The following is a 55,596-nucleotide window of genomic DNA, read 5'->3' as shown; positions in this document are numbered from 1 at the left end:
ATGCGCCGTATCGACCGGACGATTACCCGTCTGCGCGATGACAGCCCGGATGGCAAGGATGCGGCATTCGCATTCGATGGCGTTGGCGCCGACGCGAGGTATGCCGTGACGCCGGATTTCCGGCCCTGGACAAACCTGACATCGGTCTTGCTTGTCAGGTGCGAGGGGCTGACCGCCGCGCTGGATTTTTCGTCCAATCCGCGGCTGGTCGAGGTCAGGGCGATCCAGTGCCGAGGGCTGTCGACCGCGCCGGATTTTTCGTCGAATCCCGAGTTGAGGAAGGTCGTGCTTGGTGCCTGTCCGGACTTGACGGTCGCGCCGGATTTTTCGTCGAATCCAAAACTGATGGTGGTCAACCTCAGCGGGTGCATCGATCTGACGCTCCCGCCGGATTTCTCATCGAATCCGGAGCTGAGGGAAGTCGTGTTGACGGGATGCGTAGGGTTGACGGTCGCGCCGGATTTCTCGTCGAATCCTGAGCTGAGGAAGGTCGGTTTCAATGGGTGCGTCGGCCTGACCGTCATGCCCGATTTTTCATCGAATCCGAAACTGCAGAGCGTGGATTTTCTCGGCTGCGTGGGGCTGTTGATCCAGCCGGGCGCCGCTTCGAACCCGTACCTCGCCGAGCCTTTTCGTCACATGCAAAGACAACTGGCGAGCAGGCGGTTTCTGCGGCCGTCGGCCGGCTGATGCGTGCTTACCGTTGCTTGATCAGGTCGATATAGGCGTCGGTGTCCAGCGGCGTACCCAGGCGCTGCGATTCCCAAACCACCCGGCCCAGGCATTCCATGATTTCGTGGGCGGCATCGTGCGCGCCCTTGCGTTGGGCCAGTCGCTGGTAGGCGTCGCGGATGCCGGGGGGGTGGTCGATCGACAACTGTTCGGCGATCGCCAGGTGCATGGACAGGTGCAGGAAAGGGTTGGTGCGGCCGGCCTCGACGCCATAGTCGGCCTGGGCGGCCTCGGGGTTCTCGAGGTCGCCGTGGTATTCGGGGTGTTCCAGGATCCAGTCCAGCGCGGTCGCTTCCAGCGGCGTCAGGACTTCGCCGGCGCGATGCTTGCGCCAGGTCTCGGTGAAGAACTGGCGGACCTGGTCTCGGGTAGGGTTGAACATCATCCGGACATTGTACCCGCCGGGCCCGCGGCGGGTGGCGCCCGGCCGCATGGCATTGGCCCGCCGAATACGGGATAATTCCAGCCATGTGCCAGGGCCGCGACGCGGCTTGCTTCAACGATCGTTTGGAAACGCCGCATGTCTTCCTACAAGCATATCCAGGTGCCCGCCCAGGGCAGCCGCATCACCGTCAACGCGGATTTCTCCCTCAACGTGCCGGACCAGCCCATCGTCGCCTATATCGAAGGCGACGGCACCGGGCGCGACATCACGCCGGTGGCGATCAAGGTGATCGACGCGGCGGTGGCGAGGGCCTATGGCGATGCCCGCCGCATCCACTGGATGGAAATCTACGCGGGCCGCAAGGCGACCACGCTGTACGGCGAGGGCGGCTGGCTGCCCGATGAAACCGTGGCCGCGCTGCGCGAGTTCGTCGTGGCCATCAAGGGACCGCTGGGCACGCCGCCGGGAGGCGGCTACCGTTCGCTGAACGTGATGATGCGGCAGGCGCTGGACCTGTACGTCTGCCTGCGGCCCATCCAGTACCTGCGCGGCGTGCCGTCGCCGTTGAAGCAGCCCGAGAAGACCAACATGGTCATCTTCCGCGAGAACTCCGAGGACATCTACGCGGGGATCGAATACGCCGCGGGCTCGCCCGAGGCCGTGGAGTTGATCGCCGTGCTGGAGGAAAAGCTGGGGGCCAAGCACCTGCGCTTCCCGGCCACCTCCGGCATCGGTATCAAGCCGGTATCGCGCGAGGGGACGGAGCGCCTGGTGCGCCGGGCCATCCAGTACGCCATCGACCACGACCGCCGCTCGGTCACGCTGGTGCACAAGGGCAACATCATGAAGTACACCGAAGGCGCGTTCCGCGACTGGGGGTACGAGACCGCCCGCCGGGAGTTCGCCGCCGAGACCATCGACGCCGGGCCTTTCTGCCGCATCCGCAACCCGCGCACCGGCCGGGATATCCTCGTCAAGGATTGCCTGGTCGACGCCTTCTCGCAGACCATGCTGCTGCGCCCGGTCGAGTTCGACGTGATCGCCACGCCCAACCTGAACGGCGATTACCTTTCGTCGGCGCTGGCCGCGCAGGTCGGTGGCGCCGGCATTGCTCCGGGCGCGAACATGAGCGATTCGGTGGCCGTGTTCGAGGCCACCCACGGCACTTCCGCCAAGTATGCCGGCAAGGACTACGTCAATCCCGGCTCCGAGATCCTGTCGGGCCGCATGATGCTGCAGCACATGGGCTGGCACGAGGCGGCAGACCTGATCCTGCCGGCGATGGAGCGCACCATCCTGTCCAAGCGCGTGACCTACGATTTCGCACGGCAGATGGAGGGCGCGACCCAGGTGTCGTGCTCGGGGTTCGGCGAATCCGTCATCGCCAACATGGCCTGAGCGAAAGGGAACCGCCCTAGGCGGCCCGTCGCGTGCCGCCGGCCCTGGCGGCGGCAGGTTGCCGCCGTTTCAGCCACAGGTACAGTCCGCTGCCCAGCACGATGATGGTGGCGATGTCCAGCAGCGCCCACAGGATCTTCATCGGCATGCCGCCGTAGTCGCCGAAATGCAGCGGCTGGGACACCAGCAGCGCCGTCAGGTACCAGGGTAGCCTGGGCGCGGCGGTGACTTCGGCGGTCCGGGCGTCGATCAGCACCGGTTGCAGCAGCTTGGACGTGAGCGGTTCGTTGCCGGCCAGGAAGAAGGTATTGTGGTGCGGACTGGAGAAAGCCGTGCCGGGGAACGCGATGAAAGACAGCCGCGTATCGGGCGCGGCGGCCATGGCCGCTTCCATCGAGCGCTGCAGCGACGCCCGCTGGGCGGGGGGCGTGACCGGCTGGCCCTGGTAGGGCGCGAGCAGCGCGCTGAGCTGGTCGTACTGCCAATACTTGATCATGAGGTCGGCCCAGGTGTTGATCATGCCGGTGCCGCCCACGACGAAGGCCCATACCAGCGTGACCACCCCCAGCAGGTTGTGCAGGTCCAGCCATTTGACGCGCGGCGTCCGGTGCCGCCGCACGTCGCCGAATTCCAGTTTTTTCATGAAAGGGCCGTACAGGACCGCGCCGGTGACGATGGCCACCAGCAGCAGCAGTCCCATGAATCCCAGGAACAGTTTGCCCGCCAGTCCCGCGAACAAGTCCACGTGCAGCTTGAGCATGACGTACATGAAGCCTTCGTCGAAACGCGGTTCGGCCAGTACCTCGCCGGTGCGGGCGTCGACCGCCACCGAACGGAAGTCGTCGGTGGGCGCGGGCGTGGGGGTGAGCGTGACGAACCAGATGCGGTCGTCTTCCTCGTCCTGCGAAGCGAACTGGATGACGCGGCCGGGGTGGCGCGCCTGCGCGGCTTCCAGCACCCGGTCCAGGCTGACGCGCGCCCGGTCGTCCGCCCGCTGGGGCGCTTCGACTTCGGTGCCCAGCAGGTGGCCCAATTCGTGATGGAAGATCAAGGGCAGGCCGGTCAGGCACAGCAGCAGCATGAACAGCGTGCAGATCAGACTGCTCCATTTGTGCAGCCAGGACCAGGTCTTCAAGGCGCGCGCGGAGGGCATGGGTCGGGGTTCCTGTAGTGGCGGGAAGAGCGCGCCGCCGGTCAGGCGCGCCTGCGGGTCGAGGCGTGGAAGCGTGGGCGGTCGGGCTGGCGGCGCAGTCCGAACCACAGCATGGTGGCGACCGGGATGCCCAGCCCCGCCCAGGACCAGGCGTCGCCCCAGCTATCGGAAACCAGGGCGGTGACGAGTCCCGTCGCGGTCAGCACGCCCAGCGCGAGCGGCCATCCCCAGACGCGCAGCGTGGGCGTCGACATGGATGTTCCTGATTAATTAAGGAAAAGGCGAATAATAACTATTATTATTCAATATAGAAATCCCGGATACGCCCAGGCAGCGCGCGAAAAAAGTCAGGCGCCGGGTTTGCGGCCCACGTAGCGGGTGACGAAGGCCGGTCCGCGGTGCCCGTCTCCTTCGTCCAGTTCCACCTCGCCTTCCCAGCCTTGCACTTCTTCGAGCAGGCCAGCGAAGTCGGCGCGTATCGTGGCCAGGCCGCTCAGCATGTCGGCGTCGCGGGGGCCGCCGCTCTGGTAGGCGAGTTGGCGGGGATGGAAGGATTCCAGGAGCAGCCAGCCACCGGGGGCCAGCGCGCCCGCCAGGCGCCGGTGGGCCTCGGCCCGGAAAGCGCCGGGCAGGTGGACGTAGATCAGGACGACCGCGGCACAGGTCGCCGGCGGCGGCGTCCAGGCCGCCAGGTCCGCATTCAGCGTCGTGATGGTGACGCCGCGATCCGACGCCAGGGCCAGCGCCTTGTCCAGTCCGACCTGCGAGTTGTCGACCGCCAGCACCTGATGCCCGCGCTCGGCCAGCCACACACTGTTGCGGCCCTCGCCGTCGCCCGGCAGCAGCACCCGGCTACCCGTGGGCAGCCGGTGTTCCTGTTCGGCCAGGAAGCGGTTGGGCGCCGTTCCGTACTTGTAGCCAGGTTCGGAGAAGCGTTCATCCCAAGTCTTCATACCGCGGATATTCCTTACGATGGGCAAGGCGGATCCGGCTTTGCCGGCCCGCCGTGCCGCCCCCTGGGGGGCGCGCGAAGCGCGTACGGGGGATCATTCCCCTTCTCTGAGTTCATACCACATGGCGTTCAGGACGGCGAAAGTCGCCGCCAGGCCCAACCCCAATATCCACGAAAAATACCACATGCTCGTTTCTCCCTGATGTGTCAGTAGGCGTGGTTGCCAGGGTCTTTCACGGCAGCTTCGTCGACCTTGCCCCACAGGACCCGGTAGACCCAGGACGTGTAGGCGACGATGAGCGGGACGAAGATGGCCGCCGCGACCAGCATGATGAACAGCGTCAGATGGCTGGACGAGGCATCCCAGACCGTGAGGCTGGCCCGCGGGTCGGCGGACGAAGGCAGCAGGAACGGGAAGATGGAGACGCCCACGGTCAGGATGATGCCCAGGATGGACAGCGAACTGGCCAGCAGCGCGCCGACCTCGCTGCGCAGCCGGAGCAGCAGCAGGGCCAGCGCGGAGCCCGCCAGGCCGGCGGCCGGCGCGAGCATCAGCCACGGATGGGCCGCGTAATTGTCGAACCAGGCGCCCGTGGCGACCTCGGCCGTCTTGCGCAGCGGATTGGACGGGCCGAGCGGGTCGATGGCGCTCGTGATGCGATACCCGTCCACCCATGCCCATAGCGCGACGCCGCCCAGCGCGAACAGCACCAGCGTCAGGAACGCCGCCGCGCTGCCGTAGCCGCGGGCGCGTTCGGCGACCTCGCCGCGTGTCTTCAGGACCAGCCAGCACGCGCCCTGCGTCGCCAGCATCGCGACCGATACCAGGCCGCACAGCAGGGCGAAGGGAGACAGCAGTCCGAAGAAACTGCCGTCGTAGAAAATGCGCAGGTCGCCGTCGAGCCGGAACGGTACGCCCAGCAGTACGTTGCCCACCGCCACGCCCAGGATCAGCGAAGGCACCAGGCCGCCGACGAACAGCGCCCAGTCCCAGGTCGTGCGCCAGCGCGTGCTGTCGCGCTTGCTGCGGTACTTGAAGCCCACCGGCCGCAGGATCAACGCGAACAGGATGGCGAACATCGCGAGGTAGAAGCTCGAGAAGGACACCGCGTACAGCGGCGGCCAGGCGGCGAAGATCGCGCCGCCGCCGAGGATCAGCCAGACCTGGTTGCCTTCCCACACGGGTCCGATGGTGTTGATGACCACGCGCCGTTCGAGGTCGGTGCGGCCGACGAAGGGCAGCAGCATGCCCGTGCCCAGGTCGAAACCGTCGGTCAGCGCGAACGCGATCAGCAGGACGCCCAGCAGGGCCCACCAGATCAGGCGCAGCACGTCGTAGTCGATGAGTGTGTGCAGAATCATGGCTTACTCCTGGGCGGTCAGGCGTTGGGACAGGTGCGGGGCCACGAGCCGGACTTCCGGATCGGGATCGGGTTCCACGCCTTTGCGGATGGCGCGCAGCATCAGGCCCATCTCGACGATGAACAACACGGTGTAGAGCGCGGTGAAACCCAGGATCGTCAGCAGCACCGTTCCCGCGCCCAGGTCGGAGACGGCCGCGGCGGTCGGCAGCACGCCTTCGATGACCCACGGCTGGCGTCCGAATTCGGCCACGATCCAGCCCATTTCCGCGGCGATCCAGGGCAGCGGGATCGAGTACACCGCGACCTTCAGCAACCAGCGATGCGCATCGAGCCGGCGGCGGGCCGACAGGATGAAGAAGGTCGCCATCAGCAGGATGAAGAAGAAGCCCAGTCCGACCATGATGCGGAACGACCAGAACAGCGGCAGGACCGTGGGCACGGTGTCCCAGGCCGCCTGGTCGATCTGCTGCGGCGTGGCCTGGCGCGGGTCGTCCAGGTAGCGCTTGAGCAGCAGGGCGTAGCCGAGATCGGGGCCGTGTTGCTCGAAGGCGTCGCGGTCGGCCGGCGCGATGGCGGCGGAGCTGCCCGCCGCGCGGATGCGCTGCAAGGCGTCGAAGGCCAGGATGCCGCTGCCGATGCGTTCCCGCGCGTGTTCGACCAGCGTGGTGATGCCGGGGATCTCGGTGGTGAGCGAACGCGTGCCGATCAGGCCCATGACGGCGGGTATCCGGATGGCGTAGTGGGTCTCGCGGGCCTTCTGGTCGGGAATGCCGACGATGGTGAAGGGTGCGGGAGCGGGTTCGGTTTCCCACATGCCCTCGATGGCGGCCAGCTTCATCTTCTGGTGTTCGGTCGACAGGTAGCCGCTTTCGTCGCCCAGTACCACCACCGACAGCGCCGAGGCCAGGCCGAACGACGCGGCCACCGTCATCGACCGCTTGGCCACGTCGATGTGCCGGCCCTTCAGCAGATACCAGGCCGACACGCCCAGCACGAACACCGACGCGGTCACGTAGCCCGCCGATACCGTGTGCACGAACTTGGCCTGCGCCACCGGGTTCGTCAGCACGGCGAAGAAGTCGGTGACCTCCATGCGCATGGTCTGGGGGTTGAAGGCGGACCCCACGGGATTCTGCATCCACCCGTTGGCGATCAGGATCCACAGCGCCGAGAAATTCGAGCCCAGCGCCACGCACCAGGTCGCCACCAGGTGTCCGACGCGCGACAGCTTGTTCCAGCCGAAGAAGAACAGGCCGACGAAGGTCGCCTCCAGGAAGAAGGCCATCAGGCCTTCCAGGGCCAGCGGCGCGCCGAAGATGTCGCCGACGTAGTGGCTGTAGTAGCTCCAGTTCATGCCGAACTGGAACTCCATCACCAGGCCGGTGGCTACGCCCAGCACGAAGTTGATGCCGAACAGCGTGCCCCAGAACTTGGTCATCTGGCGCCAGATCTTGCGCCCGGTCATGACGTAGACCGTCTCCATGATGGCGATGACGACCGACAGGCCCAGTGTGAGCGGGACGAAAAGGAAGTGGTAGAGCGCCGTCAATGCGAACTGCAGGCGCGAGAGTGAAACGATGTCGAGGTCCATGGTGCCAGCTTCCTCCTCAGTCCGGGCGCAGGGTGTGAAGTCGATGATCGAAGGCGGGGGTGCCGCGGCGCAGGTCGGCGGCCATCGTGCCGGCGTCCAGCACGATGATGCGGTCGGCCAGCGCGGCCTCCCGCCGGATATGGGTGGCGATGAGCAGGGTCCGGCCGTGTGCCTGTCCGGCCAGCCGGGCGACCACGTCGCGCGCGGTTGCCGCGTCCAGTCCTTCCGTGGGTTCGTCCAGCAGCCACAACTGCGTGGGCCGCAGGAACAGGCGCGCCAGGGCGAGCCGGCGCGCCTGGCCCGCGGACAGCCCCAGGCCGCCTTCGCCCAGGCGCGTGTCCAGGCCCGCGGGCAGGGCCGCGACGGTCTGGTCCAGGCCCGCGGCCCGCAGGGCCGACCACAATGCGTCGTCGTCGGCGTCGGGCCTGGCCAGGCGCAGGTTGTCGCGCAGGCTGTCCTGGAACAACTCGGTGCGTTGCGTCAGCAGACAGGAGGCAGGCGCCCGGACCTGTCCGGTGGACGGCACCCGTTCGCCCGCCACCAGCGCCAGCAGGGTCGACTTGCCGGCGCCGCTGGGGCCGACCACCGCGACCCGCTCGCCGGGCCGGATGTCGAGCGTGATGTCTTGCAGGGCCTGGCCGGCGGACAAGGCCGGCTGGCCCGGGTGGCGCAGGCCGGCGCGGTCGAGCAGGACGTCGCCGGATGCGGCGCGGCCCGCGGGCGCGGCCGGCTTGTCCAGGCGGGGCGCCAGGCGGCGGATGGCCAGCATCGTGCGCCCCAGCTCCAGGGCGCCGCGGCGCAGCGGGGTCAGCGGTTCGGCGCTGGCCAGCACCAGCAGCAGGGCCAGTGCCGCCACGGGCGCGCCGATGGCCGAACCGGCAACCAGGAGGGCACAGGCCGCCAGGGTGGCGGCCATGGCCAGCGTGCCTGTCAGGGCCTGCAGCCAGCCGCCTAGTGTGTCGGCGCGATTGATGGCGTCGTCGGCGGCGGCCAGGCGGCGCTCGGTCCGCGCCAGTGTCTCGCATTGCGCCGCCAGCCGGCCGGCCATGGCGAGCTCGACCTGGCCGGAGACGAGATCGATGGCCTGCGCGCGCAGCGATTCGATCGCATGCGCGCGGCGGTATGCGGCGCGGCGGCTGCGGCGCGCGGTCCAGGCCAAAATACAGGTGCCCGTGGCCAGCAGCCAGCCGGCCACCCCGAGACCCAGCGGCAGGCTGACCATGCCGAGCGTGATGGCTACCAGCGCGATGGCGGCACAGGCGGCGCCAGCGGGCACCAGCAGGCGCAGGTACAGCGCGTCCAGCGCGTCGGCATCGGCCGTCAGGCGGAACAACAGCCGGGCGGGCCGTGCGAGCAGCCTGCGCGCGGCCTCGGGGCCGGCCCATCCGGCGAACAGCCGGGGCCGCAGCGCGGCGATGACCGCGAGTACCGCGTCGTGGGTGACGACCCGCTCGCCGTAGCGGGACGCGGTGCGGATCAGCGCCAGCAGCCGTATGCCGGCGCCGGGGGTGAAGACGTCGAAGGCCAGGGCGGTGCCGGTGGCCAGTCCGGCCAGTGCCGTCGCCGTGATGAACCATCCGGACAGGCCCAGCAGTCCCATGCCGGCGAAGACCGTCAGCGCGGCCAGCGCGATGCCGCTCCACAACAGGCGCCGGCGGCCGGCGAAGAACAGCCGCAGCACGGCGTGGAGGGATGCGTTCATGAGGCAGCCCTCAGGGCGCCTGCCATGGCCCTGTCGGCGTCGGCCCGTGCCGGGCGAGGCGCGGCAAGATCGATCACCCGGTCCATGCGCGAAGCCAGTTCCGGGTCGTGCGTGGCGACGATCAGCGTCCTGCCCGCGGACTGGGCCAGCAGCCGCCGGGTCAGTTCCCGGGCCGTGGCGGTGTCGAGATGCGCGGTGGGTTCGTCGGCCAGCCACAGGTCGCTGCCGGGGGCGGCTACCGCCCGGGCCATGGCCAGGCGCAGGCACTCGCCGCCCGACAGGCCGGTGCCGGATTCCCCCAGCGGGCGTCCCGCTTCCCGCCCCGCGAGCTGTTCCAGGGTCGCGGCCCGCAAGGCGCGGCCGACGGCGGGGGCGTCCACCTGCGGGCGGCCCAGGGCGACGTTGGCGGCCAGCGTGCCGGCGAAGACATGCGGCTTCTGCCCGATCCAGGCCATGCGTGCCCGCAGGCGCGGCGCGCTGCGGTCGTCCAGCGCCACGCCGTCGATGACGACCGAACCGGCCTGGGCGGGCACGAGGCCCGCCATGAGCGCCAGCAGTGTCGATTTGCCCGCGCCGCTCGGTCCTACGATGGCCACGCGCTCGCCGGGGGCCACGCGCAGATCCAGGCCATCGATGATCGACAGGGCGGAATCGGCGTGGGTGAAGCGCAGCTGGACGAGTTCGACGGCGGGCGGCGCGCGGTGCGCGGGGCTGGGCTCGGACGGGGGGAGGGCCGCGGCCCCGCCCACCAGCTTGGAGGGGGCGGCGGACAGCGCGCGCAGTGCCTCCAGCGCGGCGCGGCCCGCGGCCCGGTCATGCCAGGCGGCGGAAAGTTCGCGCAGCGGCTCGAAGAAGCTCGGGGCCAGCAGCAGCACGAAGAGCCCCTGGCCGAGCGTGAGCGGGCTGCCCCACGTACCGAAGGGCACGGCGCCCAGCAGATGGAATCCTACATAGACCGCGACCATGGCGACCCCGATGGAGGAAAACAATTCCAGCACCGCCGAGGACAGGAAGGCGATGCGCAGTACCGCCATGGTACGCGTACGCAGCGTTTGTGCAACGGATCCGAGCCGCTCGGTGGTGGCATCGACGGCATCCAGCGCCCGCAGCGTGGCCAGTCCGCGCAGCCGATCGAGCAGGAAGGCGTTCAAGGTGCCCATTTCCGCCAGGTGGGCCTCGCTGGCACGCTGCGCGCGCCAGCCCACCAGGGCCATGAAGATCGGGATCAGCGGGGCCGAGACCAGCAGGACCAGCGCCGCGATCCACGAGAGCGGCGCGACGGCCGCCAGGATGGCCGCGGGGACGACCAGCACCTTCAGCTGGATGGCGGGATAGCGGGCCAGGTAGGGCAGCGCGGCATCGGCCTGTTCGGCCAGGACGCTGGCGGCGTGCCCGGCGGCGGAGCGCAGCTTGTCCAGCGGCGAGCCGCCGGCCAGCGCGGCGACCGACGCGGCGCGCAGCGCCGACAGCCGCCGTCGCGCCACCTGGAAGCTCAGGCGGGTGCCCCACGCGTCGCAGGCGGCGCGCACGGCCCCGGCCAGCAGGAATCCGGCGGCGGCGAGCAGGCCGGCCGCCACCTCGCCGGGGTCCGCCGCCATGCGCTGTACCGCCGCGGCCAGGATGCCGGCCTGGACCATCCAGCACAGCGAACCGGCCAGTTGCAGCCAGTCGCCGGGGGAGGGGCGGAGCGCGTCGCCGGAGCGCGAGGACGTGGGGCGGGACAGGGGCGTACTCCCGTTGTACGTTGAGGTCGCCGCCTAAGGTACAGGGCCCGGCCGGGCGTGACAATGATTCGCCTCAACTCGCGACATTTGGTCGCGGGAGGCCGCCGGCAGGAACGCCCCCACGCTTGCCGCTGCGCGGCGGCGCTGCCCCCCGAGGGGGCGCTTTTTGCCTTGGGGCGGCCCGGCGGCAAAAAATGCCCCCACGCTTGCCGCTGCGCGGCGGCAAAAAAACGGCCCCGTTGAAGGGGCCGTTGTTCAGTCGCGGTCGTCGTGCCGCCGGTAGTAGCGTTCTTCCCGGTAGCGCTGTTGGCGCTCCCACCGACGTTCCTGCTCCCACCGGCGCTCGCGCCAGTACGGGTCATAGGGCACGTAGCCGACCGGCCCGGGGACGACCAGGACGGGCGGCGGTGCATAGACCGGTGGGGGGGCCATGTATACCGGGGGCGGGCCATAGACGATGCCGGGCAGGCCGATGCCTATGGATACGCTTACGCGGGCCTGGGCCGTCGCGCTGATGGCCAAGAGGGCGGCGCCCACCAGCCCTGCCATTGCCAGCCGTTTCATGCGGATTCTCCAATACTGCGGTAATCCGACTGTAGGGGGGATCGCGGGTCGGCGGTTTGTGCGGCCTGTTGCAATCGTCGCCACATGTAACGCTCCTGGGACGGGCATCGCGTTTCGCGTTGCCCGCGCGCGACGCCGGTCAGTAGCCGACGGTGAAGCGCCGGCGCGAATGCGCGGGTTGCGCCGCTTCGTCCAGCATGGCGACGGCGAAGTCCTCCATGGAAATCCAGCTGCTGCCGTCCGCGGCGGTCAGCAGCGTGTCGCCGCCGAGCCGGAACGTCCCCGTGCGTTCGCCAGGCACGAACAGCGCCGAGGGCGACAGGAAGGTCCAGTCCAGGTCCTTTTCCGTCCGCAAGGCGTTCAGCCAATCGCGCCCGGCCAGTGCCTCGGGCTTGTATTCGGCCGGGAACGCCGGTGTGTCGACCAGGGCGGCGCCGGGGGCCACTTCCAGGCTGCCCGCCCCGCCCACCACCAGCAGCCTGCGCACGGCGGCCTGCTTGACCGGGCCCAGGACCGCCGCGAGGGGCGTGGAGGCGAAGCGGACGCTGCTGATGACCGCGTCCTTGCCGCGCAAGGCATCGGCCAGCCTGGCGGAGTCGGCCAGGTCGAGGTCCAGCGTGTCCAGATGGGGACGGGCCTCGAGCCCGGAGGCATGGCGGGCGATGGCGGTGACATGGTGGCCGCGGGCCAGGGCTTCCTGGACGAGGCGGCTGCCGACATTGCCGGTGGCACCGATGATGGCGATGTTCATGGAGACTCCTTGGTAACGGTGGCGGGCGGAAGGGATCCGTCCTGACAGTTGTCAGCTTAGGGGTTGTCCCGCGGCGGAAAAACCGGGCCTGTCGCCATAGTTTGTTGCGATTTCCGGTCGAATGCCTCGCCACTTTCGCACGGACGCCGATGGGAGTTACATCCCGTTCTTGTCCCATGGGAGGGGACAGGCGTATAGATAGAACCTCGTCCGACGTCCGGGCCAGGCATCGTGCTTGCTGCCGGGGCCGGAAGGACACGCTGCCGCTGTCCCAAGGAGGCCCATATTGACCACCATGCTTCAAGGTCCCGCGCACAGGATGGCCGGGAACGACACCGCTTTTTCGATGGAAGGCGCGCCGTCGCAGGGACGACGCGCCGATGCGGTGCCGCTCGACAACCGGGCGGAGGAACTGGCCGCCGGATTGTGGGCCGGCCAGGCCTGCATCGATCCCAAGTTCCTGTATGACGCGCAGGGATGCGTCCTGTTCAACGCGATCTGCGAACTCCAGGAGTACTACCCCACGCGCACCGAGCGGGCGATCTTCGAGGCCCACCGCGAGGCCATCGCGCGCGCCCTGCCGACGCGCATCCAGTGGGTGGACCTGGGGTGCGGCGATTGCGCGAAATCCCGCGCCTGGCTTGCGCACGTGGATGCCTGCCGCTACCTGGGGGTGGACATTGCCGCCGATTGCCTGCGCCAGGAGGTGGCCGCGCTGGGCCGAAAGTTCCCCGAGGTCGCGTGCGTGGCCGTGGAGGCCGATTTCTCCGGGCACCTGGACCTGCGCCGGCACTTGACCGATACCCAGGCCTATCCTCCGGTCTTCTTTTATCCCGGGTCGTCCATCGGCAACTTCTCCCCCGAGCGGGCCGTCGCGCTGATGGCCTCGATCTGCCGGCAGGCGGGGCCGCGGGGCAGCCTGCTGATCAGCGCGGACCTGCGCAAGGACCGGCGGGTGATGGAGCGCGCCTATGCCGACGACCTGGGGGTGACGGCGGCGTTCAACCGGAATGTGCTGCGGGTCTGCAATCGCGTGCTGGGCAGCGATTTCCAGCCCGCCGAGTTCGATCACGAGTCCCGCTTCGACGACGGGCATGGCCGCATCGAGATGCGGCTGCGGGCCAGGCAGCGGCAGCGTGTGCGTTGGGGGGCGTCGGAGCGGATTTTCGAGGCGGGGGAAGACATCGTGACCGAGCATTCGTACAAGTACACGCCCGCGCAGTTCGACGCCATGCTGGCGCAGGCGGGTTTCTCGGTACGCAACATGTGGACCGATCCCCGCTCGTGGTTCGGCGTCTTCCTGGCCCAACGATGAACGCGCGCGACGAGGTCTCGGTTCCGGCGCTGCTCGCCCGTCGGGTGGCCGGCGTGCGCGCGGCCACGCTGGGGTTGCTGGACGGCCTGACGCCCGAGGACTGCATGCTGCAGTCCATGCCGGAGGCCAGCCCCGTCAAGTGGCATGTCGGCCATGTCGCGTGGTTCTTCGAGACCTTCGTGCTCGAGCCCTGGCAACCGGGGTTCCGGCCTTTCGATCCCGCCTTCCGCGAGCTGTTCAACTCCTACTATGTCGGCGTGGGCGGACGGCATCCGCGTGGACAGCGGGGGCTGCTCTCGCGCCCGTCGCTGGACCGGGTGATGGCCTACCAGGAGTCGGTGCAGGAGCGCCTGCTGGCCTGGATGGACGAGGCCGCGCCGCCGCGGGCGCTGGCGCTGGTGGAGCTCGGCCTGCATCACGAGCAGCAGCACCAGGAACTGATCGCGACCGATCTGAAGCATCACTTCTGGCACAACCCCTTGCTGCTGCCCGCATGGCGGCCGGCTCCGCCGGATGGGCCGGCGCTGGAACCGGGCCCGCCGGTGTTCCGGCGCCATGAGGCGGGGAGCGTGGATCTGGGGCACGCGGGCGGCAGGTTCGCTTTCGACAACGAGGCACCCCGGCACCGCGCATGGGTAGAGGCCTTCGAATTGGCGCAGCGCGTGGTTTCGAACGCGGAGTATGCCGCCTTCATCGAGGACGGCGGCTATCGCCGGCCGGACCTGTGGCTGTCCGATGGCTGGGACGCGCGCGTCCGGGGCAATTGGGACATGCCGCTGTACTGGATGCGGGACGAGGGCCGATGGCGTTGCTACACCGCGTCCGGGCCGCGTCCGCTGGATCCGGCGGAGCCCGTCTGCCATCTGAGCTACTACGAGGCCGATGCCTATGCCCGGTGGGCGGGCGCGCGCCTGCCGACGGAGCAGGAATGGGAGCGGGCGGCCACCCAGGCCATGGCCGAAGGAAGCTGCCTGCCGGAGGATGGTGACTTCTCCGAGTCGGGCCTGTTGCATCCGGCGCGGTTGCGCGTGGATGCGCCGGGCTTCCTGGGCGGCGTATGGGAGTGGACGCAGAGCGCCTATCTGCCGTATCCGGGGTTTCGTCCCGCCGCCGGCGCGGTGGGGGAGTACAACGGCAAGTTCATGATCAATCAGATGGTGCTGCGAGGCGGATCCTGTGCCACGCCCCGCAGCCACATCCGTGCCACGTACCGCAATTTCTTCGCGCCGGGGGCGCGCTGGCAGTATGCCGGCCTGAGGCTGGCCCGCTGAGTCCGGGACAGGTTCCGCAAGAGGCCCTGTCCCGGTTTCCGCGTCGGAAGGGTTCAAGGCTGTCTGCGCAGATCCGCGGGCGGGAGCTTCATCAGGTCGCGGTATTTGGTGACGGTGCGGCGCGCGACCAAGACGCCCTGTTGCGCCAGCATCCTGGTCAGCGAGACGTCGGACAGCGGATCGCGGTGGTCCTCGGCCTCGATCATGTCGCGGATCAAGGCGCGCACGGCCGCCGCCGAACATCGGCCGCCCGTTTCGGTGGCCAGCTCGCGCGAGAAAAAGTGCTTGAATTCGAAGACGCCGCGCGGCGTGGCCATGTACTTGTTGTTCGTCGCCCGCGAGACCGTGGACTCGTGCAGGTCCAGTTCTTCGGCCACTTTGCGCAGGACCAGCGGCTTGAGCGCGATTTCGCCGTAGTCGAAGAAGGTGCGCTGGTGCGCAACGATGGCTTCGGCCACGCGCTGGATGGTGGCGAAGCGCTGTTCGGCGTTGCGTATCAGCCAGCGCGCCTCTTGCAGCTCCTGCGCCAGCGGCGCCCGGTCGTCGCAGCGGGCCTTGCGGAACAGATGGGCATAGGCCTGGTGCAGGCGGGCCTTGGGCATGACCGCCGGGTTGGTGGTGATCACCCATTGATTCCGTATCTTGCGCACGATCACGTCGGGGACGATATGGTCCGCGCCTTCTTCCAGGAAGGCGAAGCCCGGCCGTGGCGCCAGGCTGCGTATGAGCCGGCAGGCCACCGCCAGTTCCTCGTCGCCGCAGCCGAGCCGGCGGCGAAGCTCCGCCGTTTCGCGGCGCGCCATCAGATCGAGGTAGCGGTCGGCGATCGCCAGCGCCGGCGTGCGTCCCGGTGTCGCCTCGGCCAGCGCCGCCAATTGCAGGCACAGGCATTCGCCCAGGCCGCGGGCCGCGAGCCCCGGCGTGTCCAGGTGCTGGACCAGCTTCAGCGCGACCATCCATTCGTCGTGGGTGGGCGCGGGCAGCACCGACAGGCTGGCGGCCAGTTCGTCGAAATCCTGGCGCAGATAGCCGTCTTCGTCCAGGGCCTCGATGAGAATGTCGGCCAGCAGCCGGTCGCGGTCTCCCAGACGGTAGCCGCACAGCTCCTGGTGGAGGTGGTCGTGCAGTCCCACGGTGCTTTGCGTCCATTGCCCGGCGTCGGGGCGGTCGTCCCCGTCGTCGTCGCGCGCCCGGCCGGATGGGTAGCTGCCGCCATAGGGCTCGGGATCGAACGCGGGGAGGGCGGGTTCGCGCGCCGGGTCGGATTCGGCCGTGGCGCCGCGATCGGCGGGAAACACCGATTCGCCTGCCTGGGCCGCGACGGCGGGATCCTGGTCGTCTTCTTCCAGAAAAGGGTTGCTCGCGATGGCTTGCCGCAACTCCTGCGTGAACTCGAGCGCCGACATCTGCAACAGCCTGACGGACTGCTGAAGCCTGGGCGTCAGGGATAGTTGCTGCCGTACTCGTAGGTCGTAACTGGCTTGAACCAATGCCGTCTCCCAGGCTTGGCCGGACCGCCGGCCGTTGAGCGTCGCAATCCCTGCAACGTGCAAGCTTCGTGCCAATGCGAAGCCGTAGGCGCGGCGCGCGGGACAGTGGAAAATAGCGTGCAGCGCTTGCCGGTTCGGTAAGTTTTACCGGTGCGGATGCCCGCCGGGCAGGGGGTGCCCGACGGAACCGGGCTGTCTCGTCACAGAATGAGAAAAAATGCGAAGCTTCCTGCGCGTTCTCCTGTATGGCCTGTGCGCGGCGCTGTTGTGCCACTGCGCCAATCCGCTGCCCGACCCCGCCAGCGGCGTCGAGCCGCGGCGCAAGGTACGCATCTCCGGCGATGCCGGCCTGCTGACCTACCGGGAGAGCCGCCGCATCATCCAACAGCTGGACGCCCGCGGCCGGGCCGGCGATTTCCTGGCGCGCCATCTGCAGGTCGAGGAAGCCGTTGCCGACACCCCGTTGGTCGTCGGCAACGAAGTGCGCCTTTTCGGCGACGGTCCGAGCACCTATCGCGCCATGGAGGAAGCCATTGGTGCCGCGCGGCGCTTCATCCATCTGGAGAGCTACATCTTCGAGGACGACCGGATCGGCAACCTCATTGCCGAGATGCTGATCGCCAAGCATGCCGAGGGAGTGGCCGTGGCCGTCATGGTCGACGATGTCGGCACGTTCTCCGTCCCCCCCGGCCTCTTCGACCGCATGCGCCAGGCCGGCGTGCAGGTAGTCTTCTTCAATCCGGTCAATCCGCTCAAGAGCCGGGGCGGCTGGTCCATCAACGAGCGCAGCCATCGCAAGATTCTGGTGGTCGATGGCGAAGTCGCGTTCATCGGCGGGATCAACCTGAGCGACGTCTATGCGTCCCGGCCCGTGGCAGGCTCGTCCCGGCCCCACGGCGGCGATGGGCGGCAGGACGCGCCGTGGCGGGACACCCACGTCAGTATCCGCGGGCCCGCCGTCCCCGACGTCGAACGCGTATTCCTGGAAGGCTGGCGCAGCCAGGGCGGGCCGCCGCTGGGCGACATCGATTTCCTGCCGCCACAGCCCCGGAGCGGTCCGCATGTGGTGCGCATCCTGGTCAACCGCCCCGGTTCCGCGGACAACCACGCCATCTACCTGACGCTGCTGTCGGCCATCAACAGCTCGCAGCGGTCGGTGCACATCACCATGGCCTATTTCGTGCCCGATCCGGGCTTCGTCGCGGCCCTGGGCGATGCCGCCCGCCGCGGGGTCGATGTGACGCTGCTGTTGCCGGGGTTCAGCGATTTCTCCATCGTGCTTCATGCCGGCCGCTCCCACTACGAAGAACTGCTGGAGGCCGGGGTGAAGATCTACGAGCGCAAGGACGTGCTGCTGCACGCCAAGACCGCGGTGGTGGACGGCGTCTGGTCCACGGCCGGATCCAGCAATCTCGACTGGCGCAGCTTCACCTTGAACCACGAGATCAATGCCGTGATCCTGGGCGCCGATTTCGGCGCCCAGATGGAAGCCCTGTTCGAGCGCGACAGGCGGGCCTCCGAACCGGTGGCGCTCGAACAATGGAAGAAGCGGCCGCTGTCGATCCGGTTCAAGGAGTTCATGTCGCGGTTGCTGGAACGCTGGCTGTAGCGGCGGGCGGCCCCGGGGCCCGTGCGAGGCGCCTTTGGGCGTGGACAGGTCCTAGGCGTCGCCGCCGTGCTTGTACACGTCCAGCCGGTTGTAGAGCGTCTTGAGGCTGATGCCCAGCGTGCTGGCGGTCTGCCGCTTGTCGCCGCCGAAGTGGGCCAGCGTCGCCAGGATGAGCTCCCGCTGGGCGTCCGGCAGCGGGATGCCCACGGTCAGTTCGAGACTGCCGTCGCGCCGGACCACGCGGCGGTTGCGCGGCGGAGGCTCGGGGTTGCGTACCTTGACTTCGTCGTCGGCAAGGATGAAGGCCCGGTGCACGGCGTTCTTCAGCTCCCGTACGTTGCCCGGCCAGTGGTAGTGGCGCAGGCCGTCCAGTGTGTCCGGGGCGAAGCGCTTGCGGGTTTTCTCGGTCGCGTTGAGCTGGTCGAGGAAGCGCTGCCCCAGCATGTCGATGTCCGCGGGCCGTTCGCGCAGGGCGGGGACGCGCAGCGGGAACACCGCCAGCCGATACAGCAGGTCTTCTCTGAAGCGGCCTTCGCGGACCGCCGTCCGGGGGTCGCGGTTGGTCGCGGCGACGACCCGCACGTCGGCGCAGATCTGCTCCGTTCCCCCGACGCGGTGAAAGCTGGAGGTCTCCAGCACGCGCAGCAGCTTGATCTGCATCTCGGGGGCCATCTCCGTGATTTCGTCCAGGAAGATGGTGCCGCCGGCGGCGCGTTCGAAATAACCCATATGTTGCTGGATCGCGCCGGTGAAGCTGCCTTTTTCGTGTCCGAACAGTTCCCCCTCGATCAGCGCCGCGGGGATGGCGCCACAGTTGACGGGGATGAAGGGGCCGCCATCGCGCGGGCTTTTCTCGTGCAGGGTGCGGGCGACCAGTTCCTTGCCGGTGCCGCTTTCGCCCACGATGAGCACCGTCAGCGAAGTGGGGGCCACTTTTTCGATCTGCTGGTACAACTCCCGCATGGGCTGGGAGGTGCCGTACAGCAGCCCGTAGTGCTGTGTCGGGATCGCCGGGCGCACGGATCCGGTCGCCGCCGGGGCGGCGGGCGCATCAGTGTCCAGGGGCGGTGCCAAGGCTTGGTCAGGGCGCATTGCCTGTTCCTTCCGCTTGAGTCTCCAGGGCGGCATTCCATTCTAAGCAGGGCGCCCCGTATGTCGGAAGCGGGTCGGCCGGGGCATGGTAACGGGCTGTCGCAAGTCCCGTGCAGGCCAGGGAAATTTACAAGTTTTCATGTAATTCTTACCTATTGCTTGCACTTGGGCCAGAGGAGGCTGATCCCTCCCCGCGGCGCGGGCCAGTCTATACAAGGAGTAAGGAATATTGCGATGGACAGCTATTTTCTTCGTAATGACCTGATCCGATGCCTATATCCGCGATAATCGATGGCATTTCGTTCCTTATCGCCAGGAGTCGATCCGCATGCCGCATGTCCTGATCGTGGACGATGAAGCGAACACCCGGGCGGCCCTGGCGGAAATCGTCGGCGCCGAGGGGTTCACCACTGCCGTCGCGGGCGACCTCCGCGAAGCCCGCATCCAGATCGGGCGCCAGACGCCGGACGTCGTCCTGACCGACCTGAAGCTGCCCGACGGCAGCGGCATGGACCTGTTCAAGGAACTGGATCCGTCCATCCCGGCCGAGGTCATCCTGATCACGGGGCACGCCAGCGTGGAAAGCGCCGTGGATGCACTGCGCCTGGGGGCGGCCGACTATCTCATCAAGCCGATCAACATGCAGCGCCTCAAGGCCATCCTGGACCGCATCCCGCGGGCGGGGGACCTGAAGGCCGAGATCGGTTCGCTGCGCGGCGAGCTGCGGCGCTTCGGCCGCTTCGGGCGCATGCTGGGCGGCTCGCCGGCCATGCAGGAGTTGTATGACCAGGTCGGCAAGGTGGCGCCCACCGAGGCGACGGTGTTGCTGATCGGCGAAAGTGGCACCGGCAAGGAATTGGCGGCCCAGACCCTGCACGAGCTGAGCCTGAGGCGCAAGCGGCCGTTCCTGGCGGTGAACTGCGGCGCCATTTCGCCGAATCTGATCGAAAGCGAGATGTTCGGACACGAGCGCGGCAGCTTTACCGGCGCCGAGCGCCAGCACAAGGGCTATTTCGAACGCTCGCACGGAGGCACGCTGTTCCTGGACGAGATCACCGAGATGCCCGTCGAGCTTCAGGTGAAGCTGCTGCGCGTGCTCGAGAGCGGGTTGTTCATGCGCGTCGGCACCAACCAGGAGAGCGAGTGCGACGTCCGCATCATCGCCGCCACCAACCGCAATCCCCAGGACGCGGTGATCGAAGGCAAGCTGCGCGAAGATCTCTACCATCGCCTGAACGTATTCCCCATCCATCTTCCGCCCCTGCGCGAGCGGGCCAGGGATGTCGAACTGTTGGCCCAGAGCTTTCTGGACCTGCTCAACGAGGCCCACAGGTCGGCCAAGGTGTTCTCGCCCGCCATGCTGGCCTGCATGGCTTCGCATGCCTGGCCCGGCAACGTGAGAGAACTGAAGAACTACGTGCACCGCGCCTTCATCATGACCGACGGCGGCCTGATCGACGCCGTGGCGGCGCCCATCCAGCTGGCGCCCGCCGGCAAGGGGGAAAGCGAGCCCATCGTCACGATTCCCGTGGGGATGTCGCTTGCCGAAGCCGACCGGCGGTTGATCTTCGCCACGCTGCAGCACTGTGGAGGGGTCAAGAAGCACGCGGCCGAAGTGTTGGGCATCAGCCTGAAAACCCTCTACAACCGGCTGGAGGACTACGCCGCGGGCGACGCCAGCGAGGCGCAGGTGCAGGACGTGCCGGTTTCCTGAGCGCGTCCGCCGCCGTCCTTCGCGCCGCCGGGCGGGGGGGGGCCGCGGCATGTTATGTGCTGGCAGTTGTCCGTCCGTCATGCGAGGAGACTGCCGTGTCGCTCATCGTCGCTGCCCGTTTCGACTCCTTTCCCGAGGCGGAGGACGCCGGCCGCAAACTGTTCGCCGCCGGCTTCGCCCGGCAAGACGTCTCGATCTTCTTCGTCAATCCCGCCGGCCAGCATGACCGCTATCCGCTGGGCGGCGACCAGGCCACCGACCCGGGAGCGCGCAAGACCCAGCGCGGCGCGGTAGCCGGTGCCGTGGTGCTGGGCCTGGCCGGTGCCGTCATCGGCTCGGTCATCTGGCGGTATGCCGCCGGGTCCGTGCTGGCGCTGGTCATCGCGGTGGGGGTCGGCGCCTACATCGGTTCCCTGGGAGGCGCGCTGTTCGCCACCCGCAGCGCGGCACGCGCCTACCGCGCCGGCCACAGCACCGGGGTGCGGCGGGCCGGCGTGCTGACCGCCGTCCACGTCACCGCCGCGACCGAAGCCGCCGCCGCCCGGGTGCTTCGGGATTGCGAGGGCAAGGACGTGGAGAAGGCCGAGGGCCGGTGGCGCGATGGCGACTGGGTGGACTTCGATCCCGTGGCCGCGCCCGTGCTGAGCGACAAAGTGCAGGCGCGGCCGCCAGAGGCCCCGGAGGCGCGCGGACATCGCGCCATGCAACATCATTGAGTCGTCCGAGGGGACCGGCGCTTCAACGGGCGCGGGTCGCGTCGTCCTCGTCGTCGCCGGGGTGCGAGCGGGCGAGACGTTCCTCGTCCACCACTTCGTCGGGCAGCACATCGCTGCCCGTGCGCTCTTCTTCGTCGAGGCCGGCCGGGCCGGTGGCGGCCTTGTCCTCGGGCAGCCCGGGGACGCTGCCGGAGCCGGCGGGGCCGCCGGGGCCGGGCTTGCCGTTCTTGGCGCTATCGCCGGGCCGGTTTTCGCCGGTGGCTGGCAAGGTGCGGGTGGACATGGCGGACTCCTTTTCACATGCCCGCCGCGCACCTCAGGCCGCGGCGGGCGTCTTGTCCTTATATTCGCACAGGTCGGCGATGCCGCACTGCGGGCATTTGGGCTTGCGCGCCACGCATACGTAGCGCCCATGCAGGATCAGCCAGTGGTGGGCGTCGAGCAGGAACTCCTTGGGCACGACCTTGAGCAGCCGGTCTTCGACCTGGCGGACGGTCTTGCCCGGCGCGATGCCGGTGCGGTTGGCGATACGGAAGATGTGCGTATCGACCGCCATGGCCACCTGCCTGAAGGCGGTGTTGAGCACCACGTTGGCGGTCTTGCGGCCCACGCCCGGCAAGGCTTCCAGCGCCTCGCGGTCGGCCGGGACTTCGCCGCCGTACTGCTCCAGCAGGATGCGACAGGTGGCGATCGCGTTCTTGGCCTTGGTCTTGTACAGGCCGATGGTGCGTATGTACTGGCAGAGGCCTTCCTCGCCCAGGGCCAGCAGCCGCTCGGGGGTGCCGTGCTCGGGAAAGAAGCGGCGCGTGGCCAGGTTGACCGATTTGTCGGTGGCCTGTGCCGACAGCAGGACGGCGATCAGCAACTGGAAGGTCGAACCGTATTCGAGTTCGGTCTGGGGGGACGGATTGGCGGCGCGCAGGCGCTCGAAGATCGCTAGTCGTTTGGCGGCGTTCATGCGGACACGGCTCGGGCCGTTGTTGTGATGGGAGGACGGGATCAGTGCGCGCGCCGGGCACGGGCCCGGGCGAGGACGGCCTCTAGTATGGCACGCTTGCGTTCGGCGGCTTCGCCGCCTCCGGCGGACGGGGCCGGCATGACGGGGGACGCCGGTTCGCGCACGGCCGATCGCGCGCGCAGCCGCTCCTGGTCCTCGTGGCTTTCGCGGGCCAGGCGTGCCTGGCGTTGCCGATAGCGCGAGCGGGCCGAGGCGGCATCGTCATCGGTCCACGCGCGCGCCGGCTCGACCGGTTCCATGACGATGCAATCGACGGGGCAGGGCGCCACGCACAGGTCGCAGCCCGTGCACAGGGCCGCCAGCACCGTATGCATGACCTTGTTGGCGCCCACGATGGCATCCACCGGACAGGCCTGGATGCAGAGCGTGCAGCCTATGCAGTGCTGCTCGTCGATACGGGCCACCTGCAGGGGAAGGTGCAGGCCCCGCGTTTCGTCCAGGGGCAGGACGGGCTTGCCCAGCACCGTTGCCAGTCGGGCGACGCCGATGTCGCCGCCCGGCGGGCAGCGGTTGATCGGCGCCTCGCCGTCGACCAGCGCCTGCGCATAAGGCCGGCAACCGTCGTAGCCGCATTTGGTGCACTGGGTCTGCGGCAGTTGCGCATCGACGAGGTCGATCCGGTTCACGGCTGGCGTCCGCTCAAGCAGCATCCTGGTGCTGGCGGATGAACTCGGCGATCTGCGGACAGATGACTTCGCGCCAGCGCCGGCCCGAGAAAATGCCGTAGTGCCCGCAGCGCGGCGCGGTGAAGTGGCGCTTGCGGTCGGCCGGGATGCCGCTGCACAGGTCCTGCGCGGCCTGGGTCTGGCCCGATCCCGAGATGTCGTCCAGTTCGCCCTCGATCGTGAACAGCGCCACCGACCGGATGTCCGATGGCTTGACCGGCTCCCCGTTCACTTTCCAGACGCCGCGCGGCAGTTCGAAATCCTGGAACACCGTGCGTATGGTGTCCAGGTAGTACTCGGCGGGCATGTCCAGGACCGCGTTGTACTCATCGTAGAAGCGGCGGTGCCCTTCGGCGTCGTCGTCGTCGCCGCGCACCAGGTCCAGGTAGAAGTCGTAGTGCGACTTCAGGTGGCGATCGGGATTCATGCTGACGAAGCCCGCGTGCTGCAGGAAGCCGGGATAGACCTTGCGGCCCGAGCCGGGGAAGCGCGGCGGCACGCGGTGGATGAGGGTGTTCTCGAACCAGGAGTAAGGCTTGGTCTTGGCGAGATTGTTGACTTGCGTGGGCGATTTGCGCGGGTCGATGGGGCCGCCCATCATGATCATGCTGCGCGGCAGCTTGGGGTCGTTGTCGGACGCCATCAGCGAGACCGCGGCCAGCACCGGCACCGTGGGCTGGCATACCGAGATCACGTGGACTTCGGGGCCCAACTGGCGGATGAAATCGCGGATGTAGTCGATGTAGTCGGCCAGGTGGAAGGGGCCGGCCGACTGCGGCACCATGCGCGCGTCGATCCAGTCGGTGACGTAGACGTCGTGCTCGGGCAGCAGCGCGCGCACGGTGTCGCGCAGCAGCGTGGCATGGTGGCCGGACAGCGGCGCCACCAGCAGCACCGTGGGATCGGGCTTGCGGCGGGCCGTGCTCTTGCGCGGCGACACCGGGGTGCGCACGAAATGCACGAGATTACAGAAGGGCCGGGCGGCGGCGATCTGCTCGGTTACCGTGGCCTCGGCACCGTCCAGCGTGGTGGTCGGCAGGTCCCAGGCCGGTTTCTCGTAGTCCTTGCCGAGCCGGTACAGCAGCTCGTAGCCGGCCGCCAGCCGCCGCGACAGCGGGGTGTAGGCAAGCGGGCTATAGGGGTTCGAGAACAACTGCGCCGAGGCGTCGGCGAAGTGGGCAAAAGGCGTCAACAGGGCGCGCTGCCATTCATGTAGTTGGTACAGCATCCTTGCTCCAGACCACGGGTGGGCAATCGATTCACCGGTAAACCGATTATATTGCATTGCACAATCGGTGTGTCGCGCCGGCCGCGCAACTCGGTGTCACCAATAGTTTTCGACGGCCAGATTGCCTGGTTTACCCCGGCGGGAGGCCCCGAAACCGCGATCCGCCAGCAATTTGCGCAAATCAGACACCATTTCGGGGTTGCCGCACAACATGATGCGTGAACGCGACGGATCCAGCGTGACGCCGGCCCGGCGCTCCAGTTCACCGTTGGCGATGAGCGTGGTGATGCGGCCGTCCAGGGCCCCCGGGACATGCTCGCGCGTGACCGAGGGCAGATAGATCAGCTTGCCGGGCTGCTCCCGGCAGAATTCGCCGAACACCTCGTGGTCGCGCAAGCCTTCTATGGTGTCCCGGTAGACCAGTTCCTCGGCCGTGCGCACGCTGTGGACCACGATCAGGTGGTCGTAGGTTTCCCAGACCTCCAGGTCCTGCAGGACGGAGACGAACGGGGCGAGGCCCGTGCCCGAGGCCAGCATCCACAGATCCTTGCCGCTGGGGAAGGCGGCCGTGGTCAGGAAGCCGAAATTGGTCTTGTCGACGTAGAGCTTGTCGCCCTCGCGCAGGTGTTCGAGCGCGCCGGTGAATTCGCCATCGGGCACGACGATGGAGAAGAACTCCAGGAAGTCGTCATAGGGCGCGGACACGATCGAATACGCCCGCCAGGCGATGCGGCGCCCCGATCCATCCTCGGCGTCCGGATCCGGCCGCTCGACGCCCAGCCGCGCGAACTGCCCCGGCACGAACCGGAAGCCGGGCGAACGCGTCGTGCGGAACGAGAAGAGCTTGTGCGGCACCCAGGTCTTGACCCAGGTAACCGTCTCGACGGTGTACTTCTTTTCAGACATCGATACATCAATTCCTGAGCGTTGGCTGGCAGGAGTACCCGCAACGGCTTGCGGACCACGTGCCAAAGAAACGCGGCGCTTCGCCAGCCTGGTTGTACCCCAGGGCACAGCGGATCCGGCTTTGCCGGTCCGCCAGTGCCGCCCCCCTGGGGGGGCGCGCGTAGCGCGTAGGGGGGTTACTTTTCCAGCAGATCCAGCTTGCCTTCCTTGTCCTTCCACTCGTCGGCGTCGGGCAGGGGCGGCTTGGTGCGCGTGATGCTGGGCCAGCTTTGCGACAGGTCGGCGTTGATCTGGATGAAATGCATCTGGTTGGCGGGGACGTCTTCCTCGGCCAGGATGGCATTGGCCGGGCATTCAGGGATACAGACGGCGCAGTCGATGCACTCGTCGGGATCGATCACCAGGAAGTTCGGGCCTTCGCGAAAGCAGTCGACCGGGCAGACGTCCACGCAATCGGTGTATTTGCACTTGATGCAGTTCTCGGTGACGACGTGAGTCATAGGCGGCTCCAGGACGATGCTGGATAAAAGTTCAGATCAGCCCGTGATTTTACCGGACTCGCGCGGTTCGGCAGGCCATTCCCCTTAAAGGGCCATGGGCGTGGGCCCGGCCCTTGCTGTACTTGCCCCTTCTGGCGGGCGGCCTTGGGCAGGGGTAAGTCCTCTCTTGTGCTATTTTCTTTGGTTACACAACAGGCATCCCTGGAGACCGTACGATGCGATCCACCCTGAACGTCCTGCGCAAGAAGCTTGCCGCGGGGCGGAAGATTTCCATGCTGACGTGCTACGACGCCGGTTTCGCCAAGGTCATGGAGGATGCGCAGGTCGATTGCATCCTGGTGGGCGACACGCTGGGCATGCTCGTGCAGGGTAGGGATTCGACGCTGCCGGTCCTGTTGCAGGACATCGCCTACCACGTCTCCTGCGTGGCGCGCGGGTCCCGGCGTCCGTTCCTGCTGGCCGACATGCCTTTCGGCACCTACCAGGAAAGCCCCCAGCAGGCGCTGCGCAACGCCGTGACGCTGATGCAGGCGGGCGCGCAGATGGTCAAGATCGAAGGCGGGGCCGAACTGGCGCCCACCATCGAACTGCTGACCCGCAGCGGCATTCCCGTCTGCGGCCACATCGGCCTCTTGCCGTCCCACGTGCATGCCCTGGGCGGCTATCGCGTGCAAGGCAAGGAAGACGCCGAGGCGCGCCGCATCGTGGCCGACGCCCGGGCGGTCGAGGCGGCCGGCGCCGCCATGATGGTGATCGAGGCCGTTCCCGATCCCGTCGCCCGCCAGGTGTGCGAGGCGGTGCAGTTGATCACCATCGGCATCGGCGCTTCGGTGGCGTGTTCGGGCCAGGTGCTGGTCCTGCACGACATGCTGGGGCTCACGCCCACGCCCGCCAAGTTCGTCAAGAATTACATGGTGGGGGCGCCCGCCGGCGGCGATGCCGTGCTGCAGGCCTTCCGGCGCTATGCGCAGGAAGTCGAGACCGGCGCTTTTCCCGGCGTGGAGCACGTCTACGGCATGAGCGCCGGCAACATCGGCACCCCCTACGGCAACCAGAGCGGTTCGTAGCCATGATCATCACGTCTTTGCTGGATACCGACCTCTACAAGTTCACGATGATGCAGGTCGTCCTGCATCAGTTCCCGGCGGCGCAGGTCGAGTACAAGTACAAGTGCCGGACCCCGGGAATAGACTTGCATCCCTATGTGGACGAGATCCGCGAAGAAATCGACGCGCTGTGCGAGCTGCGCTTCACCCAGGAGGAACTGGACTACCTCGGCGGCATGCGCTTCATCAAGAGCGATTTCGTCGACTTCCTGAGGCTGTTCCACCTGCCCAGGCGCTGCATCTCGGTGGCCAAGTCGCAGTCGCCCGGAGAACTCGAGATCACCGTGCAGGGGCCCTGGCTCCACACCATCCTGTTCGAGATCCCGGTGCTGGCCATCGTCAACGAGGTCTATTTCCGCAACAACCACCTGGTGCCGGCCTATGGCGAAGGCCGCCAGCGCCTGATGAGCAAGGTGGAACTGGTGCGCGGCGACCCAGCCCTGCGCGACTTCCACATCGCCGACTACGGCACCCGCCGCCGTTTCTCCAAGGCCTGGCACGAGGAAGTCATCATCACGCTGAAAGACCAGATGCGGGAGAACTTCTCGGGCACCAGCAACGTGTACTTCGCGATGAAGCACGGGCTGACACCGCTGGGCACCATGGCGCACGAATACCTGCAGGCCTGCCAGGGCCTGGGGCCGCGCCTGCGCGACTCGCAGATCTACGGTTTCGAGGTCTGGGCGCGCGAATACCGCGGCGACCTGGGCATCGCGCTGTCCGACGTCTACGGCATGAGCGCCTTCCTGCGCGACTTCGACATGTATTTCTGCAAGCTGTTCGACGGCGCGCGGCACGACTCGGGCGACCCCTTCACCTGGGGCGAGCGCCTGCTCGATCACTACAAGCAGAATCGCGTGGACCCCCGCACCAAGATACTGGTGTTCTCGGACGGCCTGACCTTCCCACTGGCGATCAGCCTGGCCAAGCATTTCGCGGGGCGCTGCATCACCGCCTTCGGCATCGGCACCAACCTGACCAACGACCTGAGCTACCAGCCCTTGCAGGTGGTCATGAAGATGGTCAAGTGCAACGGCCAGCCGGTGGCCAAGGTGTCCGATACGCCCGAGAAGACCATGTGCGAGGACAAGGCCTACCTGGCGTATTTGCGGCAGGTGTTCGAGATCCCGCCCGAGCAGGTGGGCGAGACCGCCGACGACTGAGGGGCGGCGCCTTCGGCTACACCCCCAGGTAGCGGCTGAGCGCCTCGGGCCGGCGCGCGAGATCCCGGGCCTGGCCTTCCAGCACCATGCGGCCCTTCTCCATGACCACGAGGCGGTCGGAGTTGGCCATGACCATCCGGTAGTTGCGGTCCACCACCAGGGTGGCGAGGCCGCTGCGTCGGATGTCGCCGATCACCCGCCAGATCTCGGCCACGATCAGCGGCGCCAATCCTTCGGTGGCCTCGTCCAGGATGACGGCGCTGGGGTTGGTCATCAGCGCGCGGCCGATGGACAGCATCTGCTGTTCGCCGCCCGAGAGCTGCCAGCCCAGGTTGCCCATGCGTTCGGTCAGACGGGGAAAGGTGGCCAGCACGCGTTCCAGCGTCCAGTCGGACCGGCCGTCGAGGCCGCGCCGCGCCGCCATCACGAGGTTCTCCTTCACGGTCAGGTTGGGGAAGATGCCCCGCCCCTCGGGCACGTAGGCGATGCCGGCCTTGGCCGCTTCGTAGGGCTTGCCGCGCGACAGGTCGCGGCCGCCTATCGAGATGCGCCCGTCGCGCTGCTTGACGTGGCCCAGCAGGGTGCGGATCAGGGTGGATTTCCCCATGCCGTTGCGTCCCAGCAGGCCGACGGTTTCCCCGCGCCCCAGGCGGAAATCCACCCCGTGCAGGATATGGCTGCTGCCGTACCAGGCGTGTACCTGGCTGGCGTCGATGAGCGCTTCCATCTGTCTTCCTTTTCTCCGGACGCCGGATTCAGTGGGCCGAGCCCAGGTAGGCTTCCTGGACGTCCGGGTTGTTGCGCACGTCGGCCGGCAGGCCGCTGGCGATGGGGCTGCCGTTGACCATCACGGTGATGTCGTCCGCCACGGCGAACACCGCGTCCATGTCGTGTTCGACCAGCAGGATGGCATGGCCCTCCCGCAGCCGCCGCAGCAGCGCCAGCATGCGTTCGGATTCCTCCGCGCCCATGCCGGCCAGCGGCTCGTCCAGCAGCAGCACCGTGGGCGACGTGGCGAGGCACATCGCCACTTCCAGCTGGCGTTTCTGGCCGTGCGACAGGCTGGCGGCGGTCTTGTCGGCCACCGTGGCCAGCCCGGCCCGCTCCATCACTTCGTCGGCGCGTTCGCGGCTGGCACGGCAGCCCTGGGCCGACTGCCAGAACTGCCAGGGGCGCTGCGTCCGCGCCTGCGCGGCCAGCCGGCAGTTCTCGCGCACGGTCAGTGGCAGGAAGATGGTGTTGCGCTGGTAGCTGCGTCCGATGCCGGCCTGCGCCCGGCGGGGCTGGGACCAGCCGGTGATGTCGCGGCCATGCAGGCGGACGTGGCCGGCCGTGGGCGGCAGTTCGCCGGACAGCAGGTGGATGAGTGTCGACTTGCCCGCGCCATTGGTGCCGATCACGGCATGGATGCGGTCGGGCGCGAGCGACAGCGAGACGTTGTCGATGGCCTTGAGCGCGCCGAAGTGGCGGCTCAGGCCCCGGGCTTCCAGCACTGCTTTCATGTCGTCTGCTCCGTGGCCGAGGAGGGCGTGGAGGAAGTGTCGCCGCGGGCGGTCGCGGCGGGCGGCGCCAGCGGCCGGGGACGGCCGCGGTGCGGCAGGCGCAGGCGCGAGAAACCGCCCGCCAGGCCCTGGGGCATCCATGCGACGGCCAGGATGATGAAGCCCCCCATCAGCAACTGCCAATGCTTGGTCAGGTCCTGGAACCACTCGGCCAGCAGGACGAAGGCGAAGGCGCCGATCACCGCGCCCGCCAGGCTGCCGAGCCCGCCCAGGATGATCATCAGCAGGGCATTGCCGGACTGGTGCCAGGACACCAGCTCGGGATTGACGTAGCCGTGCTGGGTGGCATACAGGAAGCCCGCCAGCCCCGCCAGCGCGCCACCCAGGGTGAAGCTGGCGAGCTTGTAGGCAAGGGTGTTGTAGCCGGCCGCCCGCATGCGTGGTTCGTTGTGCTTGATGCCGACCAGCGCATGGCCCAGGCGCGATCGCAGCACCAGTCCCAGCACGGCCAGCGTCAGCGCCAGCCCGGCCAGCGTGAACCAGTAGAATTGCGGCGCCTGATCCAGGTCGACCAGGCCGCGGCCGGCCAGCGTGAAGGCCGGCTTGTTGTAGATGTAGGTCCCGTCGCTGCCGCCGAAGGCTTCGACGTCGTGGAACACGAAGTACACCAGTTGGCCGAAGGCCAGCGTGACCATGATGAAGTAGATGCCGCGCGTGCGCATCACCAGGAGGCCGATCGCCAGCGCCAGCAGCGCCGCGCAGCCCACCGCCGCCAGCAGCAGCAGCCAGCCGTTGCCGGCTTCGTAGCGGGGCGTGAACATCGCCACCGCATACGCCGCCGCCCCGAAATAGGCCGCATGCCCCAGGCTGACGAGTCCCGTGTAGCCCACCAGCAACTGCAGGCTCAGCGCGAAGATCGCCATGATCAGCACCTTGGCGCCGAGCTCGACGTGGAACGGCGTGCCGATCGGCTCGGGCAGCAGCGGCAGCAAGGCCAGCACCGCCAGCGCCACGATCCACGCAATAAGGGAAGAAGCTTTCATTCCACGTTCCAATAGGGGGAATCAAGTGCCCTGTTTGAAGAGGCCTTCGGGCTTCCACAGCAGGATGGCGGCCATCAGCACGTAGATCAGCGCGCCGGCGGCCTGCTGCCAGAACACCTTGCCGAAGGTGTCGACGAAGCCGATCAGCAGCGAGGCGACCAGCGCGCCCTTGATCGAACCGATGCCGCCGATGACCACGACCACGAAACAGATGATGAGCACCGACCCGCCCATGCCCGGATACACCGAGGACACCGGCGCCGCGATCATGCCCGCCAGGACCGCGATGGCCACGCCCACCGCGAAAACGATGCGATACAGCAGCGAGATATTGATGCCCAGCGACTGCACCATCTCGCGGTTGGTGGCCCCGGCACGCACCATCATGCCGAGCCGCGTTTTCTTGAGCGCCACGTACATCGCCACGGCCAGCAGCACGCACACGCCCGAGATGAACAGGCGGTAGACCGGGTAGGTCATATCGTTGCCGATGGCGATGCCGCCCTCCAGCCAACCCGGCACCGGCACCCCGTGGACGTCGTCGCCGACCAGGATGCTGCGCATTTCCTCGAACACCAGGATCAGCCCATAGGTCATCAACACCTGCTGCAAGTGTTCGCGTTCATACAGGAAGCTGAAGAAACACCACTCCAGCACATACCCGAACGCCACCGCCAGCACCACGCCCAGCGCCAGCGCCAGCACGAAATTGCCGGTCAGCGACGACAGCGAGAACGCCATGTAGGCGCCGACCATGTAGAAACTGCCGTGCGCCAGGTTGATCACGCCCATGATCCCGAAGATCAGCGTCAGCCCGCTGGCGATCAGGAACAGCAGCAACCCATACTGCACGCTGTTCAAACATTGAATAAGAAACGTCGTCAAATCCATCCCACGCTCCGTATAGAACCCACCCGTACGCCCTTCGGGCGCCCCCTCAGGGGGGCGAAACTGGCGGACTGGCAACGCCAGATCCGCGTTTTCCTGGATCCAGCAAAAGTCTCTTGGTTGCTGTGCCGATACTACCGCTGGCAGCCAGCGATAGCACCGGCGCCACAACCCAAGAAACCGGCACCAGACCCAGGATGCGGTGGATCCGGCTTTGCCGGTCCACCCGCATCGCCCCCTGGGGGGCGCGCGTAAGCGCGTAGGGGGGGGTCACATCCTGCAGCCCCGGGCGGGATCGGCCAGCGCCTTGACCGCCACGCTCACCAGCTGGTTGGTCTTGTTCTCGACCTTGCGCAGGTAGATGTCCTGGATCGGGTTGTGCGCCTTGGACATCGTGAAGGGGCCGCGCGGGCTGTCGATCTTGGCCTGTTCCATGCCCTTGACGACGGCGTCGCGCTTGCTGATGTCGCCGCCCGCGGCCTTCAGGCCGGCAGCCAGCAACTGGGCGGCGTCATAGCCTTGCACCGCATAGACGTCCGGTTGCAGCTTGTAGGTCTTGGCGTACTCGGCGCGGAAGGCCTTGTCCTTGGGCAGGGTCAGGCCGTCGGCGTAGTGCAGCGTGGTCAGCAGGCCGTCGGCCGCGGCGCCCTGCGCTTCCAGCGTGCCGTCGGTCAGGAAGCCGGCGCCGTACAGCGGGATCTTGTCCTTCAGGCCCGCCGCCGCGTAGTCCTTGACGAACTTGACCGCGCCGCCGCCGGCGAAGAACACGTAGACCGCGTCGGGCTTGAGCGCGGCGATCTCGGTCAGGAGCGCCTGGAATTCCACGTTGGGGAAGGGCAGGTTCAATTGCTTGATGACCTTGCCGCCCTTGGACTCGAAGCCTTCCTTGAAGCCGTTGGTGGACTCGTCGCCCGCCGCGTATTTCCAGCTGAGCGTGACGGCGGTCTTGTGCTTGAGCTGGGTGGCGGCCACCAGCCCCATGGCGTAGGCCGGCTGCCAGTTGCTGAACGACGAACGGAAGATGTTGGGCGCGCACAGCGGGCCGGTGACGTCGTCGGCGCCGGCATTGGGGATGATGAGCAGCGTCTTGTTGTCCTTGGCGACCTTGGCCATGGCCATCGCGACGCCGGAGTGCACGGTCCCGACCAGCACATCGACCTGGTCGCGCTTGACGAGCTTGTTGGCGTTGTCCGAACCCTTGGCCGGATCGGACTCGTCGTCCACCTTGAAGTATTCGATCTCGCGTCCGGCCAGCTTGCCGCCCTGTTCCTGCACGTACAGGCGGAAGCCGTTCTCGATGGCGGTGCCCAGGGCCGAGTAGGTGCCGGTGTAGGGCAGCATCAGGCCGACCTTGACCTTGCCGGGAGCCTGGGCGCCAGCGGGTACCGCCAGGCATGACGCGGCCATCATGGCGGCGGCGAGGACGGTGAATTTGCGTTTGGAAGCGTTCATCGCGAGTCTCCTGGTGGGCGGCCGTGCTGCATGGTCGGGCTGCCCTGTTCTTGGTGGAAAAAGTCGATGCGCCATGCGGGTGCGCATCGTTGCTGGCGTCCGGCAGGCCGGACAAGGTGCTACGTGCGGTGGCGCCGCATGAACGCCACGCTTGCCTCGATCAGCCGGGCCGGCTGGTCGCGATGCGGCGAATGGCCGCAGTCGTCCAGCTTGAGCAGCTCGGCGTGGGGAACCTCCTGGGCGATGCCGTCTATCTGGGCCATGGAGCCGTATTCGTCGTCATGGCCCTGCACCGCCAATACCGGACAGCGTATGGTGGACAGCAGCGCTTGGATGTTCCAGTTCTTGAATTCCGGGTTCAGCCAGACGTCGTTCCAGCCCCAGAAGGCGGAGTCCGGGTCGGCGTGATAGCGCGCGAGCTTGCTGCGCAGGTCGGTCGTGACGTAGCCGTCGCGCGCCTGCTGGATACTGGCCAGCGTGACGGGCTCGACGAACAGGTGGGGCGCGGCCACGATCAGTCCGCCCACGCGGCCGGGGCAGGCCGCCGCATGCAGCAGCGCGATCGATCCGCCGTCGCTGTGCCCGTACAGCCAGGGCGGGTCGGCCCGGGTGTCGTGGCCGATCGCCGCGAAGAAGGCAGGCAGGAAATCGCGCGCCTGGCGATGCATGAAATCGACCGGCCATTTCTCGTGCCCGGGGCGGGGACTGGACTGGCCATAGCCCCAGCGCGACAGGACCAGGCCCCGGCAGCCGGCGGCTTCGCACAGCGCATAGGGGAAGTCCTTCCACATCGTGACCGACCCCAGTCCTTCGTGCAGGAACACGAGCAGGGGCTGGCGGGTCCGCTGGGGCGCGATGAGCACGTATTCGATGTCGTGCCGCATGCCGTCCCACGAAACGTCGGCGAATCGTACGGGCAACCCTTCGGCGATGTCGGAGACAGGGGCGGCGGCGGGCCGGGCCGAGCCGGCGTTCAGGGGCGCGCGCGAACTCATGCGTGGGCCTCCCGGGACGCGGCCTCCTGCTCGCGCAGGCGGAAGCGCTGGATCTTGCCGGTTGCGGTCTTGGGCAGATCGCCGACGAATTCGATCTGGCGGGGATACTTGTGGGGCGCCAGCCTCGACTTCACGAACGCCTTCAGGTCGGCGGCCAGGGCATCGCTCGCCTGCTGGCCGGGCTTGACCACCACATAGGCCTTGGTCTTGGTCAGGCCCTCGGCATCGGCCACGCCGATCACGGCGGCTTCCAGCACGGCCGGGTGCTGCACCAGCGTGGCTTCGACCTCGAACGGCGACACGTACTGGCCGCTGACCTTCAGCATGTCGTCGCTGCGGCCGGCGTAGGTGTAGTAGCCGTCGGCGTCGCAGCTGTATTTGTCGCCGCTCTTGGTCCATGCGCCCAGGAAGGTCTCGCGGCTCTTCTCGCGATTGTTCCAGTACATGAGCGCCGAGCTGGGGCCGCGTATGTAGAGATCGCCGATGTCGCCGGCCGCCACCGGCTTGCCGTCTTCGCCGCGCAGTTCCACCTCGTAGCCGTCGACCGGCTTGCCCGTGGTGCCGTAGTGCACGTCGCCCGAGCGGTTGGAAATGAAGATGTGCAGCATTTCGGTGGAACCGATGCCGTCGATGATTTCGCAGCCGAAGTGCGCGGTGAAGCGTTCCCCGATGTCCTGGGGCAGCGCCTCGCCGGCCGACGAACACAGGCGCAGGGAGACCAGGGCGCGAGGCGGCAGCGCGGCGCTGGCCAGCATGCCGGCATAGCCGGTGGGCGCGCCGCAGAAGATGGTGGGGCGCAGCCGGGTCAGCCGCTCGAAACAGGCTTCGGGAGTGGGGCGCTCGGCCATCAGGATCACCGATGCGCCGACGCTGAGCGGGAAGGTCAGGGCGTTGCCCAGGCCGTAGGCGAAGAACAGCTTGGCGGCCGAGAACACGACGTCATCCTCGCGCATGCCCAGCACGGGCTTGGCATACAGCTCCGCCGTCCAGTATGGGTTGCCATGCGTGTGCACCGTGCCCTTGGGCTTGCCGGTGGATCCGGACGAATACAGCCAGAACGCGGGCTCGTCGGCCAGCGTGGGGGCGGGGGCCGCGAGCGGTTCGTGTCCGGCCAGCCAGTCGTCGAAGTCCAGCGTGCCGCCCACCTCGGCGTCGGAGCCGTCGCGCGAGACGACGATGTGGCGCACGCCGTGGCGGCACGCGCCAAGCGCCGCCGAGAGCTTGGGCAAGAGGGCGCGCGAGACGAGCACGGCACGGGCCCGGCTGTGTTCCAGCATGTAGCCGTAGTCCGCGGGCGTGAGCAGCGTGTTGACCGCCACCGGCACGACGCCGGCATAGAGCGCGCCGAGGAAGGTGACGGGCCAGTCCGTGCAGTCGTTCATCAGCAGCAGGACGCGGTCCTCGGGCCGGATGCCCAGGCCCAGCAGGGCGCTGGCGGCGCGGCGGGCTTTCTCGTCCAGTTCGCCGTAGGTCAACTGGCCGCGGTCGTCGATGTACGCGGTCTTGGCGGCGCGTCCGGCATTGATCGCCAGCAGGTGGCCGGCGAAATTGAATTCCGTCGGCGGGGCGGAGCAATCGGCAGGCATGATGGTCTCCTCGTTCATGCAATCGGGCGAGAAACCTCCGGCGGCCTCTGGTCGGGCCTGGTGCCGGCGGCTTCCTGTGTCAATGTCCTGGCGCGCTCCACGTCGGCGCGGCGCCGTCCAGGAGGTCCGTCACGGCGCCGGCGCCCTGGATGGCCGCTCGGCGATGGTAGAAACCCAGTGCCCGCAAGCCGCCCAGCTCTTCGCCTCCGCCGGCCCGTCCGGGACCGCCGTGCAGCGACATGGGCATGACGTTGCCGTGGCCCGTGTGGACGGCGGCGGCCTCGGGCGTGACGACGTGCAGGCGTCCATGGCTGTCGGCCAGCGCGAGGGCGGCTTGGCCCGCCAGCGCGGCGTCGGCCGTGTAGATCGACGCTACCAGCGATCCCTGGCCGAGGCGTATCTGTTCCAGCGCGTCGGGCAATCCTTCATAGGGCAGCAGCGTGGCCACCGGACCGAATACTTCGATGTCGTGCACGACGCCGGCGGCTTCGCGGCGGGAGGCGCCCAGCAGCGTGGGGCCGATACAGGCGGCCACGGCCGGATCGGCATCCAGCAGCGGGACCGCCGCGCCATCGTGCAGCACCTCCGCGTGGCGGCGCAGGGCCGCCGTGCCTGCCCGCACGTTTTCCCACTGCTGGCGGCTGGCCAGAGAGCCCATGCGGACCGCCTCGTTGCGCGGATTGCCCACGGTGATGCGTGCCAGCTTCGCGGCGATGGCTTCGCCGGCCGCCGCGTAGCAGGATGCCGGCACGAAAACGCGCCGGATGGCCGTGCACTTCTGCCCCGCCTTGACCGTCATTTCGCGCACCACTTCGCGTACCAGCAGGTCGAAGGAGTCGGAGCCGGGTTGTGCATCGGGCAGCAGCAGGGCGCTGTTCAGGCTGTCGGCCTCGATGTTGACGCGCACCGAGCGGCGCACGATGGCGTCGTGCGAGCGGATGAGCGCCGCGGTGTCGGCCGAGCCGGTGAACGACACCACGTCGAAGGGCTGCAAGGGCGACAGCAGCCCCCGCGCGCCGCCACAGACGACGGACAGCGCGCCCGCCGGCAGGATGCCCGCGGCGATCACGTCGGCGACCATCGCCTGCGTCAGCCAGGCGGTGGCGGTAGCGGGCTTGGCGACCACCGGCACGCCCGAGAGCAGCGCCGGCGCGGCTTTTTCCCATAGCCCCCAGGCGGGGAAGTTGAAGGCGTTGATGAACAGGGCGAGGCCGCGCGTCGGCACCCGCACGTGGCGGCTGAGGAACGAGCCGTCCTTGGCCATGGGGACGGTTTCGCCGTCCGCCAGCCAGTGTCTGTCGCCCAGCGACGCGCCCCAGCGGGCGTATTGGCCCAGGGTGAAGATGGCGCCGTCGATGTCGACGGCGGAGTCCGGTCTCGTGGTGCCGGAGTTGGCCTGCGCGATGTCGAAGTAGCGGTCGCGGTTGGCCTTGAGCGCCTCCACGATCGAGGACAGCAGGGCGGCGCGCTGAGCATAGGTCATGGCGCGCAGCGCCGGGCCGCCTTCGTCGCGGGCGTAGGCATAGGCCGCTTCGAGATCCAGGCCCGTGCTGGAGACGCGGACCAGTTCCGTGCCCAGGACGGGATCGAAGAGCGGCGTGCCCGGGTCGCCGCCGGTTTGCCAGCGGCCCGCCAGATGATTGGGAAGCAGTTCGGTCATGTCCGGGTGAACTCGATGGCGCCCTCGGGCAGCAGGTAGAGGACCAGCGCGCGGCCGCCCGCGACGGTGGGGCGGTGGGCGCTGCCGGGGGGGTAGACCTTCCAGCCCGCGGGAGTGCCGTCGAAGCGGGCGCCCGGGGTCTGGGGCATGACCATGTCGATTTCGCCGTTGGGATGGACGTGGTGGGGGCCGGCCAGATCGGTCATGTCGACGACGTCCACGGAGAAACCGGCGGAGTCGGGGCCGGGCTTGACCGCGCGGCCGTAGCGTATGCCGTCCGCCTCCCGGTTGCAGAGCCACCCCTGGACCACGCCGGACTCACAGGCGCGGGTCATGTCGCGGAACCAGTCCGTGTCCGGGCCATGGTGGCGGTTGAGGTGGTCCTCCAGCGCGGCGTCCACGGGGTGTCCGGCAATGGACTGAGTTATCGTCTTTACCAGGGATTCAAATGAATCGCGCATGAACTCATCTCCTCAGGCATACTGGACTTCATGTCGCGGCATTCTTTGTCATGAAGTATCGTGCATGTCCATGTGTCGAGACAATACGCGGCATGTTTGGGTCGTGTCAAAAAGAATCTGCATCCTGCGGGTAAGTCCCAGGGGGTGCGCATCATCTTGCGGGTAAGGTCCGATGAAAGAAGAGGCGGTTTCCGAAGCGGGGCAGGCCGCGGCCAATGACGCGCCGGCCAAGGAACCTTTCTTGGTGACGCTGGGGGAACGAGTACGGACGCTGCGGGCCCGGCGTGGCCTGACCCGCAAGGCCACGGCCTCGGCCGCCGGCATTTCCGAGCGGCATCTCGCCAATCTGGAGCTGGGGACGGGCAATGCCTCCATCCTGATACTGCTGCAGGTCTCCCAGGCCTTGCAGTGTTCGCTGGCCGAGGTCCTGGGCGACGTCACCACCACCAGCCCGGAATGGCTGCTGATCCGCGAGTTGCTCGAAGGGCGCTCCGATGCCGATCTCCATCGCGCCCGCAATACCCTGACGGAAATGTTCGGTTCGCGCGGCGACAATCATTCGCGCCTGTCCCGTATCGCCCTGGTCGGGCTGCGGGGGGCGGGCAAGTCCACGCTGGGCCGGATGCTGGCCGAGGACCTGGGCTACACCTTCATCGAGCTGAGCCGGGAAATCGAGAAAGTGGCCGGTTGCAGCATCGTCGAAATCCATTCGCTGTACGGCGCCAATGCCTATCGCCGCTATGAGCGGCGGGCGCTGGAGGAGACCGTGCAGATCCATCCCGAGGTCGTGATCGCCACGCCGGGCGGCCTGGTGTCGGACGTCTCGACCTTCAACCTGCTGCTGTCGCATTGCTATACGGTCTGGCTGCAGGCCGATCCCGAGGATCACATGCGCCGGGTCGTGGCCCAGGGCGATTTCCGCCCCATGTCGGGCAGCCGCGAGGCCATGGACGATCTCAAGCGCATCCTGGCCGGCCGGGCCGCGTTCTACGCCAAGGCCGATGCCCGCTACAACACCAGCGGGCACGCGCTGGAAGAGGCTTTCGCCGGCCTGCGTTCGCTGGTACGAGGCGCGGCGGGCATGGTGGACTGGACGATGTGACCCCCTCTACGCGCTTGCGCGCGCCCAGCATGGCGAGCCCCCGGCCGCCGCGCGGCAGCCCCCCGAGGGGGCGGCCCGGCGCCGGGTCCCGGGGGCGGCACTGGCGGACCGGCGGAGCCGGATCCGCGGTTTCCTGGGCCTAGGGGGGGGCTGTCCGGGGTCGGGAGGTTTGGTTGTCTGATTCGTCAGGGTTGATCCTAGTTGGCGGGAGCTTGACGCGCTTGGGTGCATGAACTATCTTTCATTCAACTGCTAGTTGATGCACTAAGATGCATAAACGTCGAGGAGATGTCATGAGCAATGCCGTTCAGGTCGATCAGGCTCCCGGGAAGGTGGACTACCGTACGGATCCGTCCCGCTACCGGCACTGGAAACTGAGTTTCGAGGGGGCCGTGGCGACGCTGGGGCTGGATATCGCCGAGGATGGCGGGTTGCGGCCGGGGTACCGGCTCAAGCTCAATTCCTATGACCTGGGCGTGGACATCGAGCTGCACGATGCCCTGAACCGCATCCGCTTCGAGCATCCCGAGGTGCGCGCGGTGGTGGTCACCAGCATGAAAGACCGGATTTTCTGTTCTGGCGCCAACATTTTCATGCTGGGGTTGTCGACCCACGCCTGGAAGGTGAATTTCTGCAAGTTCACCAACGAGACCCGCAACGGCATCGAGGACTCCAGCCGTCATTCCGGCCTGAAGTTCCTGGCCGCCATCAATGGCGCCTGCGCCGGCGGTGGCTATGAGTTGGCGCTGGCCTGCGACGATCTGGTGCTGATCGACGACAAATCCTCGTCGGTGTCGCTGCCCGAGGTTCCGCTGCTGGGTGTGCTGCCCGGCACCGGCGGCCTGACCCGCGTGACCGACAAGCGCCACGTGCGCCATGACCTGGCGGACATTTTCTGCACGACCAGCGAAGGCGTGCGCGGCCAGCGCGCGGTGGACTGGCGGCTGGTCGATTGCGCCCCCAAGCCTTCGCAATTCGCCCAGGTGGTGCAGGAGCGCGCGCAGCGGCTGGCCGGGGCCAGCGACCGGCCGGCCGGCGCCCAGGGCGTGGCCCTGGTCCGCGTCGAGCGCGCCGAAGAGGCCGATGCGCTGCGCTACCGCTACGTGGACGTGCGGATAGACCGCGCCAACCGCAGCGCCGTGTTCACCGTCAAGGCCCCGGACACGGCGCAGCCCGAGGACGTGGACGGCATCGTCGCGGCCGGCACGGCCTGGTGGCCGATGGCGATGGCGCGAGAACTGGACGACGCCATCCTGCACATGCGCACGAACGAACTGGACATCGGCACCTGGCTGCTCAAGACCCAGGGCGATGCCGCCGGGGTGCTGGCTTGCGACGCCACCCTCCAGCGTCACGCCGGCCACTGGTTCGTGCGCGAGGTCACGGGGCTTCTGCGCCGGACGCTGGCGCGGCTGGACGTTTCGTCGCGTTCGCTGTTCGCGCTGATCGAGCCGGACTCGTGCTTCGCCGGCACGCTGGCCGAACTGGCCTTCGCCGCCGACCGCGCCTATATGCTGGCGCTGCCCGACGAGCCCGGACGGGCGCCGCGGCTGACGCTGTCGGAACTGAATTTCGGCGCCTATCCCATGGTCAACGGCCAGTCCCGCCTGGCCCGCCGGTTCTACGAGGAGGCCGGGCCGCTCGCCGCCGCCCGCGCGCAGATCGGCAAGGCGCTGGACGCGGATGCCGCCTGCGCCCTGGGCCTGGTGACCGCGGCGCCGGACGACATCGACTGGGCCGACGAGATCCGCATCGCCATCGAAGAGCGCGCCGCGATGTCGCCGGATGCGCTGACCGGGTTGGAGGCCAATTTGCGCTTCGCCAGCAAGGAAACCATGGAAACCCGGATTTTCGGCCGCCTGAGCGCGTGGCAGAACTGGATCTTCAACCGGCCGAACGCGGTGGGGGAAAAAGGCGCCTTGAAGGTGTACGGCAAGGGTGAGAAAGCGGCCTTCGATCTGAATCGAGTGTAACCATCCCGCAGTCCGGACCAACGGAGTCGAGACATGTCCAGCATCAACTACAGCGAGAAGATTCCCAACAACGTCAACCTGTCGGAGGACCGCACGCTGCAGCGCGCGCTGGAACAATGGCAGCCGAACTTCCTGAGCTGGTGGGGCGACGTGGGGCCGGAAGGAAGCACGAACTACGACGTCTACCTGCGCACCGCCATCAGCGTCGATCCGCAGGGCTGGGCCCAGTTCGGCCACGTGAAGATGCCGGATTACCGCTGGGGCATCTTCCTGAACCCGGCCGAGAAGGAGCGCAAGATCCATTTCGGCGACCACATGGGCGAGGCCGCGTGGCAGGACGTGCCGGGCGAGCATCGTGCCAACCTGCGCCGCATCATCGTCACGCAAGGCGACACCGAGCCGGCTTCGGTCGAGCAGCAGCGCCACCTGGGCCTGACCGCGCCGTCCATGTACGACCTGCGCAACCTGTTCCAGGTCAACGTCGAGGAAGGCCGCCACCTGTGGGCCATGGTCTACCTGCTGCACCGCTATTTCGGCCGCGACGGCCGCGAGGAAGCCGAAGCGCTGCTGGACCGCCGCTCGGGCGACCAGGACAATCCCCGCATCCTGGGCGCCTTCAACGAGCGCACCCCGGACTGGCTGTCCTTCTTCATGTTCACGTATTTCACCGACCGCGACGGCAAGTTCCAGTTGAGCGCGCTGGCCGAGTCGGGCTTCGATCCGCTGGCACGCACGACCAAGTTCATGCTGACCGAGGAAGCGCACCACATGTTCGTGGGCGAGTCGGGCGTCTCGCGCGTGATCCAGCGCACCTGCGAGGTCATGAACCAGCTCAAGACCGACGATCCGGCCCGCATCCGCGCGGCCGGCGTGATCGATTTCGGCACCATCCAGCGTTACCTGAATTTCCACTACAGCGTGACGATCGACCTGTTCGGCGCCGACGAGTCGTCCAATGCCGCGGCTTTCTACAGCTCCGGACTGAAAGGGCGCTACGAGGAAGGCAAGCGCACCGACGACCACCGGCTGCGCAACGAAAACTACAAGGTGCTGGAAGTGCGTGACGGCAAGCTGGTCGAGAAGGACGTTCCGATGCTGAACGGCCTGAACGAAGTCCTGCGCGACGACTATATCAAGGACTCGATGGCGGGCGTGGGCCGCTGGAACAAGGTGATCGAGAAGGCCGGCATCCCCGTGCGGCTGACCGTGCCGCACAAGGCCTTCAACCGCCAGATCGGCATGCTGTCGGGCGTGCGCATTTCGCCCGAGGGCCAGGTCGTGTCGCAGGCCGAGTGGGATGCGAAGAAGGCCCAGTGGCTGGCTACGCCGGAAGACCGCGCCTTCGTCGCTTCGTTGATGGGGCGCGTGGTCGAACCGGGCAAGTTCGCCAACTGGATCGCGCCTCCGGTCATGGGTATCAATCGCCAGCCGGTGGACTTCGAGTACATCCGGTTCAACTGAGCAGCCCCTCATCATGGATACGCCAGTCCAGACGGTCGTCATCAAGCAGCACCTGATCGACCCGGAAATCTGCATACGCTGCAACACCTGCGAAGCGACGTGTCCCGTCGACGCCATCACGCACGATGACAACAACTATGTCGTGCGGGCCGACGTGTGCAACAGTTGCATGGCCTGTGTGCCGCCCTGTCCCACGGGGGCGATCGACAACTGGCGTTCCGTTCCGAAGTCCGCCGCCTACGGCATCGAGGAGCAGTTCACCTGGGACGAACTCCCGGGCGAGCTGACCCCCGACCAGTTGGCGGCGGCGGGCGCGGAAACGATGGAGGAAGAGGCGGTCCGGCTGGAAGCGCCGGCTCCGGCCGCTTCGGCTTCCGACGAGTCGGCGTTCAACTCGGGAGCTTTCGGCGCCGCCACGCCCCCGTGGTCCGCCGCCCATGCCTATACGAATCTGTATGGCCCGCGCAGTCCGATCGCGGCCACCGTGGTCGGCAACGTGCGGGTCAACGAGCCCGGCACGCAGAATGAGACCCACCATATCGTGCTGGATTTCGGCTCGCTGCCGTTTCCGGTGCTGGAGGGGCAATCCATCGGCATCGTGCCGCCCGGGGCCGATGCCCAGGGCAGGGCGCACCATGCGCGCCAGTATTCCGTCGCCAGCCCTCGCAATGGCGAGCGGCCCGGCTACAACAACGTTTCGCTCACCGTCAAACGCGTGACGGCCGACCACCAGGGCAATCCTGTACAGGGTCTCTGTTCGAACTACGTATGCGATCTGAAGGTAGGCGACAAGGTCCAGGTCATCGGTCCCTTCGGCGCTTCGTTCCTGATGCCCAACCATCCGCGTTCGCACATCGTGATGATCTGCACCGGGACCGGCAGCGCGCCCATGCGGGCGATGACGGAATGGCGGCGCCGGTTACGCGGGAAGGGGCGGTTCGAGAGCGGCAGGCTGATGCTGTTCTTCGGCGCCCGCACCAAGGAAGAACTGCCTTATTTCGGCCCGCTGATGAGCCTGCCCAAGGATTTCATCGACATCAACCTGGCGTTCTCGCGCGCGCCGGGCGCGCCCAGGCGCTACGTCCAGGACCTGATGCGCGAGCGCGCCGCCGATCTGGCCGAACTGCTGCAGGACGCCAACACCCATTTCTATGTCTGCGGGCTCAAGAGCATGGAGGAGGGCGTGGTCATCGCCCTGCGCGACGTGGCCCTGCAAGCGGGACTGAACTGGGAGAGCATTTCCGGCGCCCTGAAACGCGAAGGCCGCCTGCACCTCGAGACCTACTGATGCCCATGGACACATTGCAGATGATCCGCCACGCATCGGGCGTGGTCGACGTGCGCATGGCGCGGCCCGAGGTCTTCAACGCCTTCGACGAGCGGATGATCGAAGAACTGGCCCGGGTCTTCGCCGGGCTGGGCCAGGACGAGGCCGCGCGCGTGGTCGTGCTTTCCGGGGAAGGCAAGGCGTTCAGCGCGGGCGCGGACCTGCAATGGATGCAGCGCGCGAGCCAGGCCAGCGCGGAATGGAACCTGGAGGACGCGCGGCGTTTCGCCGCCATGCTGGAGACCATCGCGTCCTGTCCCAAACCGACGATCGCCCGTGTCCACGGTGTGGCGCTGGGCGGCGGCGTGGGGCTGGCCTGCGCCTGCGACATGGCGGTGGCCAGCAGCGATGCCCGCTTCGCCGCCAGCGAGGCCCGCTTTGGCATCCTGCCCGCCGTCATCAGTCCCTATCTCGTCAATGCCGTGGGCAAGCGCCACGCGCTGCGCCTGGCGCTGACCGCCTCGCGCATCGACGCGCAGGCGGCGCTGCAAATGGGCATGGTGCAGCAGGTGGTCGACGCCGCCGACCTGGACGCGGCGGTCGAGGCGATCGCGGCCGAACTGCTGGCCAACGGACCCCAGGCGCAGGCCGAGATCAAGGCCTTGTTCAGGCAACTGGAAGTCGGCCCCGTCACCCCCGAGGTGCGCGAGCTGACCGCCCGCACGATCAGCCGCGTGCGCGGCACCGACGAGGCGCGCGAGGGCTTCGCCGCCTTCCTGGCCAAGCGGCCCGCGGCCTGGATCCGGCAATAGTCATACGCCGGAGAGCAATAATTGCCTGTTCCCTGGCCGTGGATGCCCAGGACGTCCGCATCGACCTTGGCAATGATGCCGTGGCCGGACTCGTGCTGGGCCCGGCGGCCTTGACCGAGAAGCGTCCGCCGCGTTCCGGCGCCTGAGCGGCGGCTGACGGGGCGTCAACAACGAGGAGAACGACTCAATGAAGTTTGCCGATTTCCACCCGGGCATGATCATCGAAGCCGGCCCCCGGCGGATCGAGGAAGCGGAGATGCTGGCCTTCGCCCGCAGCTACGATCCGCAGTGGTTCCACGTGGATGGCAAGGCCGCGGGCCAGGGGCGGTTCGGCGCGCTGATCGCCAGTGGATGGCAGACCTGCGGCATCGCGATGGACCTGGCCGTCAGGGCGGCGCTGCACGACTCCGAGTCGTTCGCCTCGCCGGGCGTGGAGCAGGTGCGCTGGCCCCATCCGGTGCTGGCGGGAGATGAATTGCGGCTGCGTGCCGAAGTGCTCGAGGCGAGGACCTCGCGCAGCCGGCCCGAACTGGGCGTGCTGCGCTGGCGCTGGCATCTGTTGAATCAGGACGGCAAGGAAGTCCTGGAGTTGACGGCCACAAGCCTGTTCGACCTGAAGCCCGAGGCATCGCGGGGCTGACCGGGAGCCCCGTTTCGACGTTACTTTCTTGCGTGGACCTGGACCGTCTTGGTTTCACCGGGGCCGCAAGTTCCGCATGTTCCGCAGCCGCTGCCGCATCCCGCGTCGGGCGCGGCGGCGCCCAGTTTCCTGCCCAGTGCCCGCAGCCACGCGGCCTGGCCCGGACGGTCCATGCGCAGCGCCAGCCACGACTGCATGCGCATGCGCGTCTTGGGCGCGAAGCGGCCGAAGGCCCTGATGGCGCAGGCGGCGACGATCAGTGCCACCAATGCGATCTCGAACAGGGAATAGGCGCTCATGGAAGCCTCCGGGGAAATCAGGTCAGCATCCTCGTCACCTGGTAGGTGATGAATGATGCGAGGTAAGCCAGTCCGAACAGATAGCCCGCGGTCAGCGCGACGATCTTCCAGGAATTCGTTTCGCGCCGGATCACGGCCAGCGTGGACAGGCACTGCGGCGCGAAGATGAACCAGGCCAGCAGCGAGAACGCGGTCGCCAGCGGCCATTGGGCGGCGATCAGCGGCGTCAGCAGGGTCGAGGCCGCCTCGTCGTCGGCGGCCGACAGCGCGTACACGGTAGCCAGCGCGCCCACCGCGACTTCGCGCGCGGCCAGGCCGGGGATCAGCGCGATGGAGATCTGCCAGTTGAAACCGATGGGCGCGAACACGGTCTGCAGGGCTTCCCCGATGCGGCCGGCGAAGCTGTATTCGATCGCCGGGCCGGTGGCGCCCTCGGGCGGGCCGGGGAAGCTGGACAGGAACCAGATCAGCACGGTCAGCGCCATGATGATGCCGCCCACGCGCGCCAGGAAGATGCGCGCCCGCTCGACCAGGCCGGTGGCCACGTCGCGCAGGTTGGGAATGCGGTAGGAGGGCAGTTCCAGCAGCAGCGAGTGTTCGGCCCTGTCCCGGCGCAGCAGCTTCATGACCCAGGCCACCGCCAGCGCGCTGACGATCCCGGCCACGTACAGCGCGAACAGCGTGACGCCCTGCAAGTTGAAGATGCCCAGCACCGTGTGGTTGGGGATGAAGGCGCCGATCAGCAGCGTGTAGACGGGCAGGCGCGCCGAGCAGGTCATCAGCGGCGCGACCAGGATGGTCGCCAGCCGGTCGCGGGGGTCCTGGATGGTGCGCGTGGCCATGATGCCGGGGATCGCGCAGGCGAAGCTCGACAGCAGCGGGATGAAGGAGCGCCCGGTCAGCCCGGCGCCCACCATCATGCGGTCCAGCAGGAAGGCCGCGCGTGGCAGATAGCCCGATTCTTCCAGCAGCAGGATGAAGAAGAACAGGAACAGGATCTGCGGCAGGAACACCAGCACGCTGCCGGCGCCGGCGATGATGCCGTCCACCAGCAGGCTGTTGAGCAGGCCTTCGGGCAGGGTTTCGCCCACCCAGCCGCCCAGGGCCGAGACCGAGGTCTCGATCAGGTCCATGAGCGGTTCCGCCCACGAGAACACCGCCTGGAACATCAGGAACATGATGGCGGCCAGCGTGACGAGCCCCAGCACGGGATGCAGGACCCAGCGGTCGAGGGCGTCGTCGATGGCGGCCGTGCGCCGGGGCATGGTCACGGCTTCGCGCAGCAGCCCGTTGACCGCCTGGTGCAGGTCGGCACCGGCGGGCAGTGCCGGCGGCGCGGCGGGCATGTCGCCGTCGATGCGGGCAAGCAGCTGCGCCGCGCCGTCGCGCTTGATGGCGACCGTCTCGACGATGGGGATGCCCAGCGCCTGCTGGAGCTTGTCGCGGTCGATCCGGATGCCGCGCTTGGCGGCGGCGTCGACCATGTTGAGCGCCAGGACCATGGGCAGCCCCAGCCGCTGCAGTTCCAGCACGAAGTGCAGATGCAGGCGCAGGTTGGTCGCGTCCACCACGGCCACCAGCAGGTCCGGCCGGCGCTCGCCCGCGAAGTTGCCCAGGCAGACGTCGCGGGTGATCGCTTCGTCGGGGCTCGTGGCATGCAGGCTGTAGGCGCCGGGCAGGTCCAGCACGCTGACCTGCGCGCCGGAGGGCGTGACCAGCCGGCCCTCCTTGCGCTCGACGGTGACGCCGGCATAGTTGGCCACCTTCTGGCGGCTGCCCGTCAGCAGGTTGAACAGAGCGGTCTTTCCGCAATTCGGGTTGCCGACCAGGGCAACGCGCAGATTCGACAAGGTAGTGGTGGACATCGGGAGTCAGGAGGCGAGCGGTTCGACCAGGACCCGCGCGGCTTCGGAGCGGCGCAGGGCGAAGCGGGTGAAACCGATCTGTATCAGCAGGGGGTCGGCGCCGATCGGGCCGCGCGCCACGATGCGCACGCGCTCTCCGGCCACGAATCCGAGGTCGCGCAGGCGGATGGCGATGGGATCCGCCGGGGCGGCGTCTTCGACGGCGTTGACGGCGGCGTCATGGCCAAAAGGTAGCTCGGAGAGGCGGATAGCCATGTGCTGGGTCGGTGGAGGGAAATGAAAACGATTACTAATTATAAAAGTTTTACGCCGATCCGGGGCGAATAGCCGTCATCGGGGCACGGATAGGGGAAACGGCAGGAGGTAAGGAATTGCTAGCCGCGCCACCGATCCGGCCGGGCATCGGTTATCTTGATGTCGTCACATCACCGAAGGGGGGAGATATGAAGGCATCCGTCATCGTCGGCCTGCTGCTGATCGTGCTGGGCGCGGTCGCGCTGGGATACAAGAGCTTTTCGTATACGTCCGAGGAAACGCTGCTCAAGGTCGGGCCGGTCGAGGCCACCGCGGACACCAGGAAGACCGTTGCCATTCCGGTCTGGGCGGGCGTGGCCGCCATCGTGGCCGGCGCCGCGGTGATCGTGCTGGGGCGCAGGCGCTGAGGGGCGCGCCCCGGCCGGATCAGACGTCGGCCGTTTCGGTCTGCGAACTTTCGCGGGCCGGTTGGGGCGCCGGCCGTGGCGCCAGCGCCGAGGGCAGGGCCGGCAACTCCAGCGGCCGGCGGCGCCTGGATTTGATCACGGCCGGTTCGCTCGCATCGGTCAGGTGGGTCCAGTACACCAGATGCAACTGGCCGTGTTCGTCCTCGACCAGGGCCGACAGGCTTTCCACCCAGTCGCCGTCATTGCAGTACAGCACGCCGTCCACGTGCCGGATCTCCGGCTTGTGGATATGGCCGCAAACGACGCCATCGTAGCCCTGGCGCCTGGCCTCGTTGACCAGCACTTCCTCGAAGTTGGTGATGAAGGACACCGCGTTCTTCACCTTGTGCTTCAGGTATTGGGACAGTGACCAGTAGTGCAGCCCCAGGCGGCGGCGCACCCGGTTGAAGTGCAGGTTCAGCCAGAGCGCGAAGGTGTATAGCGTGTCGCCCAGGTGGGCCAGCCATTTGCTGTGCTGGATGACGCCGTCGAACTGGTCGCCGTGGGTCACCCACAGGCGCTTGCCGTCGGCGGTGACGTGGACCGCGTCTTCCTGGACCTGGATGTCGCCGAAGGCATAGCCGATGAACTGGCGCGCGAATTCATCGTGGTTGCCCGGAATGAAGACGACCCGCGTGCCCTTGCGCGCCTTGCGCAAGACCTTCTGCACCACGTCGTTGTGGGCCTGGGGCCAGGTCCAGCTCTTGCGGAGCTGCCAGCCGTCGATGATGTCGCCGACGAGGTAAAGGGTCTCGGCCTCGTTGTGCTTGAGGAAGTCCAGCAGGTGGCTGGCATTGCAGCCGGCGGTTCCCAGATGCAGGTCCGAGATCCAGATGGTGCGCCATTGGGTAGGGGGCGATGTCGTCACGCTGGCCGGGAAGATGTTTCCATGGAGTGAATGGAAACATGGCGCGATGACGTGTTTGTGACGGCGCGGGACCGTTGTCAGGCCGCGTCGCTTTCCGCCATTTCCGGGGCGTGCAGGGCTTCCAGGCGTTCTTCGATGAAGGCCCGGACGGCGGCATCGTGAGCCAGCGCCATGTGCCCCACGCGGGCGACCACGAGGCTGGCGGAGGCGCCCGGCAGCAGGGCGCGGTCGACGGGACAGACGATGTTGTCGTGGTGCGAGGCGATACAGGTGTACCGGCTGGCCATGGCCGGCGTCTCGGCGGCGTGCAGGGCGCCGAGCCAGGGGCTGTCGGGCAGCATCTGGGTCGCGCACCGCCCGCGCCCGAAGCGGGCGTGCCAGGTGCCCCGGTGTGGCGTGCCGAGCGTGATGACGTGGCCGATGGGCGCGTCGGGCGCGCCGCGCAGCGCGGCCCGCGCCGCGAGGCCGCCCATGCTGTGCGCGACCACGGTCACGCGTTCGCGGCCCGTGCGCAGTGCCAGGGCGGCGGCCTCGGCGGCCACCTGCTCGCCGAACCGGTCTATTCCGGCCCGGGGCGGTTCCAGGTCCAGCGCGGCGACGGTCCAGCCGCGCGCGGCCAGCCAGGTATCGAAGTCGCGCCAGATGCCGCGGTTGCATCCGTAGCCGTGCACCAGCAGCACGGCGCCCCGCGCGCGGGGCGGCAGGCGCATGGGCCAGCGGTGCCGCCACGGGATGTCGAGGTACATGTTGCGCAGGGAAAGGTAGGTTTCCCGGGGCATGGCGGCCAGCCAGCCGGGCGGGCCGGCGGGACCGGTGCGGTCGGTCAGCAGGCGGGCCAGCGCGAAGCCCAGGGCGACGATGGCCGCGTGGATGGCGACGGCCAGCAAGAGCGCGGCAAGCACGGCGGCGGGCCAGGGCAGCCAGGCCGACAGGGCCCAGGAGGTCAGGGCCACCAGGATCGCCACGCCGAGCGTGAACCCGCGCATGGCCCAGGCCATCATGCGGCGGGGCCTCCCGTGGCCGGGCGCGGGGTCAGTTCGGCGGCCTTGGCGCGCACGCGCGCATCGGCTGCCTGTTCCAGGAATGCACGGGCCTTGGCCAGAAAGGCCGGGGTGGCGGTCCCGGGCAGGCGATCCAGCCAGGGCAGCGCGGCGTCGATGTCGCCGCGTTCGATCAGCAGGCGCGCGTAGTTGAATTGTCCGCGGAAATCGCCGCCCTCTGCCGCGCGGCGGTAGTGTTCGAAGGCCTGCTGTTTGTCGACGGGGACTTCCCATCCGTCTTCGTGGAAGCCGCCGATGATGTTGATCGATTTCGCATGGCCCAGTGCCGCGGCTTTTTCGAACCAGGCCAGCGCCCCGGGCCGGTCGGCGGGGACGCCTTCGCCCAGTGCCAGGGCGGTGGCGTAGTTGTACATGCCCCAGTCCAGTCCCTGTTGCGCGGCCAGGCGGTACCAGTAGGCCGCCAGCACGAGGTTGACGGGCACGCCCCAGCCGTGATGGTGGCACTGGCCGAGCATGTTCATGGCCATGGGGTGGTTGGCGTCGGCGGCGCGCTTGAACCAGTACACGGCCTGTTCGCGGTCGACGGGCAGGCCCTGGCCGTCCAGCAGCATCTGCCCGAACACCGCCTGGGCCTCGGCCACGCCACCCTCCGCCGCCGCCCGCACCCAGGCCGCGGCCTGCTCGGGGGGGCCGCGCAGGATCTCGGCCAGGTCGTCGGCGGTGGCGGCGTTCAGTTGCTGACGGGAGATGGGCTCCATGGTTTTGGGGGCGTTGGTGGGAGTCATGGGATTGTGCACCAAGAACTTGGGTTCTAAACACGGCCGTGTCCGGGGGCGCGGGGCCGGATGGGGCGCAACGGAGCCGGTCCTGGCCTTTGGCCAGGACTTCCCGGCGTTCAGGTACTTGGCGGGGCGGGCGCAGGACTCGCGCGGGGACAGTCCACTGGACTGTCCCTACTGTCGCGCTCGGACAGCTGCGCCCTTGCTTCCCCGCCAAGTACCTGAACGCCGGCGGCTCCAATGCGCCCCATCCGGCCCCGCGCCCCCGGACACGGCCTGCGGCATCGCGAAGCGTGGCCCACATGGAGCGGGGTAGGGCGGAAAAGAAAAGAGGCGCCTTGCTCACGCAAGGCACCTCCCACGGGCCAACCAGGACACGTAGAATCGCCGCCCCCCGCCAGCCCGGTAGTCCCCTAGGGCACAGCGGATCCGGCTCCGCCGGTCCGCCAGTGCCGCCCCCTGGGGGGCGCGCGTAAGCGCGTAGGGGGGATCAATACTTCAAGTTGAGGTTCAGGATCGCCGCGCGGCCCGCGCCCACCGCCGCGTAGTGCGTCGAATAGGTCGAGGTGAAGTAGCGCTTGTCGGTCAGGTTCAGCAGGTTCAACTGGACGCTGACGTTGCGGTTGATGCGGTAGGCCGCCATTGCGTCGAAGCGGGTATAGCCCGGGATGTAGCGGCGCACCGCCGCGTTCGAGCCGTACTGCTTGCCGACGATGAAGATGCCGCCGCCCACCGAGATGTCGTTGGTGACGCTATAGGTGGTCCACAGGCTGGCGGTGTGCTTGGGCGTGTTGGGGAACTCCTGGCCCTGCGTGAGCGTGGTGTTGGCGCCGTTGCTGCGCACTTCGCTGTCGAGGTAGGTGTAGCCGCCGAACACCTGCCACGCCTTGGTGATGTTGCCCGAGGCGCCGACCTCGAAACCGTTGATGCGGCGTTTGCCGGCCAGGGCGTAGGTGTTGTCGGGCTGGGTGACGCGGGCGTTGGTGGTGTCGATGCGGAAGACCGCCGCGCTCAGGCCGAGGCGGTTGTCCAGTACGTTCCACTTGGTGCCCAGTTCCAGCGAGCGGTTTTTCTCGGGGCCGAGGTCCGCCGCGTTGGGGCCGACGTTGTTGCGTCCGGGGGTCAGGCTGCCGCTTTCGCTGCCCTGGCCCAGGAAGGCGTTGGCGGGGGTGGACGAGGTGCCATAGGACACGTAGACGCTGCCGTTGGACGCCGGCTTGTAGATGATGCCCAACTGGTAGTTCAGGAGGGTGTCGTTGCGGCCGACGTCGGTGGTGGCGTTGAAGTAGCGCGTCTTGTAGTCATCCACGCGCAGGCCCAGGTTGGTCTGCCAGCGGTCGTTCAGCTTGATCGTGTCGAACGCGTAGACGGACTTGGTGGTGCTCTTGAAGTGGTTGGACCGATCGCCCTCGGTGATCGTGCCGGTCCACGGGTCGTACGGGTTGGGGTTGTACAGGTCCGTGCAGTTGTAGTCGGAGGCCGCGCCCACGCCCAGGTTGCAGACGTTGGCCGCGCCGCTGCCCGCGCCGCGGTTGACCGTGTACGAGCCGTTGTCCGCTTTCTCGCGCGACAGCTCGATCCCCGCCGTGAAGCTGTGCTCGAAGCCGCCCAGCTTGCCCTTGCCGAAGATCTCGGTCTGGTTGGCGATGGTGTGGACGCCGCTGGTGCGGGTGTTGGCCCGGCGCCAGACCTTGCCGTCGACCACGTTGCCCTGGCTGTCGTCCGGCTGGGTCCACAGGTAGCGCTGGTCGGACGCGGTGTAGCGCAGCGTGTTGCGGATGGTCAGGTCGGTGCTGATGTCGTGTTCGACGCGGGCCGTGGCGACGTCCGACCGGTTCTTCATGAAGTCGGTGTTGGCCAGGCCGTAGAAATTGTCCATGTTCACGGTGACCGGGCGGATCGCCGTGACGCCGGCCGGGATCCGGTTGCCGTACATGAACGGGATGCCCGAGTCGGGCGTGTCGTTGGTCTGCAGGTGGTAGTAGCTCAGCGTGACGCGGGTGGGGGTGTTCAGGCCCCAGGTGAGCGAGGGCGCGATGCCCCAGCGCGACACGTCCACCGCCTTGCGGCCCGGCACGTCGGCGTCGTGCGCCATCGCGTTCAGGCGGAAGGCCATGTTCTCGCCCAGCAGCCAGTTGCCGTCCACCGTGGCGCGCTTGTAGTTGTCGGTGCCCAGGCCCAGCGTGGCGTTGGTGAAGTTCTCGGCCTTGGGCGCCTTGGTGATCAGGTTGATGCTGCCGCCCGCGCCGCCGCGGCCGCCATAGGCGCCGTCCGGGCCCTTGATGACTTCGATCTGTTCGAGGTTGAAGACTTCACGCGTCGTGGCGCCGATGTCGCGCATGCCGTCGACGAAGGTGCTGGCCTGTGCGTCGTAGCCGCGGATGAAGGGGCGGTCGCCCAGCGGGTTGCCGCCCTCGCCCGAGCCGAAGGTGATGCCCGGCGTCAGGCGCAGGGCTTCGGTCAGGGTCGTGGAGGCGCTGTTTTCGATGACTTCCTGCGGGATGATGGTGACGCTCTTGGGCGTGTCCAGCAGCGGCGCGGTGAATTTCTGCGAGGCCGACTGGTCGGCCTTGTACGCCGATTCGGCTTCCCCGCGCACCGTGATGGGCGCGAGCTGGCCGCTGGCGCGCGGCGCGTCGGCCGAGGTGGCGTTCTGCGCCTGGGCCTGGACGGCCGGCACGAAAGTGAGCGCGCTGATGGCGGCCGCCAAGGTATTGAACCTGAACTGGTTCGTCGATATCACCGTGAAATCCCCCGTAGGTGGGCGCGAGGCCCGGAATGAATGCGGGACGGGGTGCCGAGCCCCCGGCCTCGATGACTGAGATGAAACTCTAACGAAGAATGATTCGCATTCTTCGATGAGCGGGGACGATAGGCGTCGTGGGCTTACAGAAAGCTGAACGGCGACTGGTCAGCAGGGGATTTCGGGAAAAAAGCAACACCAGGCGCCGGATTTCCGGTGCCTGATCGGGGGACGGGCTAGCGCGTGGAAATCAGCCGGGTGCCCAGCAGGCGGTCGTGCGGGAACTGGCGGTCGCGGTCGAAGAAGGTCCAGACGAAACCCAGTCCGGTCAGGGTAAAGGGCCAGGCCAGGATGTAGCGCAGGACGGCCTTCCAGAGAGGCGGGCGGCCGCCACTGGCATCGGTCAGCCGGATGTGCCAGGTTTTCATCGGCAGGGTCTGGCCGCCCAGCCGCCAGCACAGCACGAAATAAAGGCCGATGACGCAGAACAGCCACGCCTGCCGCTCGTGCCGCAGCATGAGCGCATGCCGGCTCTGGGTCAGGGTGTCGAACAGGTAGTCGGCCACGAACACCACCCCGAACAGCAGGATGGCTTCGTACATCATGCAGGCGAACCGGCGCCAGCGGCCCGGCGCGGCCTGGGGGGCGGGGGAAGCGGATGGGGTGTCGTTCATGGGGCGCTACGATAACCCGAGCGCGGCCGGCTCCGCCCGCCCGCGGCCGCGACCCGGGGGAAAGTCCCAGTCGCCGCGAAGAGCCTTGACCGCATTGCAACATTCCTGATAGCCTAGCGGGCTCGCCGGAAACGTTACCAAAGTCGACGGCAAAGAGCTTCATCTGGCGCCAGGCACCCCTGGGCGCCATGCAGTGCAGTCAACCCAAGCCTGGCCCGCGCCAAAAGCGTCGCGGCGGCCTTTGTCCCCAGGGCGAAGGCAGTCCGGTCCCGGCCTTCCGTTTCAACCTTCAGTGCTCGTTCCGGTGAACGTGCGCGAGGTCGGCAGGGTGGGCGAGTGGAACGGTTCCGTGAACCGTGAAGCGTCGCTACATGTTGCCGGTGTCCGCGCAGGTTTGGTTTCCCTGCCGATGGCAGTACCGCCCGGGGCGTCAGCGCGAACTTGAATGGACGAAAATCCAATGGAACTCACAGGCGCAGAGATCGTCGTGCGTGCCCTGGCCGACGAAGGGGTCGAACATGTGTTCGGCTATCCGGGCGGCTCGGTCTTGTACATCTACGACGAGATCTTCAAGCAAGACAGATTCAAGCACATCCTGGTGCGTCACGAGCAGGCCGCCGTGCACGCCGCGGACGCGTATTCGCGCGTATCCAACCGCGTGGGCGTGGCCCTGGTCACCAGCGGGCCCGGCGTGACCAACGCCGTGACCGGCATCGCCACCGCCTACATGGATTCGATTCCCATGGTGGTGCTGACCGGCCAGGTGCCCACCGCGGCCATCGGCCAGGATGCTTTCCAGGAAGCCGACACGGTCGGCATCACCCGGCCGTGCGTCAAGCACAACTTCCTGGTCAAGGACGTCAAGGACCTCGCGGACGTCATCCGCAAGGCCTTCTACATCGCCCGCACCGGCCGTCCCGGCCCCGTGCTGGTGGATATTCCCAAGGACATCACGATCGCCCGCTGCAAGTACACCCCGCCGGCGGGCGAGATCAAGATGCGGTCCTATTCGCCCGTCGTGAAGGGGCACCAGGGACAGATCAAGAAGGCGGTCCAACTGCTGCTGCAGGCCGAGCGTCCCATGATCTACACCGGCGGCGGCGTGATCCTGTCCGATGCCGCGCCCGAGCTGACCAAGCTCGTGCAGATGCTGGACATGCCCTGCACCAACACGCTGATGGGCCTGGGCGCGTTCCCCGCGGACGACCGCCGCTTCGTGGGCATGCCCGGCATGCACGGCACCTACGAAGCCAACATGGCGATGCAGCACTGCGACGTGCTGGTGGCCATCGGCGCCCGCTTCGACGACCGCGTCATCGGCAATCCCAAGCATTTCTCGCAGAATGCGCGCAAGATCGTCCATATCGACATCGACCCCTCGTCGATCTCCAAACGCGTGAAGGTCGACGTGCCCATCGTGGGCGATGTCAAGGACGTGCTGCTGGACTTCCTGGCGCAGGTCGAGGCCTCGCTCAAGGAAACCAAGCGCAATCCCGAGCAGATTGCCGGATGGTGGAAGCAGATCGGCGCCTGGCGCGAGCGCGAGTGCCTGAAGTACAAGTCCTCCGACGAAGTCATCAAGCCGCAGTTCGTGATCGAGAAGCTGTGCGAGATCACGCGCGGCGAGGCCTTTGTCACGTCGGACGTGGGCCAGCACCAGATGTGGGCCGCGCAGTACTACCGCTTCAACAAGCCGCGCCGCTGGGTCAATTCCG

General features: G+C 67.8%; 52 protein-coding genes and 1 pseudogene (2 of these 53 only partly in view). 17 read left to right on the top strand and 36 right to left on the bottom strand.

Going from position 1 to position 55,596, the window contains the following annotated elements; translation table 11 throughout:
- On the top strand, positions 1–690 hold the 3' portion of the coding sequence (locus AC1Q6E_RS14110) for a leucine-rich repeat domain-containing protein (protein WP_492572965.1). Its footprint begins 474 nt before the window's first position; only the last 690 of its 1,164 coding nucleotides appear in the window; its start codon lies beyond the left edge, outside the window; it ends in the stop codon at positions 688–690.
- Between the two features lie 7 nt (positions 691–697).
- Here the strand turns inward: AC1Q6E_RS14110 and AC1Q6E_RS14105 are convergent, their stop codons facing one another.
- Positions 698–1,114, bottom strand: coding sequence for a DUF1841 family protein (locus tag AC1Q6E_RS14105; protein WP_152799117.1), 417 nt, complete (start codon positions 1,112–1,114; stop codon positions 698–700).
- A 138-nt stretch (positions 1,115–1,252) separates the two neighbouring features.
- Here AC1Q6E_RS14105 and icd point away from each other — a divergent pair, with 138 nt between their 5' ends.
- A complete protein-coding gene (icd, locus tag AC1Q6E_RS14100) occupies positions 1,253–2,515 on the top strand; it encodes an NADP-dependent isocitrate dehydrogenase (protein WP_152798818.1) in 1,263 nt (420 codons plus the stop codon).
- A gap of 16 nt (positions 2,516–2,531) precedes the next feature.
- Here the strand turns inward: icd and AC1Q6E_RS14095 are convergent, their stop codons facing one another.
- From AC1Q6E_RS14095 to AC1Q6E_RS14050, 10 genes are all read right to left on the bottom strand, one after another.
- Entirely contained in the window at positions 2,532–3,668 is a 1,137-nt protein-coding gene (locus tag AC1Q6E_RS14095; RefSeq protein ID WP_152798816.1) for a PepSY-associated TM helix domain-containing protein, read from the bottom strand.
- A 41-nt stretch (positions 3,669–3,709) separates the two neighbouring features.
- The gene (locus tag AC1Q6E_RS14090) at positions 3,710–3,922 is read right to left on the bottom strand and encodes a hypothetical protein (protein ID WP_152798814.1); all 213 of its coding nucleotides are present in this window, start codon (positions 3,920–3,922) and stop codon (positions 3,710–3,712) included.
- A gap of 93 nt (positions 3,923–4,015) precedes the next feature.
- The gene (locus tag AC1Q6E_RS14085) at positions 4,016–4,621 is read right to left on the bottom strand and encodes an SAM-dependent methyltransferase (RefSeq protein WP_152798812.1); all 606 of its coding nucleotides are present in this window, start codon (positions 4,619–4,621) and stop codon (positions 4,016–4,018) included.
- A 93-nt stretch (positions 4,622–4,714) separates the two neighbouring features.
- Complete coding sequence (gene cydX / locus AC1Q6E_RS14080) at positions 4,715–4,807, bottom strand: cytochrome bd-I oxidase subunit CydX (protein WP_152798809.1); 93 nt, start codon at positions 4,805–4,807, stop codon at positions 4,715–4,717.
- A gap of 20 nt (positions 4,808–4,827) precedes the next feature.
- Entirely contained in the window at positions 4,828–5,982 is a 1,155-nt protein-coding gene (cydB, locus tag AC1Q6E_RS14075) for a cytochrome d ubiquinol oxidase subunit II (RefSeq protein WP_296556292.1), read from the bottom strand.
- A 3-nt stretch (positions 5,983–5,985) separates the two neighbouring features.
- Positions 5,986–7,575 (bottom strand): cytochrome ubiquinol oxidase subunit I, encoded by a 1,590-nt coding sequence (locus AC1Q6E_RS14070; protein ID WP_152798805.1) that lies wholly within the window; start codon positions 7,573–7,575, stop codon positions 5,986–5,988.
- A gap of 16 nt (positions 7,576–7,591) precedes the next feature.
- Positions 7,592–9,277: an amino acid ABC transporter ATP-binding/permease protein gene (locus tag AC1Q6E_RS14065; RefSeq protein WP_492572963.1), complete on the bottom strand. Its 1,686-nt coding sequence runs from the start codon at positions 9,275–9,277 to the stop codon at positions 7,592–7,594.
- Positions 9,274–10,941 (bottom strand): thiol reductant ABC exporter subunit CydD, encoded by a 1,668-nt coding sequence (gene cydD, locus AC1Q6E_RS14060; protein WP_492572974.1) that lies wholly within the window; start codon positions 10,939–10,941, stop codon positions 9,274–9,276. Before cydD ends, AC1Q6E_RS14065 begins: the two co-directional genes overlap by 4 nt.
- A gap of 315 nt (positions 10,942–11,256) precedes the next feature.
- Positions 11,257–11,565 (bottom strand): hypothetical protein, encoded by a 309-nt coding sequence (locus AC1Q6E_RS14055; RefSeq protein ID WP_152800170.1) that lies wholly within the window; start codon positions 11,563–11,565, stop codon positions 11,257–11,259.
- Between the two features lie 139 nt (positions 11,566–11,704).
- On the bottom strand, positions 11,705–12,316 hold the full coding sequence (locus tag AC1Q6E_RS14050; protein ID WP_492572962.1) for an NAD(P)-dependent oxidoreductase: 612 nt from the start codon (positions 12,314–12,316) through the stop codon (positions 11,705–11,707).
- A gap of 295 nt (positions 12,317–12,611) precedes the next feature.
- Between AC1Q6E_RS14050 and egtD the strand changes: the two genes are divergently transcribed.
- Both egtD and egtB read left to right on the top strand, forming a co-directional pair.
- Positions 12,612–13,631 carry an L-histidine N(alpha)-methyltransferase gene (gene egtD / locus AC1Q6E_RS14045; RefSeq protein WP_296556312.1) on the top strand — a complete coding sequence of 340 codons (1,020 nt, stop codon included), beginning with the start codon at positions 12,612–12,614 and terminating at the stop codon, positions 13,629–13,631.
- Entirely contained in the window at positions 13,628–14,902 is a 1,275-nt protein-coding gene (egtB, locus tag AC1Q6E_RS14040) for an ergothioneine biosynthesis protein EgtB (protein WP_492572961.1), read from the top strand. The genes egtD and egtB overlap by 4 nt, the downstream gene beginning before the upstream one ends.
- Before the next feature lie 53 nt (positions 14,903–14,955).
- On the opposite strand, the gene AC1Q6E_RS14035 is transcribed toward egtB, so the two are convergent.
- Positions 14,956–16,392 (bottom strand): RNA polymerase factor sigma-54, encoded by a 1,437-nt coding sequence (locus tag AC1Q6E_RS14035; protein WP_152800174.1) that lies wholly within the window; start codon positions 16,390–16,392, stop codon positions 14,956–14,958.
- 217 nt (positions 16,393–16,609) lie between these two features.
- Here AC1Q6E_RS14035 and AC1Q6E_RS14030 point away from each other — a divergent pair, with 217 nt between their 5' ends.
- On the top strand, positions 16,610–18,001 hold the full coding sequence (locus AC1Q6E_RS14030) for a phospholipase D-like domain-containing protein (protein ID WP_152800175.1): 1,392 nt from the start codon (positions 16,610–16,612) through the stop codon (positions 17,999–18,001).
- A gap of 51 nt (positions 18,002–18,052) precedes the next feature.
- Here the strand turns inward: AC1Q6E_RS14030 and AC1Q6E_RS14025 are convergent, their stop codons facing one another.
- Entirely contained in the window at positions 18,053–19,093 is a 1,041-nt protein-coding gene (locus tag AC1Q6E_RS14025; RefSeq protein ID WP_492572960.1) for a sigma-54 interaction domain-containing protein, read from the bottom strand.
- A 328-nt stretch (positions 19,094–19,421) separates the two neighbouring features.
- Here AC1Q6E_RS14025 and AC1Q6E_RS14020 point away from each other — a divergent pair, with 328 nt between their 5' ends.
- Entirely contained in the window at positions 19,422–20,807 is a 1,386-nt protein-coding gene (locus tag AC1Q6E_RS14020; RefSeq protein WP_152800177.1) for a sigma-54-dependent transcriptional regulator, read from the top strand.
- A gap of 95 nt (positions 20,808–20,902) precedes the next feature.
- On the top strand, positions 20,903–21,523 hold the full coding sequence (locus tag AC1Q6E_RS14015; RefSeq protein WP_152800178.1) for a hypothetical protein: 621 nt from the start codon (positions 20,903–20,905) through the stop codon (positions 21,521–21,523).
- Positions 21,524–21,545: 22 nt separating this feature from the next.
- Here AC1Q6E_RS14015 and AC1Q6E_RS14010 read toward each other — a convergent pair whose 3' ends face one another.
- The 6 genes from AC1Q6E_RS14010 to fdxA all read right to left on the bottom strand — a co-directional run bounded on the left by AC1Q6E_RS14010 (position 21,546) and on the right by fdxA (position 25,840).
- The gene (locus AC1Q6E_RS14010) at positions 21,546–21,806 is read right to left on the bottom strand and encodes a hypothetical protein (protein WP_492572959.1); all 261 of its coding nucleotides are present in this window, start codon (positions 21,804–21,806) and stop codon (positions 21,546–21,548) included.
- A gap of 33 nt (positions 21,807–21,839) precedes the next feature.
- Positions 21,840–22,481: an endonuclease III gene (gene nth / locus AC1Q6E_RS14005; RefSeq protein WP_152800180.1), complete on the bottom strand. Its 642-nt coding sequence runs from the start codon at positions 22,479–22,481 to the stop codon at positions 21,840–21,842.
- Between the two features lie 41 nt (positions 22,482–22,522).
- Positions 22,523–23,167 (bottom strand): electron transport complex subunit RsxB, encoded by a 645-nt coding sequence (rsxB, locus tag AC1Q6E_RS14000; RefSeq protein ID WP_492572958.1) that lies wholly within the window; start codon positions 23,165–23,167, stop codon positions 22,523–22,525.
- 13 nt (positions 23,168–23,180) lie between these two features.
- Entirely contained in the window at positions 23,181–24,434 is a 1,254-nt protein-coding gene (locus AC1Q6E_RS13995) for a polyhydroxyalkanoate depolymerase (RefSeq protein ID WP_492572957.1), read from the bottom strand.
- Between the two features lie 96 nt (positions 24,435–24,530).
- Positions 24,531–25,340, bottom strand: a complete 810-nt coding sequence (locus AC1Q6E_RS13990) for a ferredoxin--NADP reductase (protein WP_152800183.1) — start codon at positions 25,338–25,340, stop codon at positions 24,531–24,533.
- 176 nt (positions 25,341–25,516) lie between these two features.
- Positions 25,517–25,840 (bottom strand): ferredoxin FdxA, encoded by a 324-nt coding sequence (fdxA, locus tag AC1Q6E_RS13985; protein ID WP_130361760.1) that lies wholly within the window; start codon positions 25,838–25,840, stop codon positions 25,517–25,519.
- Between the two features lie 215 nt (positions 25,841–26,055).
- On the opposite strand from fdxA, the gene panB reads away from it, so the two are divergent.
- Both panB and pncB read left to right on the top strand, forming a co-directional pair.
- On the top strand, positions 26,056–26,907 hold the full coding sequence (panB, locus tag AC1Q6E_RS13980) for a 3-methyl-2-oxobutanoate hydroxymethyltransferase (protein ID WP_152800184.1): 852 nt from the start codon (positions 26,056–26,058) through the stop codon (positions 26,905–26,907).
- Between the two features lie 2 nt (positions 26,908–26,909).
- Positions 26,910–28,109 carry a nicotinate phosphoribosyltransferase gene (pncB, locus tag AC1Q6E_RS13975; RefSeq protein WP_492572956.1) on the top strand — a complete coding sequence of 400 codons (1,200 nt, stop codon included), beginning with the start codon at positions 26,910–26,912 and terminating at the stop codon, positions 28,107–28,109.
- A 16-nt stretch (positions 28,110–28,125) separates the two neighbouring features.
- On the opposite strand, the gene AC1Q6E_RS13970 is transcribed toward pncB, so the two are convergent.
- From AC1Q6E_RS13970 to AC1Q6E_RS13930, 9 genes are all read right to left on the bottom strand, one after another.
- On the bottom strand, positions 28,126–28,836 hold the full coding sequence (locus AC1Q6E_RS13970; RefSeq protein WP_152800186.1) for a branched-chain amino acid ABC transporter ATP-binding protein: 711 nt from the start codon (positions 28,834–28,836) through the stop codon (positions 28,126–28,128).
- A gap of 28 nt (positions 28,837–28,864) precedes the next feature.
- Complete coding sequence (locus tag AC1Q6E_RS13965; RefSeq protein ID WP_152800187.1) at positions 28,865–29,611, bottom strand: ABC transporter ATP-binding protein; 747 nt, start codon at positions 29,609–29,611, stop codon at positions 28,865–28,867.
- Positions 29,608–30,654 carry a branched-chain amino acid ABC transporter permease gene (locus AC1Q6E_RS13960; protein ID WP_492572955.1) on the bottom strand — a complete coding sequence of 349 codons (1,047 nt, stop codon included), beginning with the start codon at positions 30,652–30,654 and terminating at the stop codon, positions 29,608–29,610. Before AC1Q6E_RS13960 ends, AC1Q6E_RS13965 begins: the two co-directional genes overlap by 4 nt.
- A gap of 21 nt (positions 30,655–30,675) precedes the next feature.
- Positions 30,676–31,545, bottom strand: coding sequence for a branched-chain amino acid ABC transporter permease (locus tag AC1Q6E_RS13955; RefSeq protein ID WP_152800189.1), 870 nt, complete (start codon positions 31,543–31,545; stop codon positions 30,676–30,678).
- A gap of 267 nt (positions 31,546–31,812) precedes the next feature.
- Positions 31,813–32,952, bottom strand: coding sequence for an ABC transporter substrate-binding protein (locus tag AC1Q6E_RS13950; RefSeq protein ID WP_492572973.1), 1,140 nt, complete (start codon positions 32,950–32,952; stop codon positions 31,813–31,815).
- Positions 32,953–33,113: 161 nt separating this feature from the next.
- Complete coding sequence (locus AC1Q6E_RS13945) at positions 33,114–33,989, bottom strand: alpha/beta fold hydrolase (RefSeq protein ID WP_492572954.1); 876 nt, start codon at positions 33,987–33,989, stop codon at positions 33,114–33,116.
- Positions 33,986–35,575: a benzoate-CoA ligase family protein gene (locus tag AC1Q6E_RS13940; RefSeq protein ID WP_492572953.1), complete on the bottom strand. Its 1,590-nt coding sequence runs from the start codon at positions 35,573–35,575 to the stop codon at positions 33,986–33,988. The genes AC1Q6E_RS13945 and AC1Q6E_RS13940 overlap by 4 nt, the downstream gene beginning before the upstream one ends.
- 79 nt (positions 35,576–35,654) lie before the next feature.
- Entirely contained in the window at positions 35,655–37,235 is a 1,581-nt protein-coding gene (locus AC1Q6E_RS13935) for a 3,4-dehydroadipyl-CoA semialdehyde dehydrogenase (RefSeq protein WP_492572952.1), read from the bottom strand.
- Entirely contained in the window at positions 37,232–37,696 is a 465-nt protein-coding gene (locus tag AC1Q6E_RS13930) for a 4-hydroxylaminobenzoate lyase (RefSeq protein ID WP_492572951.1), read from the bottom strand. The genes AC1Q6E_RS13935 and AC1Q6E_RS13930 overlap by 4 nt, the downstream gene beginning before the upstream one ends.
- Positions 37,697–37,868: 172 nt before the next feature.
- On the opposite strand from AC1Q6E_RS13930, the gene AC1Q6E_RS13925 reads away from it, so the two are divergent.
- From AC1Q6E_RS13925 to AC1Q6E_RS13900, 6 genes are all read left to right on the top strand, one after another.
- Positions 37,869–38,798, top strand: a complete 930-nt coding sequence (locus AC1Q6E_RS13925; RefSeq protein ID WP_492572950.1) for a helix-turn-helix transcriptional regulator — start codon at positions 37,869–37,871, stop codon at positions 38,796–38,798.
- A gap of 293 nt (positions 38,799–39,091) precedes the next feature.
- On the top strand, positions 39,092–40,771 hold the full coding sequence (boxC, locus tag AC1Q6E_RS13920; RefSeq protein WP_152800195.1) for a 2,3-epoxybenzoyl-CoA dihydrolase: 1,680 nt from the start codon (positions 39,092–39,094) through the stop codon (positions 40,769–40,771).
- Between the two features lie 33 nt (positions 40,772–40,804).
- Entirely contained in the window at positions 40,805–42,232 is a 1,428-nt protein-coding gene (boxB, locus tag AC1Q6E_RS13915) for a benzoyl-CoA 2,3-epoxidase subunit BoxB (protein WP_492572949.1), read from the top strand.
- A gap of 13 nt (positions 42,233–42,245) precedes the next feature.
- A complete protein-coding gene (boxA, locus tag AC1Q6E_RS13910; protein WP_492572948.1) occupies positions 42,246–43,520 on the top strand; it encodes a benzoyl-CoA 2,3-epoxidase subunit BoxA in 1,275 nt (424 codons plus the stop codon).
- A 5-nt stretch (positions 43,521–43,525) separates the two neighbouring features.
- Entirely contained in the window at positions 43,526–44,311 is a 786-nt protein-coding gene (locus AC1Q6E_RS13905) for an enoyl-CoA hydratase-related protein (protein ID WP_152800212.1), read from the top strand.
- Between the two features lie 187 nt (positions 44,312–44,498).
- Positions 44,499–44,951, top strand: a complete 453-nt coding sequence (locus AC1Q6E_RS13900) for a MaoC family dehydratase (RefSeq protein WP_152800198.1) — start codon at positions 44,499–44,501, stop codon at positions 44,949–44,951.
- 20 nt (positions 44,952–44,971) lie between these two features.
- Here AC1Q6E_RS13900 and AC1Q6E_RS13895 read toward each other — a convergent pair whose 3' ends face one another.
- Genes AC1Q6E_RS13895 through AC1Q6E_RS13885 form a run of 3 tightly spaced genes read right to left on the bottom strand, consistent with a single transcriptional unit; the run spans position 44,972 to position 47,364 of the window.
- Complete coding sequence (locus AC1Q6E_RS13895; protein WP_152800199.1) at positions 44,972–45,250, bottom strand: DUF6587 family protein; 279 nt, start codon at positions 45,248–45,250, stop codon at positions 44,972–44,974.
- A 17-nt stretch (positions 45,251–45,267) separates the two neighbouring features.
- Entirely contained in the window at positions 45,268–47,115 is a 1,848-nt protein-coding gene (gene feoB / locus AC1Q6E_RS13890) for a ferrous iron transport protein B (RefSeq protein WP_152800200.1), read from the bottom strand.
- 6 nt (positions 47,116–47,121) lie between these two features.
- Positions 47,122–47,364, bottom strand: a complete 243-nt coding sequence (locus tag AC1Q6E_RS13885) for a FeoA family protein (protein WP_296560964.1) — start codon at positions 47,362–47,364, stop codon at positions 47,122–47,124.
- 194 nt (positions 47,365–47,558) lie between these two features.
- On the opposite strand from AC1Q6E_RS13885, the gene AC1Q6E_RS13880 reads away from it, so the two are divergent.
- Positions 47,559–47,777: a hypothetical protein gene (locus AC1Q6E_RS13880; RefSeq protein WP_152800202.1), complete on the top strand. Its 219-nt coding sequence runs from the start codon at positions 47,559–47,561 to the stop codon at positions 47,775–47,777.
- Positions 47,778–47,840: 63 nt separating this feature from the next.
- Here AC1Q6E_RS13880 and AC1Q6E_RS13875 read toward each other — a convergent pair.
- The 5 genes and pseudogenes from AC1Q6E_RS13875 to AC1Q6E_RS13855 form a co-directional block, all read right to left on the bottom strand.
- Positions 47,841–48,699, bottom strand: a pseudogene (locus AC1Q6E_RS13875) (UDP-2,3-diacylglucosamine diphosphatase); the annotation flags it as partial.
- Positions 48,700–48,761: 62 nt separating this feature from the next.
- Positions 48,762–49,685 (bottom strand): esterase/lipase family protein, encoded by a 924-nt coding sequence (locus AC1Q6E_RS13870; protein ID WP_492572947.1) that lies wholly within the window; start codon positions 49,683–49,685, stop codon positions 48,762–48,764.
- On the bottom strand, positions 49,682–50,443 hold the full coding sequence (locus AC1Q6E_RS13865; protein WP_492572972.1) for a tetratricopeptide repeat protein: 762 nt from the start codon (positions 50,441–50,443) through the stop codon (positions 49,682–49,684). Before AC1Q6E_RS13865 ends, AC1Q6E_RS13870 begins: the two co-directional genes overlap by 4 nt.
- Before the next feature lie 511 nt (positions 50,444–50,954).
- Positions 50,955–53,207, bottom strand: a complete 2,253-nt coding sequence (locus AC1Q6E_RS13860) for a TonB-dependent receptor (protein ID WP_296560955.1) — start codon at positions 53,205–53,207, stop codon at positions 50,955–50,957.
- 236 nt (positions 53,208–53,443) lie between these two features.
- Positions 53,444–53,881 (bottom strand): RDD family protein, encoded by a 438-nt coding sequence (locus AC1Q6E_RS13855; RefSeq protein WP_152800217.1) that lies wholly within the window; start codon positions 53,879–53,881, stop codon positions 53,444–53,446.
- 460 nt (positions 53,882–54,341) lie between these two features.
- Here AC1Q6E_RS13855 and AC1Q6E_RS13850 point away from each other — a divergent pair, with 460 nt between their 5' ends.
- Positions 54,342–55,596, top strand: the 5' portion of a protein-coding gene (locus tag AC1Q6E_RS13850) for an acetolactate synthase 3 catalytic subunit (protein WP_152800216.1). Its footprint extends 467 nt past the window's final position; only the first 1,255 of its 1,722 coding nucleotides appear in the window; the start codon lies at positions 54,342–54,344; its stop codon lies beyond the right edge, outside the window.

Source organism: Pigmentiphaga sp. MLSB6-MA01 (genome assembly GCF_058793475.1).
This window is presented reverse-complemented; position numbering and strand designations above follow the sequence as displayed.

Bases quoted from the DNA above. Each gene is read 5' to 3' on its own strand.
- boxB (WP_492572949.1), top strand. From the start codon at position 40,805: ATGTCCAGCATCAACTACAGCGAGAAGATTCCCAACAACGTCAACCTG.
- AC1Q6E_RS13935 (WP_492572952.1), bottom strand. From the start codon at position 37,235: ATGACCGAACTGCTTCCCAATCATCTGGCGGGCCGCTGGCAAACCGGC.
- AC1Q6E_RS13865 (WP_492572972.1), bottom strand. From the start codon at position 50,443: ATGGAGCCCATCTCCCGTCAGCAACTGAACGCCGCCACCGCCGACGAC.
- egtB (WP_492572961.1), top strand. From the start codon at position 13,628: ATGAACGCGCGCGACGAGGTCTCGGTTCCGGCGCTGCTCGCCCGTCGG.
- feoB (WP_152800200.1), bottom strand. From the start codon at position 47,115: ATGTCCACCACTACCTTGTCGAATCTGCGCGTTGCCCTGGTCGGCAAC.
- AC1Q6E_RS13855 (WP_152800217.1), bottom strand. From the start codon at position 53,881: ATGAACGACACCCCATCCGCTTCCCCCGCCCCCCAGGCCGCGCCGGGC.
- AC1Q6E_RS13960 (WP_492572955.1), bottom strand. From the start codon at position 30,654: ATGAAAGCTTCTTCCCTTATTGCGTGGATCGTGGCGCTGGCGGTGCTG.
- panB (WP_152800184.1), top strand. From the start codon at position 26,056: ATGCGATCCACCCTGAACGTCCTGCGCAAGAAGCTTGCCGCGGGGCGG.
- egtD (WP_296556312.1), top strand. From the start codon at position 12,612: ATGCTTCAAGGTCCCGCGCACAGGATGGCCGGGAACGACACCGCTTTT.
- AC1Q6E_RS14025 (WP_492572960.1), bottom strand. From the start codon at position 19,093: ATGCGCCCTGACCAAGCCTTGGCACCGCCCCTGGACACTGATGCGCCC.
- AC1Q6E_RS13870 (WP_492572947.1), bottom strand. From the start codon at position 49,685: ATGATGGCCTGGGCCATGCGCGGGTTCACGCTCGGCGTGGCGATCCTG.
- AC1Q6E_RS13990 (WP_152800183.1), bottom strand. From the start codon at position 25,340: ATGTCTGAAAAGAAGTACACCGTCGAGACGGTTACCTGGGTCAAGACC.
- AC1Q6E_RS13955 (WP_152800189.1), bottom strand. From the start codon at position 31,545: ATGGATTTGACGACGTTTCTTATTCAATGTTTGAACAGCGTGCAGTAT.
- AC1Q6E_RS13880 (WP_152800202.1), top strand. From the start codon at position 47,559: ATGAAGGCATCCGTCATCGTCGGCCTGCTGCTGATCGTGCTGGGCGCG.
- AC1Q6E_RS13905 (WP_152800212.1), top strand. From the start codon at position 43,526: ATGGACACATTGCAGATGATCCGCCACGCATCGGGCGTGGTCGACGTG.
- AC1Q6E_RS13995 (WP_492572957.1), bottom strand. From the start codon at position 24,434: ATGCTGTACCAACTACATGAATGGCAGCGCGCCCTGTTGACGCCTTTT.
- AC1Q6E_RS13930 (WP_492572951.1), bottom strand. From the start codon at position 37,696: ATGCGCGATTCATTTGAATCCCTGGTAAAGACGATAACTCAGTCCATT.
- cydX (WP_152798809.1), bottom strand. From the start codon at position 4,807: ATGTGGTATTTTTCGTGGATATTGGGGTTGGGCCTGGCGGCGACTTTC.
- boxA (WP_492572948.1), top strand. From the start codon at position 42,246: ATGGATACGCCAGTCCAGACGGTCGTCATCAAGCAGCACCTGATCGAC.
- boxC (WP_152800195.1), top strand. From the start codon at position 39,092: ATGAGCAATGCCGTTCAGGTCGATCAGGCTCCCGGGAAGGTGGACTAC.
- AC1Q6E_RS13970 (WP_152800186.1), bottom strand. From the start codon at position 28,836: ATGGAAGCGCTCATCGACGCCAGCCAGGTACACGCCTGGTACGGCAGC.
- AC1Q6E_RS14050 (WP_492572962.1), bottom strand. From the start codon at position 12,316: ATGAACATCGCCATCATCGGTGCCACCGGCAATGTCGGCAGCCGCCTC.
- AC1Q6E_RS14085 (WP_152798812.1), bottom strand. From the start codon at position 4,621: ATGAAGACTTGGGATGAACGCTTCTCCGAACCTGGCTACAAGTACGGA.
- nth (WP_152800180.1), bottom strand. From the start codon at position 22,481: ATGAACGCCGCCAAACGACTAGCGATCTTCGAGCGCCTGCGCGCCGCC.
- AC1Q6E_RS14020 (WP_152800177.1), top strand. From the start codon at position 19,422: ATGCCGCATGTCCTGATCGTGGACGATGAAGCGAACACCCGGGCGGCC.
- AC1Q6E_RS14030 (WP_152800175.1), top strand. From the start codon at position 16,610: ATGCGAAGCTTCCTGCGCGTTCTCCTGTATGGCCTGTGCGCGGCGCTG.
- AC1Q6E_RS13925 (WP_492572950.1), top strand. From the start codon at position 37,869: ATGAAAGAAGAGGCGGTTTCCGAAGCGGGGCAGGCCGCGGCCAATGAC.
- icd (WP_152798818.1), top strand. From the start codon at position 1,253: ATGTCTTCCTACAAGCATATCCAGGTGCCCGCCCAGGGCAGCCGCATC.
- fdxA (WP_130361760.1), bottom strand. From the start codon at position 25,840: ATGACTCACGTCGTCACCGAGAACTGCATCAAGTGCAAATACACCGAT.
- AC1Q6E_RS13900 (WP_152800198.1), top strand. From the start codon at position 44,499: ATGAAGTTTGCCGATTTCCACCCGGGCATGATCATCGAAGCCGGCCCC.
- AC1Q6E_RS13895 (WP_152800199.1), bottom strand. From the start codon at position 45,250: ATGAGCGCCTATTCCCTGTTCGAGATCGCATTGGTGGCACTGATCGTC.
- AC1Q6E_RS14055 (WP_152800170.1), bottom strand. From the start codon at position 11,565: ATGAAACGGCTGGCAATGGCAGGGCTGGTGGGCGCCGCCCTCTTGGCC.
- AC1Q6E_RS14010 (WP_492572959.1), bottom strand. From the start codon at position 21,806: ATGTCCACCCGCACCTTGCCAGCCACCGGCGAAAACCGGCCCGGCGAT.
- pncB (WP_492572956.1), top strand. From the start codon at position 26,910: ATGATCATCACGTCTTTGCTGGATACCGACCTCTACAAGTTCACGATG.
- AC1Q6E_RS14090 (WP_152798814.1), bottom strand. From the start codon at position 3,922: ATGTCGACGCCCACGCTGCGCGTCTGGGGATGGCCGCTCGCGCTGGGC.
- cydB (WP_296556292.1), bottom strand. From the start codon at position 5,982: ATGATTCTGCACACACTCATCGACTACGACGTGCTGCGCCTGATCTGG.
- AC1Q6E_RS13940 (WP_492572953.1), bottom strand. From the start codon at position 35,575: ATGCCTGCCGATTGCTCCGCCCCGCCGACGGAATTCAATTTCGCCGGC.
- AC1Q6E_RS13965 (WP_152800187.1), bottom strand. From the start codon at position 29,611: ATGAAAGCAGTGCTGGAAGCCCGGGGCCTGAGCCGCCACTTCGGCGCG.
- AC1Q6E_RS14095 (WP_152798816.1), bottom strand. From the start codon at position 3,668: ATGCCCTCCGCGCGCGCCTTGAAGACCTGGTCCTGGCTGCACAAATGG.
- AC1Q6E_RS14105 (WP_152799117.1), bottom strand. From the start codon at position 1,114: ATGTTCAACCCTACCCGAGACCAGGTCCGCCAGTTCTTCACCGAGACC.
- AC1Q6E_RS13945 (WP_492572954.1), bottom strand. From the start codon at position 33,989: ATGAGTTCGCGCGCGCCCCTGAACGCCGGCTCGGCCCGGCCCGCCGCC.
- AC1Q6E_RS13950 (WP_492572973.1), bottom strand. From the start codon at position 32,952: ATGATGGCCGCGTCATGCCTGGCGGTACCCGCTGGCGCCCAGGCTCCC.
- AC1Q6E_RS14070 (WP_152798805.1), bottom strand. From the start codon at position 7,575: ATGGACCTCGACATCGTTTCACTCTCGCGCCTGCAGTTCGCATTGACG.
- AC1Q6E_RS14065 (WP_492572963.1), bottom strand. From the start codon at position 9,277: ATGAACGCATCCCTCCACGCCGTGCTGCGGCTGTTCTTCGCCGGCCGC.